Below are 57,671 nucleotides of genomic sequence, written 5' to 3' on the forward strand. Positions count from 1 at the left end.
CAAACACCGCCACCTCGTGTCCGATCTTATTCAGCTGATCGGCACAGGCAAGACCGGCGGGGCCCGAACCGACCACCGCTACCTTTTTTCCCGTGCGGCGCAGCGGCGGCCTGGGAACGACCCATCCTTCTTCAAACGCGCGGTCAATGATCGCTCGTTCTATCGACTTGATTGAAACAGGATCGCTGACTAAACCGGCCGTGCAGGAGCCTTCGCACGGTGCGGGGCAGGCCTTAGACGTGAATTCGGGAAAATTATTGGTTTTCGACAGCCGCTCGTACGCTTCTTTCCACAGGCCGCGATAGACCAGATCGTTCCATTCGGGAATCAGGTTATGGATCGGACAGCCGCTCGTCCCCCGATTCACTATCATCCCGATCTGGCAATAAGGAGTGCCGCAGTCCATGCAGCGGGCCGCCTGTTCGCCGATCTCTTTTTCCGTCATGGCTTCTTTGTATTCGTTCCAGTCGTCTGTCCGTTCTAAAGGGCTGCGTTCTTTCTGATTTTTTCTCTCTATATTCAGGAAACCCATGAATTGTCCCATTGTCTTCATTTCATCCTTTCATCATTTATCCGGGCCTGTGACCGATCCAAACATTATACTGGCTGATAGACCGATTTGGAAACAACCAGTTTGCCCTGCTTCTTCAAATTAAAAGCCTGTTCCTCAGCCTGTTCTTCGGTCAGACCGTCCGCTTCCGACTGTCCGATCTGCGCGATAATCGCTTCATAGTCGCGAGGGATGATCTTGATCAGCCGTTTAAGCGCCTCTTCCCAGTTCAGGAGTACCTGCTTGGCTTTCGGACTGCCCGTATAATCCAGATGATGATGAACCAATGTATAGACTTCGTCCTGCTCCTGGCGGTCGGTCACTTGTTCAATGTTGACCAGTTCTTTATTAATGTGCGCCAAAATCCGGTCCGGCTGTTGATCGGGCAGGATATAGGCGATTCCCCCGGACATACCGGCCGCAAAATTTCTGCCGACCGGGCCGAGAATAACGACTTTGCCTCCCGTCATATATTCACAGCCGTTTTCTCCGACTCCCTCCACCACGGCATTTGCGCCGCTGTTGCGAACGGCGAAACGCCCGCCGGCCGTACCGCGGATATAGGCTTCGCCTTCCGTCGCGCCGAAGAAAGCAACATTACCGATCATTGCCTGAGAGTCAGTCGATACGCCGACAACTTCTTCCGACTTAATAATGACTTTGCCTCCGGACAGGCCCTTGCCGACATAGTCGTTTGCATCACCGGTGAGCACCATGGTCACGCCCCTTGGAACGAATGAGGCAAAGCTCTGCCCCGCGCTGCCCGTGAATGAAAGATTGATCGTGTCCTCCGGCAGGCCGCGTCCGCCCGTCGATTTTGAAATCACGTATCCGAGCGTTGTCCCTACGGTGCGGTCGGAGTTTTTCAGTTTATAAGACAGGTGAACCGGCTGCTTGTTTTCAATCGTCGGCAGGCAGGCGGAGATCAGCTTCCGCTCATCGAACCGTTTCTCCATATGGTGAGCCTGGGCGCGGGCAAAATGCCGTTTCGATACATCGCTTTCAGCCTGGTAAAGCAAATCCGACAGATCCAGGCGGCGCGCTTTCCAATGGCCGTGCACCCCCTTCTTAATCCGGAGAAGATGGGCTTCGCCGATCACCTCATCGAGTGAGCGATACCCCAGATCGGCCAAATGTTCCCGAATATCCTGGGCAATGAATGTCATAAAATGAACAATGTAATCCGGACTTCCCGAAAAATTCTTGCGAAGCTGCGGATTCTGCGTCGCGATGCCGACCGGACAGGAATCGAGATGGCAGGCGCGCATCATCAGACAGCCGAGCGCAACAAGCGGTGCGGTTGCGAATCCGAACTCTTCGGCGCCGAGACAGGCAGCAATCAGCACATCGCGGCCCGTCATCAGCTTACCGTCTGTTTCCAGCCTCACACGATCGCGAAGCCCGTTTTTCATTAACGTCTGATGGGCCTCCGCCAGGCCGATTTCCCATGGCAGTCCGGCATGCTTGATGCTCGTCTTTGAGGCTGCCCCGGTGCCGCCGTCATGGCCGCTGATCAGAATAACGTCGGCTCTCCCCTTGGCAACGCCTGCAGCGATCGTACCGACGCCGCCCTTGGCCACCAGTTTTACACTGATTCTTGCCTTCGGATTGCTCGACTTCAGATCATAGATCAGCTGGGCAAGATCCTCAATGGAATAAATATCGTGATGCGGCGGCGGTGAAATCAGGCCGACACCCGTAGTCGCACGGCGCGTATGAGCGATCCACGGGTAGACTTTTCCGGCCGGGAGCTGCCCGCCTTCTCCGGGCTTAGCCCCCTGAGCCATCTTGATCTGCAGCTCGGCCGCTTCCGAAAGATAGTAGCTTGTGACGCCGAATCTGGCCGATGCCACCTGCTTGATCGCACTTCTGCGCCAGTCGCCGTTCTCGTCGCGGATAAATCGTTCCGGATCTTCGCCGCCTTCTCCGCTGTTGCTCTTGCCGCCGATCCGGTTCATGGCGATTGCCAGCGCCTCATGTGCTTCTTTGCTGATGGAGCCGTATGACATCGCCCCGGTTTTAAAACGTTTGAACAGGCTCTCCACCGGCTCAACTTCTTCAATCGGAATCGGCTCGCGGTCCCGCTCAAAAGTCAGCAGGCTGCGAATGGTCGAAAAGGGGGCGTTGTCGGCCATCTCCGCATATTCCTTATAAAGTCCGTAATCATTCCGTCTTGTCGCCTGCTGAAGCATATGAACGATCAGCGGTTCAATCCTGTGCTGCTCGCCCCCCTGGCGCCACTGGAGCGTACTGCCGGCATCGAGCGACTTCATATGCCCCTGCCGCAGCTCTTCTGTCGCCCGGCCGTGGCGCGCCATCGTCTCGACCGCAATCTCGTCCAGCCCGATCCCGCCGATCTGCGAGACCGTCCCCTTAAAATACTTGTCGATCACTTCATTGGAAATACCGAGCGCTTCAAATGTCTGGGCTCCGCGATAGCTCTGAACAGAAGAAATGCCGACTTTGGACATCACTTTAACAATTCCTCCGACAAGCGCTTTAATATAATTTTCTTCTGCTTTTTCCGCAGAAATCTTCAGGTGTCCGGCGGCCTTCAGCGCGCGGACCGTTTCCAGAGCCAGGTAAGGGTGAATGGCATCCGCTCCATAGCCGAGAAGCATGGCGACCTGGTGGCTGTCCCGCGGTTCGCCGGAATCCACAATGAGACTGACACGGGTTCGCGTCCCCTGATCGATCAGGTGGTGGTGCAGCGCACTCACGGCAAGGAGCGAAGGAATCGGCAGTCTGTTTTCATCCATAGACCGATCCGAAAGCACGATCAGCAAAGTGCCGTCATAAATCAGCTGGTCAACTTGAAGAATCAGCTGATTAACGGCCTCCGCAAGACCTTTTTTACCTTTTGCGGCCGGGAACAGAATATCGACCGTTTCGGCTTTCAGCCCCTGGTGCTGAAGTTCATGAAAGGTTCTTCCGTCAAGGATCGGATGATTCAGCCGAATCTGCGGCGAAACATGCTTCGTCGGATCGAGCAGGCTGACCTGCGGCCCGAGCCAGGTCACCTTTGACATGACCCAGGCCTCGCGAATGGCGTCAATCGGCGGATTCGTAACCTGGGAAAACCATTGTTTGAAATAATCAAACAGCAGCTGCGGTTTATTGGAGAGCACGGCCAGCGGCGTGTCGTTCCCCATCGACCCGGTCGGCTCTTTCCCGGCCTCCGCCATCGGCTGAATCGTTTTGGTCACATCTTCGTAAGTGTAGCCGTGCACCTTTTGCTGATAAAGGCGAACGGAATCCGGAACTTTTCCTGTTTCCGGCCCGCCCCCTTTCAGTTCAATAACGGTTTTCCGCAGCAGCTCATGATAATCGACGGAATGACAAATTTCTTCCTTTAATTCATCACTGGGAATGATTCTCCCTTTTTCCGTATCGATCAACAGCAACTGTCCGGGCTTAAGGTGGCATCTTTCCCGGATGTTCCCGGCGGCCAGATCGGTAACGCCGACTTCCGAAGAAAAAACGACCTTATCGTCATTCGTAATATAGTAGCGGGCCGGACGCAGCCCGTTTCGATCGAGAATCGCTCCGATCTGTTTTCCGTTGCAGAAACCGAGTGCCATCGGGCCGTCCCACGGTTCCATCAGCCTGCTGTGAAATTCATAAAAATCTTTCAGATATTCCGGCATTTCCGGATTGTCTTCCCATGGCTCCGGAACCATCATCATCACGGCATGAGGCAAAGAGAAACCGCGGTAGGTCAGGAATTCGAGAACATTATCGAAAATAGCGGAATCGCTTCCTTCAGGATCGATAATGCGGGGCAGACGTCCGCCCGAGAGGCGCTTTGCTTTTGCATCAAACCAGCTCATGTTCCCGCGGATTGTATTAATTTCACCGTTATGAACAATCATACGGTTAGGATGCGCCCGTTCCCAGCTGGGAAACGTATTTGTACTGTAGCGGGAATGCACTAAAGCGACGGATGAAATAAAACGCTCATCTTGAAGGTCTGTATAAAATGCAGAAACCTCTTTTGCACGGAGCATGCCTTTATATACAAGAGTCTGGCTCGAAAGGCTGGCAACATAAATTTCATCCTTGAGTTTTGCCTCAATCGCTTTCCTGAGCATATAAAGTTTCAGATCCAGTTTGCGGTCCGAATCCTGATTGGCTGTGCCGATAAACATCTGATACATGAACGGTGCCTTGCTGCGTGCCAGCGGGCTGATTTCATTTTCGGCAACCGGCACATCGCGTTCGCCGTAAAGGCGCAGATTCCGGGCGGCAATACACGCTTTAATTTTACCGATCGCAACCAGCCTGCGGGAACGGTCCTGCGGGAGAAAAAACATGCCGACGCCGTAGTGGCCGGCAGGCGGCAGAGGAAACGGACAAACCGAGTGGAAAAAACGATCCGGTACTTGCATCAGTATCCCTGCGCCGTCACCGGTTTTCCCGTCCGCCGCCTTACCGGCCCGGTGATCCAGCCTCGCCAGCATTTCAAGAGCTGTTCTGACAATCTCGTTCGATGCACGGCCTTTAATATCCGCATAAAGGCCGATTCCGCATGAATCGTGTTCGAATTCCGGACGGTAAAGGCCCTCGGCCTCCTCATCTTTTTTTTGACTATTCTTAATCATAAACCTCATCCTTCCTTCTGTTCGCAATCACGCATCACAACTGTTCAACTTTTCAGAAAATATTTTTTATGTGTCTCTCTTCTTTTTTCCGAAAAGTATGGTAATTATATTTTACACTTTCTTTATCAATCTTTACAATATATAATTAAGAACATATACATCTCGTTTTGAGATGAATGGAGCCTGAAAAGATGGAATTGCGGCAAATAGAGTATTTTATTGAAGCAGCAAAAAGAGAACATATTACGCAGGCGGCGGAAGCTTTGCATGTGGCCCAGTCGGCAATCAGCCGCCAGATTGCGCTTCTGGAAGACGAACTGGGTGTTTCTTTATTTTCGCGCAAGGGCCGGAACATCAAACTGACGGCGATGGGGAAGATCTTTCAGGAACATGCGGAACGCGGACTCCTGGAATTCGAAAAAGCCCAGCAGAAAATCAAGGAACATCTGAATCCGGAAGTCGGGCTGATCCGGCTGGGCATTTCGACGAGCCTATCCGTTCACACGCTGCCGATCATCCTCCAGAATTTCCACCGGCTGCATCCGGGCATTGATTTTCAGCTGCATCAGGGGACGGTTCCTTATCTCATTCATTTAATTGAACAGGGAAATATCGATCTTGCTTTTGCTTCTCCGGTGCCTAAACAGCATGAGATCGTCGGCAGCACCATTCTTTATACTGAGGAAATGGTGCTGCTGCTTCCCAAAAACCATCGTCTGGCAGGCAGAGAACCGGTATCGCTGAGTAAACTGAAAAGAGAACGTTTTATCACATTCCGCAGCAAACTGTCTCTTCAGGAGCTCTTCCGCAATGCGTGCCGTCAGGCCGGATTTGAACCGAATATTGTTTTCGAAGGCGAAGACATGGACACGATCAAAGAGCTTGTTGCTTCGGATTTCGGCATCGCGCTGCTGCCGGAGAATGCAGCCGCGTACAACCTGCCCGCGGAAGTAGTCACCGTTCCTCTCGATTCTCCGAAAGTATCGCGCGCTGTCGGCATTCTCAGGCCCCGGGAGCGGGATCTCGCTCCTTCCGAGCAGCTTTTTTCAGGATACGTTGACAAATTCTACGATCGGCTCTACCGATTCGGCCAATAAAGGCGCGCGGCGTCACTTTCTCTGCCGCCCATGCTATGCTGCCGGCCGAAAAAACCTGGCCGCGGCGCAGGCCGGACCTTCGCTGCGGGGGCGGGACGGCCTTATCCGGACAGGCCTCAGGAGGCGCTTCATATATCCCGATACCGTTAAAAAAAGCCGACCGTTTCCTTAAGCAGGAAGCGAAGCGGCTTTTTCGGTTTGATTCCGATTATTGATTCGTATCGGCACGGGTTTCCATTCTGATCAGTTCGTCGTGACGCCGGCGTGAATCGGGCCCGACCTGTTCATCCGCGTGATAAGACGACCGGACAAGCGGACCCGCTTCGCAATGCCTGAACCCTTTCGCTAAAGCGATTTCCCGAAGTTCAGCGAACTCTTCGGGCCGGTAATAACGGACAACGTCAAGATGCTTGCGGGTCGGCTGAAGATACTGGCCGATCGTCATAATGTCGACATGACTTGCGAGAAGGTCATCCATTACCTGAAGAATTTCTTCTTTTGTTTCGCCAAGGCCGACCATAATGCTGGACTTAGTCGGCGTATTCGGGCTCAGTTCCTTCACACGCCGCAGAACGCCGAGGGAACGGTCATAAGTCGCGATGGCGCGGACCCTTTTGGTCAGCCTGCGCACCGTTTCAATATTATGATCGAAAATATCGGGTTTTGCGTCCATTAATGTGAGGATGCTGCTGTCGTCCCCTTTCATATCGGAAGGAAGCACTTCGATCGTGCAGTACGGAGCTTTCCGGCGAATCGCCCGGATTGTTTCGGCAAATACATAAGCGCCGCCGTCCTTCAGATCATCGCGGGCGACCGCGGTCACGACCACATGCCGCAGCTGCATTTTTTTGACCGAATCGGCGACCCGTTCAGGTTCTCTGAGATCAAGTTCCGTCGGCCGGCCGGTCCGGACTGCGCAGAACCGGCAGCCGCGCGTGCAGATGTTGCCGAGAATCATAAACGTGGCCGTCCGCCTCGCCGCCCAGCATTCGTGAATGTTCGGACATTTTGCCTCCTCGCAGACCGTATGCAGCCTTTCATCGCGTATGAGGTGCTTGATTCCGCGGAAATCCTGGTTGGTGTTAATTCTGATCTTAAGCCAGTCCGGTTTCCTTAAATATTCTCCCTGTTTTCCCATATCTGGTCCTCCCTTTTTGTGCCGGATCGCCTGTCAGCGCGAATAATTCCATTCGTCCGATTCATACTTTGACTGAGCCAGCGCCAGGACTTTGCCTTCCTCATCCTTATCAAGTTCCGTCCGGATAAGCTCCACACCCAGCCCCTGCTCAAATCCACGGTAAAAAGCCTGCTTGGCCTCCTCAAGCGTCACCTTGCGGCCTGCCAGGCGTTCCAGCGTAACAGCCTTGCCGCCGAAGGCCCGTTTCGCGCGTTCTTTTATCCGTTCGTTCTCATATTGAAAACAGTCGAATAATTCATCTTCGTCCACCGTAAGCGGGATCGAACCGTGCTGGAGAATCATGCCTTTCTGTCTCGTCTGAGCGCTTCCGGCGGCTTTGCGGCCCTCAACGACCAATTCATACCAGGAAGCCTCCTCAAAACAGACAGGCGAATGAGACGTTCTATGACTTTGTTTCGGAATGGCCAGTTCAGCCGTCAGGCCGAGCGCCCGGAATCCTTCAAGCAATCCTGCAGAGAGCACACGATAAGCGCCGACGACGGATCCGGGCATCCCCGGATAATCCTCCGGTAAAATCACGCTGTACGTCAGCTCATCATGATGCAGAACCGCCAATCCTCCCGTCAGCCGCCGCACCAGCCGGAAACCGCGGGCGCGGATCGCGTTTCGGTCGATGCGCCCCGCTGTTTTCTGAAAATAACCGATCGAAAGGCCCGGAGGATCCCACCCGTAAAAACGAAGAATCGGCTGTTTCCGTCCTTCCGCTTCCCGCTGAAGCAGATACTCATCGAGGGCCATATTGTATGCCGGCGTATGCTGCCCTGAATCCAGAAAAAGCCACTGCTTAACCACTAAAACTCACTTCCCTGTACCCGTAATTATGGCAACGTTTTCATATTATCGCCGGTCCTGCTGAGGAATCATTTCCAGTCCGGCATGCTTTATGAATAATTTAATATGAGTATCCCTTAGCTCATTTTCCTGCTGTGCTGTCAGATGATGATCAACTTTTCCTGATGCCGTCACTCACTCGAAAGAAGATGAGCCTTTCTGCAATGAATAAACTTTCTAACAATTTGATAGATCAGGTGCAGCGGAACCGGGCGTAATGGCCGATAACTCCCTGCGGTGACCGATAAACGGCGCGCAACGACCGATAACTCCCCTGTGATGACCGATAAACGGCACGCAACGACCGATAACTCCCTGCGATGACCGATAAACAAACGGCGCGCAACGACCGATAACTCCCCTGCGGTGACCGATAAACGGCGTGTAACGACCGATAACTCCCCTGCGGTGACCGATAAACGGCGCGCAACGGCCGATAACTCCCTGCGGTGACCGATAAACGGTGTGCAACGACCGATAAACCCCTTGCAATGACCGATAAACGGCACGCAACGACCGATAACTCCCCTGCGATGGCTGATAAACGGCGCGGTTGATGACCCGGGTACGGCCGGATCATGAGTTGTGGGATACTCATTTAATTTAATATCGACCTTTATCATATCAAGAATCACGAATAAAAGTAACCATGAAGCCTCCTTAAGAAAAACTTCCGATTCGACGCTTCGGAAAATCTTTTCGATTATCCATCCGGTTCTGCCGGGCCGGCACAATCGTTTGTCCGTTCTAATTAAAATTCAGCAGGCCGACGGGGCCAATAATTAAATTTTTGATAACCGCCGCATGCTTTTCTTCGGGGCTTCTGCTGTGATACACTAATAAGATAGGTAATTTTAATGGATACGGGGTTCATACTGACTTAAATTGTCTTATCCGCTGCTGATACGGGCAGCCGTCCTCCTGCACCAACCGTTCGGAATTCCATCTTTTATCTTTACCTTTCTCTGAAAAAGGAGATCTGTATGATGAATGGCTATCTTCAGATGACTTTTGTGCCGCACATCGAAAACGGCTGGAATTTCTATCTATGGCTGACCGATAAAAACGGAGAACCTCTGCCCTTTGCATCCCACGCACCGTCATGGCTGGGCGACCGTTCGCCTTACCGCTTCTTCCCCTCTCAGGCCGGATTCATCACAGGAAGCGGGAAGGCGGCCGTCTCCGGTATAATCATGACGATGAGCAGTGCGTTTCAGATCATGAGGGACGGCAGGCTTGAGGACCGATCCGGAGAGATTCTTCCCGGAAAAACGTTCCAGTGGTTCAGCCAGATTTCCGACGCCGTTCAAATTTTATTAGACAGGGGGCACTTCTATCCCTATTTCTATCATCTCGAACGAGGAAATCACGAACGATGTTATTTCTGTGAGTGGATGCCGGACGCGAAGCTGATCGTTCAGAGCGGACTGTTCACCGACTGGCTCAGCCGCCTGCCCCGCCTTGCACTGTCACTGGCCGATCTTCAGGACGAGAAAGTCCGGCAGTGGCTGTACCTGATTGTCATCTTCTGGACAAACACGCTGATCCGCGACGCATCTGCGGATCTTGTGCCGTCGGGCGTCCTTTTTCCGAATGCCGCCGGCGCACTGAAATCTTCTTCATTCGAAAAGCGGCTGGCGACGGAGTTTCCGTTCAGCCATTTCGGAAAACCGTGGATTGTTTCAGACGATCCGGATCAAATAAAGGAACTCGATCTTTTGGAGAAAGAGACAGCCGGCTGGGTACGCCCCGCCGCAACAGAACAGGCATGGAACAGGGCACTTCTCGACTACAGGAAAAAGCAGCAGGAAACATATTTTGCACCTGAAAGGGCACTGATTCTTCTCGAACCCGTCGATTCCGATCAGCTATTTTCACCGGACTCCCTATGGGACTGCGAGCCCGCCATCCGGGGCTGGCAAAACGGCCGGCAGCTCGAACGGCCGCTCAGAAGCCTGGAACAGTCGATTCAGCCCTTGCAGAACAGCAGCTGGTTCGACAATCAGCTGAAATCTTTAAAAGGGCGGATTCCGGCCGATGTGCTTCAGCTCCTCGGTGCCCGCGGATATTTGACTTCGGCCGAAGTTTCCGATCTCTTTCAGTGTAAAGACGCGCTTGCTTCTGCATCCATCGATCTGGTTTTTCCGGACGGTCTGAATATCCGTTCTGCCTCCCGGTCCGTTGCTGTCGATCTGATGATCGGACAGGACAGCGGTCATCAGGATTCCCTGTTCAGCCTTGCTTCGCTGATTAATTACGACTGGAGGATCGCAATCGGGGATATCAGGCTCAGTGCCGGCGATTTCATGCGCCTCGTCAAAGAAAACCAGTCTTTTATCCGCCACGGAAGCGAATGGATCCATCTGCCGATGAAACAGATGATGAAAGCCTATGAAGAAATGGGCGAAACGATCGATCTTTTCGACAAGAAGCCAAGCGTGGCCGGCGCTCTTCGTCTCCAGGCCGCACGCCTCCGGAAACGGAACAGAAAGATAACCGTTCATCTGGACTCCTCATTGGATGATTATCTAAGCCGGCTTCTGAAGAAACCGGTCAAAAATATTGCGCTGCCCGAAGGATTCCGGGGACGGCTGCGCCCCTATCAGGAAAAAGGCTACGCCTGGCTCGTCAGCCTGCGCCACCGCCATGTCGGCGGGTGCCTGGCCGACGACATGGGACTTGGCAAAACCGTTCAGGCGATCGCCTACCTGGATTACTGCAGAGCACAGCCGGCCGATCCGCTTCCCGGCGATATCGCTTTTGAAGGGCCCTCGCTGATTGTCTGCCCGACATCGCTTGTTTCCAACTGGAAGCATGAATTCCGTATTTTCGCCCCGCTTCTGAACATTTACGCTCATCACGGCGGATCGCGGCTGCACGGCGACGCGCTTATCGGCCGGTTGAAGCAGGCAGATGTCATGATTACGAGTTATGCCATTTTTACAAGGGAAGCCCCTCAGCTCAGACAGATTTACTGGAAGAGCGTGATTCTCGACGAAGCGCAGGCAATCAAGAATCCGCACGCCCAGAAAACACAGGCGCTGCGGCCGATTCAGACCGCCCACCGTCTTGTCCTTACCGGTACACCGATTGAAAACCGGCTCGAAGAACTTTGGTCAATCATGGATTTTCTTAATCCGGGCTACCTCGGCTCACTTGAGCATTTTCGCAGACAGTTTATCCGGCCCGTTGAGAAAAAAAACAACGGTTCGAAGGCCGGGCAGCTGACCAAAATTATTCAGCCGTTTCTGCTGCGGCGCGAGAAAACCGATAAAAGAATCATCCGTGACCTTCCTGATAAAATCGAAACTAAAAAAACGTGTTTTTTAAGCAAAGATCAGGCTTCGCTTTATCAGTCATTCGTCAACCGTCTGGCCAGAAATGTCGGAACGGCGGAAGGCATCCGGCGAAAAGGGCTGATCCTTTCGACACTGACAAAGCTCAAACAGATCTGCGACCATCCGGCGCTTGTACTTGACCAGGAATCAGGCGGCAAAAAATCGGGCAAGCTGCAGCTCTTTTTCGACTTGCTTGATCCGCTTTTCAGCAGCAACGAAAAGGTGCTCGTATTCACCCAGTATGTTCAGATGGGAAAATTGCTTCTTGAAAAGGTCAAAAACCGTTATCCGGATGCCACAGTTCTCTTCCTTAACGGCAGCCTGAGCGCCGAGCAGCGCGAAAACATGATCCGGCGTTTTCAGTCAGGCAGGCGTGAAAAAACATTGTTTATTCTGTCGCTCAAAGCAGGCGGAGTCGGTATTAATCTGACGGAGGCCGGCTATGTTATCCACTATGACCGCTGGTGGAACCCGGCGGTCGAGGAGCAGGCAACAGACCGGGCATACAGAATCGGACAAAACAGAAACGTCCATGTTTATAAGCTGATCTGCGAAGGCACCCTCGAAGAAAGGATCGATCAGCTGATTGAACGTAAAAAAGAGCTGCAGAGACAAATTCTCGGACAAAGCGATGCCTGGCTGACCGAAATGACGGACAAAGAGATTTTCGACTTAATCAAATTGAGGGAGGGAGTCGTTTAAATATGGCCCAATCATTGACTCTGCACAGTTCGGCACTCTCCGAATGGTTCGGCCGTTTTGCCGGGAACGGCCGGCCGAACGAAATCGAACGCGGAATCGAACTTTTCCGGAACAGCCATGTCTGGGATTACCGCGCTACACCGACAGGTATTCATGCAAGCGTTGAAGACCGGCAGCTCGCCTTTTTTCAAGTGGGCGTCACCTGGATCAACGCATTGAATCAGTCCGTCGGCCCGGAATGCTTTCTCCCGGATCCCCCGGGTAACCTGGCCATGCGCTGTACCTGTGAATCCGATAAGATGCCCTGTGCCCATGTCGCGGCTGCGATCGTTTACTGGATCAGCGAACTTGATAAAAAGAACCTGGAGTCCCCGTCGCTTCTCGCCGAGAAAGCCGAGCGGGATTACGGCAGAAAGCTGGCGCTCTTCCGCAAACTTTCAAAAGAGAAGGCTGCGTCTTTTGCCGAATTTAACGTTGACAGCCTTCAGCTGCGTCCGGATCTGCAGAAAGAAGTCAGCCGGATAGCCACCCGGGTAATGCGGGAGATGCGCGGCCGGACGACATGAGACATCCGTCAGCCGCCGGCCGGTCTGCCGCCTGCAGCACCGTTTCCGCCGCCGGCAAGAGCAAAAGGCCCGATCCGCCGCTCCCCGTTCTCTTCTCCGTCGATCCTTGTCCGCGACATGCTCCTGATCCCGTATTGGAACAATTTCTCAATCAGAACGTCGATGCGGTCCGGCCGGCCTTCGGCTGTAATGAGCGTCCCGCCTGATCCATCATCCCTCAGTGAAAGGCGGAGCGTTTCGTCCGGTGCTTTTCTTTCATAGAGCCAAAGCGGCCTTGCCGCGATCCTGATCACGGCCAGTTCCTTTTCAGCGGCGGCCGGCCTTTCCTCTTCAACCGCGGCCCCCTCAAAATATCCGGAACGGATCCGGGCAAGTTCCGATCCGCATCGGTCAGCATCCGCCTCAATGACGGCAACGGCACCGCCGTGTTTTTCCGCAGCTGTCACCGTCACATTCTCCACGTTGATTTTCCGATCGGAAAGCAGCAACGCCAGCCGCTCATATAAAGTCGCCAAATTGGAAAAATGAGCACGGATTCTGCTTCTCATCGATTTCCACCTCGCTGTCTGTTATTTTCACAGGCACATCAAAAAAACCTTTTCGTCCTGCACGCTGCTGAAAAAAAGCAGCAATCATGCAGGGGCGAAAAGGTTCTCTTTTCACGTTCCACCCGGCTTCCCGATGTCCTCGCAAACATCGGCTCTGCGGCTGTATCACGGGATGAACAGTCTTTTTTGTAACAAGTGACAGGCACTTGGCCGGCCCTACTTTATTCAGACAGGCACTCAGGGGTGGTTCGTTAATGTGCGGACTGCCAGGTTCCCATCATTCCCGGCTCTCTTCAAGCCAACGCTGCCATCACAATTCCCCGTCATCACTTTTTCAGTGTGTCATTGTTCCACCTTTTGAAGAGGTTGGAAGTTATCGTAACGCATTTTCCGGCAGCGGTCAAGACTTTTACCCAATATTTTTGACTTTTTAAATTTTGAACGGCCGGCCGGACCGGCCTGTCCTCTCGCTTTGATCCGGTCCGGCCGTTCTTTAAACAAAAATCTGCTTGTTGTCGCCTATTCTTCGGGTTATAATGTCAGTTACATAAAGATATTTGAATTTTTTGCACGGATGAAAAGAAAATGCCGCGGACGGTTTTTATTTTCGGATCGTTTTGTCCGTATTACCGGAACTGCGGGATCCGCAAATTCAATAAACACATTGGGAAAGTGACGGGAGAGTGATCGCGTTGGATAAGGTGTCCATCGGCTTGCTTGGTTTCGGAACGGTCGGCACAGGGGTGGTCCGCCTGCTGACCAAAGAAAGAAAAAGGCTTGAAGAACGGACCGGCTGTACCATTCATTTGGAAAAAATACTCGTCCGAAACAAGAATCGGCCGAGAAAAGTTCTGATCGACAGCCGAAAACTGACAACCGATGTCTATGAGATCCTCGACAATCCCGAAATCGACATCGTCATTGAACTGATCGGAGGCATCGATCAGGCATATCGTTACATCCTTCGCGCACTGAAAAATAAAAAAAATGTGGTTACGGCAAACAAGGATCTGATGGCGGAGTACGGCGAAGAACTTTTGCTCGAAGCAAAGAAAAACCGCTGCGATCTTTATTACGAAGCAAGCGTTGCCGGCGGTATTCCGATTTTGCGTGCTCTGACGGACAGCTTTGCGGCGGACCGCATTCAGAAAATGATCGGGATCGTCAATGGGACAACAAACTATATTTTAAGTAAAATGAGCCATGAGGGACTGTCATACGAAAAATCCCTGGCCTCCGCCCAAAGGCTCGGCTTCGCGGAAGCCGACCCCACCTCGGATGTCGAAGGACTGGACGCCGCAAGAAAAATGGTGATTCTCAGCCGCCTTGCCTACTCCATTCCCGTCAGGCTGGAAGATGTGAAAATCAAGGGCATCACCAATGTAACCCGTGAGGACATCGTTTATGCCCAGAAACTTGGCTACACAATTAAGCTTGTCGGCATTGCCGAGGTCAGCAACGGCGATATCGATGTCCGGGTGGAGCCGACCCTGCTGCCGGCGGCGCATCCTCTGGCAGCTGTTGAGAATGAAAACAACGCCATTTATGTGTACGGATCGGCGGTCGGTGAAACGATGTTTTACGGCCCTGGCGCAGGCGAAGGACCGACGGCGGTCTCCGTCGTGTCCGACCTGCTTTCGGTGATCCGGAATATGGCGCTCGGCGTCACAGGGCATCACATTTTCGTGCCGAAAAAAGAAATGCATCCCAGAAAAGACAGCCTGATTGAGAGCCAGTTTTTCGTCCGGCTGCATATGAAGGACAAGCCCGGCTCGTTCTCCAAACTGACCGACCTGTTCAAAGAACAGGATATTAACCTTGAAAAACTTTATCAGGAGCCGGTGCTCGGACAGGATATCGCTGAAATCTCAATCGTCACCCACAGAACTAAAAAAGTTCTCTTTGAAAAGTCGTTTGAGATGCTTAAAAGATTTGAAGTTGTTCTGAATGCCAAATATTTTCGTGTTGAAAGGGGCTGAACGTATGGTTTGGAAAGGACTCATGGAAAAATATCGGGACATACTGCCTGTCACAGATCAAACGCCGCATCTGACTCTGCTCGAAGGGAACACTCCGCTGATTCCGCTGGACCGGCTTTCCGGACATCTGGACTGCGACATCCGCGTCAAATTTGAAGGATTGAATCCGACCGGAAGCTTCAAAGACCGAGGAATGTTTCTTGCCGTCGCCAAAGCAAAGGAAGACGGCAGCACGGGGGTCATCTGTGCGTCGACCGGCAATACATCGGCATCGGCGGCTGCATACAGCGCACGGGCCGGTATGGACTGCATCATCGTTATTCCGAAGGGAAAGATTGCGCTTGGAAAGCTGGCGCAGTCCGTTATGTACGGCGCAAAAATTTTTGAAGTCAACGGCAACTTTGATCAGGCACTGGACATTGTCCGCTACACAGGCGCCCATTCCGGCCTTACCATTGTCAATTCAATCAATCCTTACCGGCTTGAAGGCCAGAAAACAGGTGCTTACGAAATCGTCGAACAGCTCGGATCCGCTCCGGACGTGCTTTGCATCCCTGTCGGAAACGCCGGCAATATTTCTGCTTACTGGAAAGGGTTTAAGGAACTGAGAGATAACAGGCAGATTGCGCCGCCCGAAATTCACGGCTTTGAAGCCGAGGGAGCGGCTGCAATTGTTAAAAACAAAGTGATCGAGCATCCGGAAACGATCGCTACCGCCATCCGGATCGGCAACCCGGCCAGCTGGAAACTGGCTGTTGCCGCGGAAAAAGAATCGCACGGTGAAATCGATTATGTAACCGACGAACAGATTCTCGATGCTTATAAATTGATCGCGCGCACGGAAGGAGTCTTCGCCGAGCCTGCATCGTGTGCTTCGATTGCAGGCCTGATTAAACACATCAAGGCCGGGAAAATACGAAGGGGATCGAAAATTGTCTGTATTCTGACCGGAAACGGCCTGAAAGACCCATCAACGGCAATGGACACGCTGTCCATTGAACCGACAGTGATCGGTGCGGAAAAAAATGCAGTTGTTGCACATCTTCAGCAGGTGGCCAAATGAATCCTTCTGCATTTCAGATCAGGGTACCCGGCAGCACGGCCAATCTCGGCCCCGGTTTCGATTCAATCGGTCTCGCATTAAATAGATTTCTGGTCCTGAACGCAAGGCAGGCAGATGAATGGCAGTTTCACTATCTGGCTCAGCCGGAGTTTCAGCCCCGGCTCAGCGACAACCTTATTTATCTGACAGCGAAGCGGGTTGCGGAAAGCCGCCGCGGCATATTGCCGCCCTACTCGGTCGACGTCCGCAGCGATATTCCGATCGCGCGGGGTCTGGGCAGCAGCGGCGCGGCCATTATAGCGGGTATCGAGCTTGCCGATTTTCTTCTTGATCTCCGCCTTTCGATCGAAGAAAAGGCCTGGATTGCCTGTAAGATCGAAGGCCATCCCGATAACGTCACAGCTTCTCTGTTCGGCGGACTGGTCGTATCGACCCAATCGGAAACCGGCGTGCACAGTGCAAGACTCTCTGCCCCCGAGTTCGACTTCGTAGCGCTCATACCGAGCTATGAACTGAAAACAAGCGATGCCCGCAACGTGCTCCCGTCCTCGCTCGCCTTCAGAGATGCCATAGAAGGCAGCAGCATTGCCAACGTGCTGATTTGTGCTCTGCTTACCGGTAACGGAGTGCTTGCCGGAAAAATGATGGAAAGAGACCGCTTTCATCAGCCGTACAGAGCCCCCCTGATTCCCAACCTGGAGAAGATTTCGTGCCTGGCGCGTGAAGCGGGCGCCTACGGAACCTTTCTCAGCGGAGCCGGCCCAGCGCTCATGTCTCTCACGCCTAAAACAAAGAGCGCAGCCGTTCGGGCCAGCCTGTCCTCTGCTTTCCCGGAAGACGAGTGCACGATTCTCAGCCCGGTCAGGGAAGGCGTACAAGTCCGTGTTTCCTCCCTGAGCTGACCCGGCGCCGAAACCCGCCGTATTTTACACGAGTGAAGGAATCCCGCTCCTTGTATCTATAAAAAAGTTGATTACCAGGCAAAGAATCCCTTACTGAGAACGAATGATGCTACAGCAGCGTCGGCCAGTGTATAAAATCGATAGGAAAAAAAGATCTAGAAAAGTATGAAATGGATGAATTTTTTTGTCATGCCGACTCAGCCGGATTCGATTTGAATTTCGGCTGATTTTTTTCGTGATTCGGTGCGGCTTCAGCCCCATTCGGTGCGGCTCTAGCCCAATTGGGTGCGACCCCTCTGGTTCGGTGCGACTTCAGCCTGATTCGGTGCGGCTTCCCCTCGATTCGGTGCGACTTCAGCCCCATTCGGTGCGGCTCTAGCCCAATTCGGTGCGACCGCTCTGATTCAGTGCGAGTTCCCCTCGATTTGGTGCGAGTTCAGCCCCATTCGGTGCGACTCTAGCCCAATTGGGTGCGACCCCTCTGGTTCGGTGCGGCTTCCCCTTGATTCGGTGCGAGTTCAGCCCCATTCGGTGCGAGTTCCCCTCGATTTGGTGCGGGTTCAGCCCGGTTTGGTGCGACCGCTCTGATTCGGTGCGGCTTCCCCTCGATTCGGTGCGACTTCAGCCCCATTCGGTGCGAGTTCCCCTCGATTTGGTGCGGCTCTAGCCCAATTGGGTGCGACTCATGACCAATTGGGTGCGACCCCTCTGGTTCGGTGCGGCTTCCCCTCGATTCGGTGCGGCTCTAGCCCAATTGGGTGCGACCGCTCTGGTTCGGTGCGGCTTCCCCTCGATTCGGTGCGACTTCAGCCCGGTTCGGTGCGACTCCAGACCAATTGGGTGCGACCGCTCTGATTCGGTGCGGCTTCCCAACGATTCGGTGCGACTTCAGCCTGGTTCGGTGCGACTCTGCCCAATTCGGTGCGAGTTCAGCCCGGTTTGGTGCGGCTCCAAACCAATTGGGTGCGACCGCTCTGATTCGGTGCGGCTTCCCCTCGATTTGGTGCGAGTTCAGCCCCATTCGGTGCGACTCATGACCAATTGGCTGCGACCGCTCTGGTTCGGTGCGGCCTCCCCTCGATTCGGTGCGCCTCCAGCTTGGTTCGCGGCGGCTCCCCGGCGAGCTCTCTCCATTTGATCGGACTGTTGCACAAGTTCCTTTTAACGCGCAGCCGTTCGTTTTCAATTATAAGAGATTTTTTCAACAATCTGTGTGTCAATCATGGAATGGGATCATGAACCAACATTTTTTTGAATGATCGCTTATTTTTTAACGGAAGGCTGCCGTTCCGGGCAAACATTTTTATTCGTAAATATCAATAAAAGCCTCGCTTTTTGCCTAAACTAATGCAAAAAGGAGGCCTTTTTTGTGAAAGTAAAAATTGGTTGGGGTTTCATTTTCTTTTTCGCAGTGCTTCTTGGTGCTTTGTATGTGATCTTTCTTTTTATCCGCTCCCAATAATCGCTTTTCCGGCTCTCCCGCCTGCATTGAGACGTTTTAAAAGCCGGGCCGTTTATTGCAAGCGATTACAAAAAATGTGTCTCTTAATTAATCAGCCCTGTACGAGCGCATCTTCCCTTGGACGGTCCGATTCCGTATTTTTTTGCTGCTTTTCATGCATCACATTAACGAACAAAGCGTCGATCAGCGTCATCTGGGCCGCGCGTGCGACAAATGATTCCGATCTGAAGTCGGTCGCCACCGAAACCGTATGGAGCGACACATCGACACTATCGGCAAGAGCGGACTTCATAAAACCGGTTAGTCCGATGGTCGGGCACCGCCTTGCCTTGACCGCCCGGACGACCTGGAGAAGATGCTTGTCGGCGGCCGAATAAGAAATGAATACGGCTGCGTCCCGCTCTGTCAGCTGGGAAGCCGACAGCAGCTGAAACTCTCCGTCGCTCGGCGCATATGTCAGAACGCCCGCCCGTACAAATTTATGATGGGCATCCTGGGCAATCATCGATGAGCCGCTGCTCCCGAAGAAAGCGATTTTTTCCGATCGGCTCATCAGATCGACAGCCTTTTTGAAGGAGGCACTGTTCAATATCTGGAACGTATTCTGCAAGGTGCGCACATTAGCCTGAAAAACACTTTCCGCCAGGCTCATCGTCTCGTCTTCGGCATATTTTTTGGCCGTTTGCTCAAGATGCTGATTCTGCGCGATATCCGCTGCCAGCACGATTTTCATTTCCTGAAATCCCTTGAATTCCAAACGTTTGCAAAAACGGAAAACGGTTGCATCGGCTACCTTGAGCCTGGCCGAAACCTGATTGATGCTGCTGTGAATCGTTTCCTCGGGATGATTTAAAATATAATCTGCAATAATTCTCTCCTTCTCGCTCAAATGCGGGTAGGCCGACTGAATACGTATCGTGCATTGGTGTTCCGTCACTTTCGTTCCCTCCCTTTCTTATGTTTTTATTGTACATCAAACGTTTTCATTTGAAAATAATTTTCTGTAAACGTTTCCTTGGTTTGAAGAAAAATCAGCCGGGTTATTTTTGAAAAATCCCTCAGACCCATGGCGCCTCTTTGCCGAAATGCAGCAAACTCCTGCGGCAGTTGAGAGGTTCCGGCGCGACCGTCAGTAGATTCCGTCGGACGATATGAACCCCCCATATTCTCCGGGAACGGCGAATTATTTCGACTAACGGGATAAAAGCCGCCCGACAGGCAACGGCCCGTAAGACGACTTCTAAAAGCCGAATCCGACAACGATACCCGGCAAGGCCCTGCCCTTCGCACATCCAACCTGCCTTCTCGAATTTTTATGCCCGGGCATAAAAATTCTAAAATATTTCCGGATCTAACTTGTATAATTATACCCATGAGAAAGGGGTGCTAGGCTAAAAATCCTGCTGATACGGACTTTCGGCCGTCTGGTTATAATTTTCCGGGAATCCAGGATTCAATAGGCTTTTTTCACAGCATGATATTTTTCAACAATGCCGTGCGATCAAAAACAATCCTGCAGACGGCGTCAAATCGCCCGTTTCATGGCATGATATTTTTAATAAACAATGCCGTGCGATGGCAGCGCCGCACGACATGGTCTAAACTGCGGACAGCATTGAGGCCGTTCCGTCGTTTTTTATTTTTTTCGTTTCGCGGAAGTCAGGAAAAGACAACCGGTTTCAGGGCGTCCATGAAGGTATCGAACTGGCGGAAATCCATCTGCTGCTGTGAATCGGAAAGCGCGACGGACGGATCCGGGTGTACCTCTGCCATAACCATATCCGCGCCGATCGCGATGGCTGCTTTAGCCGCGGGAATCATGATGTCGCGGCGGCCGGTCGAATGCGTCACGTCGACAGCAACGGGCAAATGGGTTTCCTGCTTCAGAATCGGAACGGCGGTGATATCGAGCGTGTTGCGCGTCGCCCGTTCATAGGTGCGGATGCCGCGCTCACACAGGATGACCTGATCGTTTCCCTGCGACAGAATATATTCTGCGGCATATTTGAATTCCTCAATCGTTGCCGAGAGCCCGCGCTTTAAGAGCACCGGTTTCTTGATCCGTCCGACCGCCTTCAGCAGATTAAAGTTCTGCATGTTGCGGGCGCCGACCTGAATCACGTCGACGTATTTCAGACTCATCTCGACATCCTCGGGTGCCATTATCTCGCTGATGACGGATAAACCGAACTCGTCGGCTACTTTCCTCAGAATTTTCAGGCCCTCTTCCCCGAGGCCCTGGAAATCATACGGCGACGTGCGCGGTTTAAACGCACCTCCGCGCAAAAGCGTCAGGCCGTGTTTTTTGATCTCTGCTGCTGTCGCCCGCACCTGTTCCTCACTTTCGACAGAACACGGGCCTGCGACAAAATATTTATTTCCATCGCCGATTTTCTGTCCGCGAATATCGACAATTGTGTCCTGCGGATGGCGCTTTCGCGAAACGAGCAGCATTTCGCTGTTGTCGCTTTCCTGAAGCTTCAGACTGATCTTGAAGATCTGTTTAAACAGATGCTGCAGTGTTTCGGTCGAGAAGGGTCCCTGATTATTGGCCGCAACGCGGTTCAGCAGTTCCCTTTCACGAACGGGATCATATTTGATCGTTCCCTGCTTATCCTTTTCTTTCCCGATTTCTTCGACAATAGCAGCGCGGCGATTGAGCAGATCCAGCAGCTGCATGTCGATCCTGTCAATCTGCGTGCGCAGTTCTTCGAGACGATAATTTGTCATTTCTTCTCCTCCCGGTTTCTGTTATCCTTTTCTCTTTTATCAAGGTCTTAAAAATAGTGATTAATAACAAAAGATAGTCGATTTCACGAAAAAAGTCAACGATTATATTTTAGCCATTCAACGGATTTATGCTTGAAATCGCTAAAGCGGCGCTTTCTAATCCAGAAAGTATTTGTTTTTCTATTACTATACGCAGCCGGCTCCCTGCTCGCGCCCCGGAGCCGCCGGCTTTTCTTCAGACAATTTTGCATGACAAAAAATCGGAGAATTGATCTTCGGCTGATTTGGGCTTTACTTTTATAAAATTACGTGATAAAACTTAGATAATAAAAATGATGTGCTGTTAAGCGATAAAAGGTTGTCAGTAGGGCTCTGTCCGCTTCGCAAAGAGAGCCGGCGCATGGTGGAAGCCGGCAGCGGGCACCGCTTGAATTTCATTCCTTTTTTGAGACGGTTCAAAAGAAGATCCGGCCGGCAGCGGCGGTCTTTCTGGATCATCCGGGCAGAGCCGGGTAATCCGTACGATGATTTTTGATACGTTCTCACGCTTCTTTTTCCAACGCGGGTACTTGCCGCAAGTAAAAAAAGACGGGTTCGGCCGTTATCCCGGCAAAGTGGCGAATGACTATTTTCGCAAATTGGGTGGTACCGCGCATAGACGTCCCTGCTTCGGCAGGGCTATTTTTATAGCCGGAAATCCGCCCGCTTTTCAGCCGTTGATAATCATTATTTATTTTCAGGGAAGGAGAATTTTAGATGTTTAAAGAAAATCTGGCGGATTTGAAAGCTTATAACCCCGGCCCCTCCATTGAGGAGATAAAACGCACGTACGGACTGAAACGTCTTGTCAAGCTGGATTCCAATGAAAACGTATACGGCGCTTCGCCGAAAGTCGGCGAAGCCATTGCCCGGGCCGCGCTGCTTCCCGCCCTCTATCCGGACTGCAAAGATCAGGACGTCCGCAGCGAACTGTCACAGAAACTGGGCGTGCCGGAAGAACAATTTCTTTTCGGCTGCGGGCTCGACGAAATCATCGTCCTGATCAGCCGGGCTTTTCTCGCTCCCGGCGATAATATCGTCATGGCATGGCCGACTTTTTATGAATATTACTGTCATGCGCAGATTGAAGGGGCAGAAACAAGAAAAATTCCGTGCGACGCAAACGGGAAGCACGACCTCGGCGCCATGCTGGCCGCCACTGACGAAGCGACAAGGATTGTCTGGATCTGCAATCCGAACAATCCGACGGGCACTTATATCAATGAACGCGAGCTGACCGATTTTGTCGAAAAGGCAGCGGATGATGCCGTCATCGTCCTTGACGAAGCTTATATTGATTTTGTTGCGGCCGAAGACTTTCCCCGTTCCCTTGATTTGCTCAAGAAGCACCCGAATATCGTTGTGCTCAGAACTTTCTCAAAATCATACGGCCTCGCTTCTTTCCGGATCGGTTATGCGATCGGCCAAACGCAGCTGATTAACGAAATCGACAAAGTCCGGCCGCCGTTTAATAATCCGCGGCTCAGCCAGATTGCCGCTTTTGCCGCCTTGCAGGATATTGATTTCATGGAGGACTGCGTACGCAAGAACCGGGAAGTGCTGGCGATGACAGCCGCTTTTCTTGGTCAGCGGAAAATCCCTTATTATCCGACTCAGACAAATTTTATTTATGTTAAAGCGGACGATCCTAAAAGCGTTGCCGAACAGTGCAGGAAAAAAGGGTTCCTGATTAACCCGTTTCAGGACGGCGTCCGGATCACGATCGGCAAAATGGAAGATATGAAAGAATTGCTCGCCGTTCTGGAGACAGCATTGTCCGGGACAACGACCGAACCGAGCATCTGATTCTGTTCTCGGCACCTCGCAGGCAGTACTTCTTTTACCATTCAGAAAATAATAAATATTTTTCTTTACAAAATAACATTTAACTGCTACAATTTGTTCACAATTACTTTTTCATTATTTTTAAAATGGCATGATGAAGACAAGAGACGACGGAAACAGACAGGCAGAGAGCCGGCGGTTGCTGTGAACCGGTGCTGTTTCCACCGTTTTAGCCCTTCGGAACAGAGCGGCTGAATAAGAGTAGGCCCTTCCGGTTTATAAACCGTTATCAAACGATGAGACTGCCGGCAGTAGGAGAATCGCTCCGGTAGTGAATGAGGGTGGCACCGCGGATATCAACGTCCCTCGCAGTATGGAACCATACTGCGGGGGACGTTTTTATTTTTTATTAAAATATAGAGTAACAGAGAGGATGAGCAATTTGTTTCTGGATCAGACTTATTTGTTTACTCCGGGGCCGACACCGATTCCGAATCGCGTCAACGCTGCGATGGCACAGCCGATGATCGGACATCGCAGCCCGGATTTTTCCGCGCTGATTGAAGAGGTCGCAACCCGGCTCAAACCCGTGTTCGGGACGAAACATCCCGTTTATGTGCTGACAAGCAGCGGTACTTCCGCTCTTGAAGCCGCAGTCGTTAATACGGTGTCCGAAGGCGATCATGCCGTCGTCATCGTCGCCGGATCCTTCGGCGACCGTCTGGCGTCCATTGCCGAAAACTACGGTGTGGATGTCGAACGTCTGAATATCGAATGGGGCAAGTCCTGCTCGCCGGAGCAGCTGGAAACATTTCTGAACGGATTGTCCGGCGCACCGATCAAAGCGGTTTTCGCGACCTTTAATGAAACGTCCACGGGCGTTCTGAATCCGATCGGCGCGCTGGGTGAGGTGGTCGGACGCCTGACGGACGCACTCTTCATTGTCGACGGGGTCAGCTGCATCGGCGGCGTCCCGGTCGACATGGAAGCCGACCGCATCGATATTCTGGTCACCAGTTCGCAGAAAGCCCTGATGCTTCCGCCCGGCCTCGCTTTCGTTGCTTTCAGTGATAAAGGCCTTCAGGCGATAAAAAAATGTCCGGCCAAACGTTTTTATCTCGATCTGAACCGCTATGTCAAGGCCTATGACGCGCAGAAATCAACACCGTTCACCCCAGCCATTTCTCTGATCGCCGGCGCCCGCGAAGTGTGCGCCATGATCGAAGAAGAAGGCTGGGAAAACGTGATTGAGCGCCATCGCCTGCTGAAAGACATGATACGGGCAGGAATCAGAGAGCTCGGCCTTCCGCTCTTAGCCAGCGAAGCGGATGCCTCCCCGACCGTAACGGCCGTTAAGCCCGACACCTTATCCGCTCCCGATATTCAGAAAGCTTTAAAGAAAGATTTTTCGATCACCGTCGCGGGCGGACAAAAAGATCTGAAAGGGAAAATTCTCCGAATCGGTCATATGGGTTATTGCACGCCGTTTGATATCATCAAAGTGCTGACCGCCCTTGAATTAACGCTCGCAAAATTCGGACAAGAACCGCGGCTTGGCGCCGCCGTGAAAAAAGCCGAGGAGGTCTGGAGACAGCATGTATAAAGTCATTGTCAGCGATCCGATCAGTGAAACGGGGCTTCGGGCGCTCCATGCCCACCCGGATTTCGATGTGAAACAGCGGACGGATCTGACAGCAGAGGAACTGACCGACCAGATAAAAGACTACGATGCATTAATCGTCCGCAGCCGGACAAAGGTGACCGCAGAGCTGATTCAGGCCGCCGACCGCCTGAAAGTCATCGCGCGCGCCGGTGTCGGCGTCGATAACATCAATATTGATGCCGCTACGGAAAAAGGAATCATTGTGATTAACGCCCCGGCCGGAAACACGATCGCCGCGACAGAGCACACACTGGCGATGATGCTGGCGCTTGCCCGCAACATCCCGCAGGCCTATGACTCGCTCACATCCGGACAATGGGAGCGCAAGCGTTTCAAGGGCGTCGAACTCTACCAGAAGACACTGGGCATCGTCGGCATGGGCCGCATCGGCACCGAAGTAGCCAAACGGGCAAAGAGCTTTCAAATGAATATTCTCGGCTACGATCCGTTTCTAACTGAAGATCGTGCGAAGAAGCTCGGCATTATGAAAGCCGGACTCGGCGAAATTGCCGAAAAGGCGGACTTCATTACCGTGCACACGCCCTTAACCGCTGAAACGCGCGGACTGATTAATGCCGAATATTTGGCGAAGACAAAAAAAGGCGTGCGGCTGATCAACTGTGCGCGCGGCGGTATCATTGATGAACAGGCGCTTGTCGATGCAGTAAACAGCGGCCATGTTGCCGGAGCGGCCATTGACGTTTTTGAACATGAACCGCCGGAAAACACGGAACTGACCCATCATCCGAATATTATTGTCACGCCCCATCTCGGCGCTTCGACGGAAGAAGCACAGGAAAAGGTGGCTCAGTCCGTCAGCGAAGAAATTGTGGGCATCCTTACAACGGGTGCCGTGCAGCATGCCCTTAATCTTCCGCATATTTCGGCAACCGTTCAGCAAAAGATCAAGCCGTACCTTGTCTTAAGCGAACAAATGTCAGAACTTTTGATGCAGATTTTCCAAAAGGCTCCCAAAAAGATCAAAATCAACTATTTCGGCGAACTCTTTCTCGAAGATACCGGACTTTTAACACGACAGATAATCAAGGCGCTTCTCTCCTATTACCTCGACACGTCCATCAACATCGTCAACGTGATGCAGGTATTGAAGGCACACAGCCTTTCATACAGTGTCCAGAAAAACGCGGCGCATAAAGGGTTCACCAACTTTATCGAGCTGGAAGTCGGCCATGGAGATGAAAAAGCGACGATCGGCTGCACCTATCTTCCGGGATTCGGCGGACGGATCGTGTCAATCAACGGCTACAGGCTTGATATGGAACCGGAAAAATATCTGCTCTATATCAGGCATATCGACGTGCCGGGCATGATCGGCAATGTCGGTTCTCTGCTTGGAAAAAATCATATCAACATCGGCAGCATGTACGTCGGCCGCCAGGCAATCGGCGGAGACGCGATCATGATTCTGACCGTCGACAAACCCGTGCCCGATCCAGTGCGAAAAGAGATTCTTGCACTGCCGGCTCTCCACGATGTACAATTTGCCGAGTTAAATGTCCCCGAAGACAAATGATCTTAAAGAACGGCAGAAACGTGCTGCCGGGATCTGCCTGAACTGAATGGCAAGTGAACACCCGTCCTCTTATTCACAAAAACGAAGAGGACGGGTGTTTCTGCTTTCCATATAAAAAAGATCAGCCCGATCGCGGCCGATCCGTTTGCCTGACAGTTCACATTTCTTTCAGCCCCAGCACCAGATCCCTGACTTCTGCAACAGAACTGAGAATGAAATCCGCACCGTGAGCCTCCAGTTCGCCGCGGGCCTTTTCTCCCGAGAGCCCTGTCAGGACGCCGGCAAACCGGCAGCCGATCTGCTTAGCCGCAAGCAGATCGGCAATCGAGTCGCCGACGATCAATGTTTCGCTGCCGCCCGGCAATTTTTCCGGCTCGCGCGCCGTCCATCGTTTGACATTGCTGTCTTTTCCATGATACGACAGCAGATAGGTGAACGGATGAGGTTTGGCAAGAGGGGCGGCATCATACTTTTTTTCGGCGGCGAGTACATCGTCTGCCGTCACGATATGGTTATCGTCGAGCGTTTCCAGCCAGTGCAGATAGCCGAACGGCTTACAGGTCTCAAGGCGCGGACGGCCGGTTGCGATTCCGACCTTAAGGCCGCTGCTTTTAAACTTCAGGAACATATCACGGACAAAAACCGGTTCCGCAAGGGTCACTTCTTCATTCAGAAAACCTTTCTTCCCGGGCTGGACAGACGGTGCTCCGGTGGATGTCAGAATGTTCTCGTCACCGACATACCATTCCTGCGATGCATGCTCGCCGATATGCCAGAAGGTGCTCTTCGGCCTGAACGCATTTGTTTGGATGCCCAGCCTTTTTTCGGCGATCTCATTAAGATAAAGGATCAGCCCCTGTTTCGTCGCCTCTGTTTCGGAAAAATCAACTAAGAAACGCCTGAAATCCGGCCTGACCGGATAAACTTTGAACCATTCCCTGAATATAGCGAGCGTCTCCCCGCCGATCGGTTTCTGCAGCAATGCCCCCGCTTCCCGGCGGACCGCATCCGGCAGTTGTCCCGCCAGATGAATCAGCTGTTCCGACAGGGTCATATAAATCATATCCCAGTTTGCATTCATGCCGCGCGATTTCATAAAAGTCAGCACGGCGTCGTTTTCAAAAACTTTGCCGCGGATTTCCGCGATTTCCTGATCGCCGTATGCCGTTCTGAACGTTTTTTCCCCGCTCAGGCCGAGATAGTTTGCGCTCATCAGTACTTCCCATACAGTCAGGGCCGATGCATCAAAATAGCGTTCCTCGCTAAGGAAAACACCGTCCACATCGAACAAAACCGTCTTAATCATGACTCCACCGATCCCCTCGTCATTTTTTTCAGTGTATCATAAAAGACGCACTTTGTGTGTCCGCCTTTTTCAGGCTTTTAAATGCCCTTTACTTCGGAACCTGCTGGCAGGCGGCCTGTTCGCCGTCCGCTGCGCACGAATCGGAAGAGAGTCCCCGCAGCGATTGAACAAAAAAAACATTTTAAAGCTTTTTTGAAAATGTTAAACATTTCATTGCACGGTTTATTGGTTAATTCTGTTCACTTTTTTCACGTAAGGCACTGCTCCCTTTTCGCCGTAATGGCCCTGCTCCGCTTGATTGATGCTTAAGGCTTTCTGAACGATCGCCGCAAAAGCGTGCACGGATTCATGCGGCAATCCGACCAAACTTCGCTATTTTTATATGCGGCAGGGCCTATTTCCCCGACAGCGTACGGCCTTTCTGAGCCATAACGACCCAGTTTTGTCCGCCGTTTGTCGTTGAGTAGGCATCCCCGCCGTTCGTCAGAACAACCGATTCCTGATCATGCACAGGACTCGCGACAATTAACACGAGCCGGTCGCTCTCTACGCTCCCCATGTCCAGATTAATGGCTTTGCCCGCACTCGGAATAATGCTGTATAATCCCGTCTGCTGTCCGATTGTCCCGGCAAGAAGCGAAACCTTTGCGCCAAATCCGTAGGCGACGCAGCTCACGTTCTGCCCTCCCAGAATGGTCTGGAAACTGCGCCCGCCGTTTGCCGTAAGGAACAGCCCGCGGGTCGTTGCGACGGCAAACGCAGCCGTGTTGCGGGGGTGCGCCGCGACGGCATTAATACTTCCCCGGATTCCGTTCAGCCGTCTCTGAATCCAGGTTTTCCCGCCATCATCCGAAAAGGACAGGATCACCCGGTTTCCATTCTCTTTCAGCCGGTAAAGCGCGGAAGTGGCATAGCCCGCCGCCCAGGCACCCCCGTTTCCTGCGCCGGAAATACGAAACGCCGTTTCCTTTTGACCGGCAAGCGTCTTCTGCTGCCCTTCCGTTCCGTCCGGGGAAATCTGTATGTATCCATTTTTCACGGGCAGAAAACGGCTGCCGGCAGGATTCCGCGACGATGATTCTTTTTTCCAGATCCCGTTTTCATAAGAAACGATTCCGGAAGATGAGGCGATCCATAACTTCTTCCCGTCTTCCGTATACCCGCTTCCCGATACTCCGGCGAAAGATACGGCCGGCCGGTTGCCGCTTCCTGCAGAGCGTACAGAATAAATAAGCCATACAGAAAGTCCGACCAGCAGCAGGATCAGAATGATTTTGGCAACCAGAAGCCAGAAAACAAGCTGATAACTCTTCTTTCCCGATCTCCCGGTCTGAGTATGATCTTTATCTTTGATAGACTGGCTTCCCTTATCTTCCATTTCTGAAACAACTCCGCTTCGTTCCGAATCCGATATTCGCCGCAGGATCAGCGAACGACGAACATCTCTGATTATTTTATTCGTTTTCGATACCGATGCACAATAATCCTGCTCAGTTTGAGAAAAACAGCCCGTCCTTCATAATTATAAGGATACTGGAGCAGATAAAGAAAGGCAACGATGCCTGCTCCGATCTCAACCCTTGTCCTAAAAAAAAACGTCCGTTTTTCGGACGTTCATGAATAGGGGTTGCTGTCTTCTATTTTAGAATGCGGCTTTTTAATTTTGAACAATATGTGAAGTTTTAGACAGGATTTCTCTCTGATGAAAAAAGCTTTCCTCCCGTGCCGAATAAACGGCGGACGGCCGCAGCAATGCCCATCACGATGGACCGTCTTTCAAGCAGACAATTCTGAAGGAAACGGCGGACGCTTATCGGCCGGGGTTTACACTTTCAATTCGCTGACTTCAGCGCTCAGTGTCTCCGCGTCATCCAGCAATTCCTGAATATATCCGAGGATACGGGTCAGCTGTTCCTCCTGAAGATGGGCGCCGTCGGTCACTTCTCTGACCGTACCAAAAGTCTCTTTCGAGATATCCGCAGTCTTTTCCGCCTGTTGCGAAATGGCGTGCATGCCCGCCTGCTGCTTTTCCGCAAGCTGCAAAATCGATGAGATACTTTCTACAACGCGGTCGATCGCTGCCTTCATATCTGTCAGCTGCTGCTCGGTTTGCTCCGCTCTTTTGGCCTGCTCCCTGCCGAGTTCCGATTGTTTTCGGCTCTTGTTCAGGGTCTCTTTGACTTCCTTCTGCATCGACAGAATATCATTTTGAATGGCAGCAGCCGACCGGGCACTTTCCGAGGCAAGCTTCTGAACCCGGGCCGCAACAACGGCAAAGCTGCGCCCTGCGTCCCCGGCCCGGGCCGCTTCAATATTGGCATTCAACGCAAGCATCTGCGTCTGTTCGGCAATATCGGAAACTTTCCCGACAATTTTTCCGATGCTCTGAGCATGTTTTTCAAGCTCGTCCGTCTGCTCGGACATCGTTTCATTTGAATGATTGACGCGATGGATGCCGTCGATCAGATCGCGGACCGACTTCGAGCTGGTATCCAGCCGGGTGATCATCTGATTGGCCAGGCTCTGGGAATGATGGGCGCTCTCCCTGATTGAACCGGACAGTCGAAGGCTCTCCTGCACCAGATTCAGCACATTGTCCGATGCGGAAGCCTCATCTGCTGCTCCTTTCTTAATCTTGTTCATACGCACGGTGACATTCTTTGCCGCGCCGGAAATCTCCGCAGAAGATTGATTCAGTTTGTCGATCCGTTGAAAAGTGCTGTACGTGTGCGACTGAATGCGTTTCACAATTTTTTTCAGATAGCCGATCATTCTGCCCAGACCTTCGCTGAGCGTTTCAATCTCGTCGTGCGACCGTTTTGTCGGAATTTCAATATCCAGGCGCCCTCCGGCGGCTTCCTGAATTTTTTCTCCGATTTCCTCAAGGGTCCCGGTCAGCCAGCGTGCCGCAAAATAACCGAGGATCCCCGACCAGATTACACCGAGCAGCAGTGTCAGCAAGTCAAAAAGCCAGGCAGGTATGAACCCGAAAAAAAGAGGACCTAATATGAAGATAAAAAAAGCGCTCGTTCCATAAGTGACAATGGCAACAGCCACCATTCCCAACACGATCTTCTTGGCCAGACCGAAATTCCAGTTCTTCATTTGTTCGACCACCTACATTTCTTGATTGATTGTCAATAGAACATTTCCCGTCTCATATGTAATCGTATCCATCAGCGAAAGAACAGGCAACCGCTTTCATTTTCACATTTTTATTTTAGAGTAACTTGTCGGGGAATAAAAGCCGGGAAATAACTATTTCTCTCTGTCCAGTAAATATTTTCATAAACTGGTCCCGCTTCCAATCGTTTCTTTTCGACAAAAAAGGCGCTGCAGAACCGCGCTGCAGTGCCTTAGGATTATATTTTATGCAGAGAAAATTCACAGCAATACAAAAGCCAATTCTTTTCTTCGTTTTCTCAGCCTTCGGTCACTTTAATCTCGCTTTCAAGATTGCTTCTTGAAAGATTGGCCTTCAGGAACGAGTCGGTTTCCGGAGTATACAGAGTCTGATGCGTTTTCTTGTCAATCTGTACCGTCCCGCGGTCAAGGACGTAATCGAGAACATGGCCGCCGCCTCTTCTTTCCTGATCGATGAAGTGGAAATGAAACCCGGATACAGCAATGCCCTGCGCATACGCCGGCGTCCAGAAACCGACAATCGTCCCCTTCGTATTTCCAAAATGAAAGACCGGCTGCGACTTTACAGCCTCAGTCATCGGCACCGGTTTTTCCTGATATGCAACCGTGCGTGTACGAACCTCCCTGAACACACCGTCGATCCGCAATGCATAGAACAGATTGTCGCTCGGAATGAGCCGATGTATCTCTTCTTCAAAAGCAGCTTTATCAAGAGGAGAAACGATTTCTTTTGTTATCTGCGGACGAAAATAGGTGAGCGAGCAAAAAGGCGTCATATCCCCGCTCTTCAGCGGTGTTGCTGTACCGTCGCCGCGCAGGCGGTAAAATTGATCGTCGAAACCGATCATCTCGCCGTCCAGGTGAGCGAAGGTACCGATGCCGAAATCGCCGTGTTCCTTGATCTGTTCATAAGTCATCGCTCCTTCAAAAACACCGTCCAGCAATGAGGTCATCGTTGAAAGCTGAAAAATGGCGCCAAAATCCTTTCCGCTTATTTCTGCAGCCATTGCCATGATATTGCCCCTTTCTTATTATTTAAAAGGATCCCTGATCCGGAAATCAGTTCAGCTGGTTCGGAATCAGGCTCTTGCCGAGCGCGATATTGTCACGATAATCGACTGGAACATCAATGACAACGGGGCCGTCCTGAACGGCCAGCCCTTCCCGGAGGACGGTTTCCAGTTCTTCCGGTGCGTTCACGCGCAGGCCTTTCGCTCCGAATGATTCGGCATATTTGACAATATCAATATTGCCGAAGTCGACGCCGGACGTACGATGGTACTTGATCTGCTGCTGGAAGGCGACCATGTCGTACGTCCCGTCGCGCCAGACGATATGAATAATCGGAAGTTTCAGTCGGACTGCCGTTTCCAGTTCCATGGCCGAGAATAGAAAACCGCCGTCTCCGGAGAGCGATACGGTTTTGGCGCGGCCGTGAATCAGGGAGGCCGCCATCGCCCACGGAAGTGCGACGCCGAGCGTCTGCATCCCGTTGCTGAACAGGAGCGTCTTCGGTTCATACGAACGGAAATGGCGCGCCATCCAGATGTAATGGGACCCGACGTCGCAGGTGACGGTCGTGTCGTCGCTGATCAGCTGGCGAAGCGTGTGAATCAGACTGAGCGGGTGGACAAGACGGCTGTCGGCCCGTTTCGGCGGCTCATCGCGCGCGTTCAGCCTGGTGCGCATTTCATCAAGGACATTCATGTTCGCTTCCGTGATATGCAGATGCGTCATTTTTTCTTTGATCCGATTGACCGTGCCCGGAATATCGCCGACCAGTTCAATGGACGGCTGATAAAAGTGATCGATATCGGCCCGGACTTCATCCAAATGAATAATTTTCCGCTTGCCTGAGTTGTTCCAGAACTTCGGATCATACTCCACCGCATCATAACCGATCGTCAGCACGACATCTGCTTTCTCAAGCACAAGATCTCCCGGCTGATTGCGGAAAAGACCGATACGGCCGAAAAAATGTTCCTCCATGTCACGCGGGATCAGCCCTGCCGCCTGAAAGGTTTCTACTACCGGGAAAGAGATTTTTCTGAGCAGCGACCGGACGGCGGAAACCACCGAAAAGCGGTTAGCCCGCATGCCGGCCAGAATGACGGGCATTTTCGCATTTTTCAGCGCTTCGACAGCCGCGTCGATCGATTCTTCGGCCGCCGTGCCCAGTTTAGGGCTTTCCAGCGGTCCGAGCGCAGCGACCGTTGTTCTTGCGCTCATCACATCCTGGGGAAAGCTGACAACACTTGCCCCCGCCGGCGTCGATTCGGCGGCCCTGAAGGCGTTGGTCACCACTTCGGGAACATTTTTCGGATCGACAACTTCTGCGCTGAACTTTGTAATCGGCTGGAACAAAGCGGCATTATCCATCGACTGATGCGTCCGCTTCAGCCGGTCGGCACGGGGGACGGCACCGACCAGCGCGACAACCGGGTCATTTTCCACATTGGCAGTAGCGATCCCTGTCGCCAGATTCGAAGCACCCGGCCCCGACGTGACGAGGCAGACGCCGGGCTTGCAGGTGATCCTTCCGACGGCAGCCGCCATAAAAGCCGCATTCTGTTCATGACGGCAGACGATCAGCTCAGGCCCCCGATCCTTAAGCACATCGTAAATCGTATCGATTTTTGCGCCCGGGATGCCGAAAATATACTTCACTCCCTGTTTTATCAGACAATCGACAACCAGTTCCGCTCCGGTAGCAAGCAGCGTTTCATTTTCTTTCTCAATTCGGCTCACTTTTTTTCACTCCTTCACGTATTTGTATCCGTGTACCCAATCGGATTTTCTTTCTCCGAACCGTTTGCTTCAATTAAATTTTTTATCAAAACAGCGAATTTATTCGCGTAAAAAGTATTGACATAGCTGTGTTTTTTCTCAACAAATATTTTACATCGCGTCTTTACGTATGTGAAATATATTATTCTCTAGTATATAATACACAAAAAGAATCAATTGATTTTGAAAGCGCAGACATTTATAATGAAGCTAGTTTCAATCGAAGAGGAGATCGACGCAGGATGGAATTCCGACATTTACTGTACTTTATTACGGTTGCAGAAGAGCTTCATTTCGGCCGAGCGGCTGCGCGTCTGCAAATGACCCAGCCACCGCTGAGCAAACAGATCCGGCAGCTCGAAGAAGAAATAGGCGTTACGCTGTTCAAGCGGACGAAAAGGCACGTTGAACTGACGACGGCAGGCGCCATCTTTCTGCCGGAGGCCAGACGGATTCTTGTCCAGATGAGACAGGCTGTCGATACGGTTCAGAGAGCGCAGCGCGGCGAATTCGGAAGGCTTGTGATCGGGTTTGTCGGATCGGCGACCTATGATATTCTTCCCGAGATTATCAGAGAGTACCGCCGGAAATTTCCTCAGGTCGCTGTCGTTCTCCACGAATTATCAACGCCCGATCAATTGAATGCGCTGATCGGAGGACGGATCGATGTCGGACTGCTGCATCCCCCCGTCAACGGTTCGCTCATTGAAGCAGAACCGGTCAAAAGCGGTTTTTGCGCCCTTTCTCTCCCGAAAAACCACCCTCTTGCCAAAAAAGCGAAGATCCGAATTGAGGATCTTCGCGATATGCCTTTTATCGTCGTCTCGCGCGATATCTGGCCGGGCCTTTATGATGAATTTCTCTCATTGTTTCAGAATGTTGATTTTACCCCGAAAATTGTTCAGGAAGCCACCGAATATCAAATGGTCGTCGGACTTGTTTCCGCCGGCATCGGCATCGGCGTCGTCCCGGCCACCGCAGAAAAGCTTTTTAATCTGGAGGTGGTTTACCGGGAAATCGACGGATTCCCGCTCAAGGCGATACTCTCCATGGCGTATCTGAAAAAGAACACAAATCCGGCTTTGAAACAGTTTGTCACCGTAACCCGGCGGGTGCGCAGCGCCGGCGACTGAACGGCTACTCGATCAGGCCGTCGTCCTTGCTCTTGCGCCTCAGCCGGATCAGCCGGATGATGTGGAGAATACAGGTTTTCGCCATCGCATAGGCCGGAACGGCAAGAATCATGCCGATCGGCCCGATCCATTTTCCGGAAACGAGGAGAAGAACGATGATGGTTAGCGGATGCGTGTTCAGCCGTCTGCCCATGACGAGCGGTGAAATCAGGTGCCCGTCGAGCTGCTGAACGACGATTATCACCGCAAGGACAAGCAGCGCCTTTGTCGGCGAATCCATCAGTGCGACAACGACGGCCGGGACGGCGCCGAGAATCGGTCCGAGATACGGGATAATATTGGTAACCCCGACAATCAGGCCGAGAAGAAGACTGTACGGCAGTCCGATCAGTGCGAATCCAATACTGGAATTGACGCCGACAAACGAAGCGACAATAATCAGGCCGTGTATATAGGAAGACAGTGTGGTACTCAGGTCATTCAGAATCTGGTCCACTTCCCGATGATACTGCTTGGGAAAAAAGCGGGAAACGGCTCCCGGCAGTTTGTTCCCGTCTTTCAGCATATAAAAGAGGATAAAAGGGACCGTGACGACCGTCAGCGCCACATTAGTAACCACATTGAAAAACAGCGACAGCCCCGAACTTGCCTGATTCATAAAATTATTTACCCCGTTCAGCACATCCCTCTGAAGCTTATCAATCGAATAATAGTTTTGATTAATCAGCCACTGAAATCCCCGCGTCCCGGCAAGCCGGTCAAAACTGCGACTCCAGCTGCCGATGTAATCCGGCAGCTGGCTGAACAAAGCGCTGACCTGATTGCCGAGAGGCGGCCCGACATTGACGACAAGCAGAACGATCAGGCCGGTCAGCACGACATAGATAATCAGGATGCCCAGCGTCTTCGGGACCTTGATGCGCTGAAGCAGTTTAACAAACGGGCTGAGCAGGAAAAACAAAAATCCGGCTACAACGATCGGGAAAAAAAGTGTCGAAATCAATGCTGCGAGCGGGACAAAGATGAACGAAATTTTGGTGAGGATAAAAATGAACAGGGCCAGGGCCAGGAGTTCCAGCGTCCAGAAAATCAGCTTTGAATGTTTTTTCATCACGTCGGATCATCACACCTTCAGGAGCGGATGGGGGAAAACTCTGCTCTTCAGATTCGCCCTCTTATTTTATTATAGCGGTCAACCGTCCTCAGAATCAATGAATAGCCGTCTCTCGTAACACATGCGGAAAAACCCGGCAAAACAGCCCCGGACGGTTCCGGCCGCGCAGAATGAAGTAGCTGAGGCTGGCGGGCAGCCGTATTTTAGGGTTATAATAATGAGAATGCGGACTTGAGAAAAAGGACGTGGACGGATGACTATTCTCTCAATTCTATTGGCAATTATTCTCATTTTAAATTTTTTTCTCGGGGCTGCGGTTATTTTTCTTGAACGAAAGAGTGTCAGCTCAACCTGGGCATGGCTGATGATTCTCAACTTTATTCCGGTCCTCGGTTTTATTTTGTATCTTATTTTCGGCCAGAATCTCAGCCGCCGCAAGATATTTAAATGGGACCACACGGTTCACAAACGCACAAAGGAAATGGTCCGGCGGCAGATGAAAGCGATCGTCGACCGGGAATACCCGTTTACCCAGCCTCCTCTTAAAGATTATCACGAACTGATTTATATGAATCTCAATAATGATGAGGCGCCGCTTACACTAAATAACAGCCTGACCGTTTATACGGACGGAGAGAGCAAATTCCGGCAGCTGCTTCAGGATATTCGTTCGGCGAAGCATCACATCCACATTGAATATTATATTTTCCGGAGCGATTTTCTCGGCAACGAAGTGATTGATGCTTTAATCCAGAAGGTCAGGGAGGGGGTCGTTGTCCGTCTGCTTGTCGACGATGAGGGATCGCGGAAGCTTTCGAAGAAACTGGTGCGCCGGCTGACACAGGCCGGCGGGAAATTCCAGACCTTTTTCCCGGGCCATCTGCCGATTCTTAATATGCGGATCAATTACCGGAATCACCGCAAACTGGTAATTGTCGACGGCCAGATCGGCTATATCGGCGGATTTAACGTCGGCGATGAATATCTCGGGCTCAGCAGCAGATTCGGCTTCTGGCGCGATACGCACCTGCGCATCAAAGGCGAAGCGGTCAACAGCATCCAGTCCCGCTTTCTGCTTGACTGGAATCAGGCGTCCAGGGAAATGGTTCCCTTTCAGTCCTACTACAATACCGACCAGACTACAAAATACGGGGAGGTCGGTATCCAGATCGTTTCCAGCGGTCCGGATAAAAAATGGGAACAAATTAAAAACGCATTTATCAAGATGATTTTATCAGCCAGAAAAAGCGTCTACATACAAACACCTTACCTGATCCCTGATGAAAGCCTGATGAACGCCATATGCATCGCCTCCCTCTCCCACGTCGATGTGCGGATCATGATCCCGAATAAACCGGACCATCCGTTTGTTTATTGGGCGACGTATTCGAATGTCGGCATCCTGCTTGAGGCCGGCGTCCGCGTCTTTCTTTATCAGAACGGGTTTCTGCACGCAAAGACGATCGTCGTTGATGACCGGCTGGCGACCGTAGGCACATCCAATCTCGACTTTCGCAGTTTTATGCTCAATTTCGAAGTCAATGCCTTTATTTATCACCAGAAAACGGCCCGGCAGCTCGCCGAAATATTCAAGAAAGATATGAAGCAGTCCAAAGAACTGACGATGGAGGGTTATAAGAAGCGGCCTCCTATCATCCGGTTTAAAGAATCGATCTCACGGCTTCTCTCTCCGGTACTTTGATGCAAACCCGCAAACACAAAGAGCGTCTCATCCGTCGATTTTTCGACTTTGAGGCGCCTTTTTTATAGTCGGCCGCGATCCGTGCCGCTCACAGCATAACCGGCAATGCCGGCCGACCTGGCAGTCATGACTCCATCATTCTAAAGAAAACCCGTCTGATGGGGCGAAAGGTATTCCTTATTTTATAAAAAACAGACCGATCGGTCCTGCGGGGCATGGCGTTATGCCGGACAGCCTCAGCGGCCCGATTCCGCCCTATACTCATAGGGGGACAGCTGTTCATATTTTTTAAACATTTTTGTGAAGGAAGCGTTGTATTCATAGCCAACCTGGTATGAGATCGCTAAAACGCTTAGTTCTGAATCGCGCAGAAGTTCTTTTGCACGGCGAATGCGCAGGAAATGGATATATTCTATCGGCGTCATATTCATTTTTTTCTTGAACCAGCCGCAATAATAGGAAGGCGTATAGTGCTCCATCGCCGCCAGTGACTGAATCCCGATTCTTTCCGTGTAATGTTTGTTGATGAAGCGGATCGACGCGCTGACAGGCTGATCGGCAATTTTCCGCAGCACGTAATTTAATAAAAGAGCGACGTCCTCTTTATTGCCGTTCGCCGCTTCGGCGAGCACCAGTTCTTTAATCGGCCGCCAGGCGGCATCGATCGGCCAGTGCAGACTTTCCCGTTTGTCCGGGACATCTTTGAAATAAAAGGCGGCATCTTCTTCCGGTATTGCAATCACCAGGCTTTCATTAGACACCTGTGAAGAGGCCGCGTACATCTCCCGGAAAGGCAGTAAGCACATCTCGGAGTCGGAAACCGTCCTGCGGCCGCCCGCCGTTATCAGCGTGACCGTTCCGTGGATCGGCATCATCAGCTTGAAATGCGTGGTGCAGCGGTAGCGGCGTTCTGCAGCAAGCGACGTAAAGTAGTAATATAACTTTTCCATTGAGATCGGTCTGCTCCTTTTTACAGTGTTTCTCAGGCCCCGCGCCCGGCCGAGTATGACGGGGACAGGTTTCGTTTGCGGCGGGCTTTATCTGCCCGTGCAGAAAGCGGCCTTTCCGGCTTCCCCGCATATGAGGAGTATATCAAAAAAAATATGACGGGGTTGTGACGATGCTGTTAATGTGCGGCGGTCCGGCGGGCGGCCGGTTTCCAAAATCATGATTTAAAGGAACAGACGTCAATAAATATGCACTTTGCAACCGCATTCTCATAAATACGAACAAAATCAATCAAAAAAATGGAAAAGAAATCGAAAAATGTTGCCATTATACTCTTCCTGTTATCGCACTATTTATAAAATCTTCAGGGGGAAACATTAAAAATGCATCAACTCGTCGCGGAATTTCTGGGGACGGCCCTAATGATTATTTTCGGGGTCGGCGTCCACTGCTGTGAAGTGCTGAACACTTCCAAATACCAGGGATCGGGCCATATTTTCGCCATCACTACATGGGGCTTCGGCATCACCATTTCCCTGTTTATCTTCGGCAATGTCAGCATTAATCCGGCCATGGTCCTCGCACAGGCCATCCTGGGAAATATATCCTGGAGCAATGTCATTCCATACAGCGTTGCGGAAGTGCTCGGCGGAGTCGCCGGATCAATTGCCGTGTATATTGCCTATGCCGATCAGTTCAAGGCATCCGTCGACATAGACAGAGTTAAAATCCGCAATATATTCTCCACCAATCCGAACGTGCGCAATCTGCCGCGCAATTTTTTCGTTGAATTTATCGACACGTTTATTTTTATTACTGCTATTCTGGCCATCGCCAAAGTGCAGACACCAGGTATCGTCCCGATCGCCGTCGGCCTGCTCGTTTGGGCAATCGGCATGGGTATGGGCGGACCGACAGGATTTGCAATGAATCTTGCCAGGGATATGGGACCCCGCATTGCTCACGCGATCCTTCCGATCCCCGGAGGCAAAGCGGACAACGACTGGCAGTACGGCATCCTTGTTCCGGGCCTTGCCCCGTTTCTGGGGGCGGCCTGTGCCGCTCTCTTCGCAAAAGGGTTCCTGGGTCTGTAAATCCGGACCTTCCTGCAAATAAACGCTGCGCTCCCCCTAAACCGGGAGCGGCAAAATACTGCTTTTTCCGGACTCAAGACCAAGGCGGGCAGCCGAAGATACACGGCTGTCCGCCTTCTTCCTGTCCATAGGCCGTCCGCGAACGCAGGATGCGCAGGAGAAGACTGTTTAATCACGTCTGCAGCAGCCGGCTCCGGTCCCCGGAAAGGCCTGATCCGGACAAGGGCGCCATCGCAGGCGCTCCTTTCGCGGGACCGGACAGAAACAAAAGCGGGGCAGCCCCGTCAATCGATGTTTTCGATGACACGGGCGCCCCGCTCTGCAGTATGGATCATTCAAAACATTCCGGACAGCTTCTTTTCCTTTCGGCTGAGGTACTTTCTTAAATTTCACTCTTTCTGCTGAAAAAGCTTTTAAGCCAGACCAGTATAATCGGGATTAAAGAGACGAAGACAATCAGCAGCACGATGATCGAAAAATGAGCCTTGATAAACGGGATCTGCCCGAAAAAGAAGCCCGCCAGCAGCCCCAGCAGCGTCCAGGCAGCGCCGCCCAGCACATTATAAAAGAAGAAGAACGGATAATTCATTCTGCTGCCTCCGGCGATAAAGGGAATGAATGTACGGATGAAAGGGATAAACCGGCCGAGGAATACGGCAAAGCCGCCGTATTTATTAAAAAAACGCTCGGCTTTATCCATTTTGTCCTGATTAATCAATTTACGGAAAAGATGGTGTTTCTCCAGCGTCAGACCGAGTTCGCGTCCGATCCAATAATTGACGGTGTCGCCAAGCACAGCGGCGAAAATAATCAAAAGAATCAGCAGCAAAAGATTGAGTCCTGAACTGCTGTGCGCGGCAATCGCACCCGCAGCGAACAGCAGAGAATCCCCGGGAAGAAAGGGACAGATCACCAGGCCCGTCTCAATGAATATGATCACAAAAATAATTCCGTACGTCCATCCTCCGTATTGATTGACGATGGTCAGAAGCAACCGGTCAATATGTAAAAAAACATTGATGATCCATGATAAAGCATTCATGTCTACGTCTCCCCCGACTGTCTTATTTATGAGCATTCTTCGTGTTTTATCCTACCGGAAATCGGATCAATAATAAACCCCAATCATGATCCCAGTCTTGGTTCAGTTTATCTTCTTTTTCTGAAAGAAAACTGAAAAGGCGGGCGATCCCTCCGTTTCTTCATCGCCCGTCCTCAGTAGAAAACGTCTTTGGCGCATGGAGCCTTTGCTGCGGGAACCGGAACGATTCATGCGAACAGGCCGCGGCAAGCGCTGATGTCCGGCCGCTTATCCTGCCGTCCTTAAGAAATTTATGCTCTTTTTATAGCACAAAAAAGCGCCGGGCAGCTGAAAATATTATTTCAGCTGTCCGCGCTTTTGCTTTTCAGAAAACCGTACAAATGATGGATCATTTTCCTCGAGGACCCGCCTTCTGCTTAGAAACCCGTCGCTTCTTTCATGAATTCAGTGATGGTTTCTTTTTGTGAATCGCTCAAAACGGCGCCGGTTTTTTTATCAATGAATGTCGGGACGGTCAGGAAACGATATTTTTCTTTAAGTTCCGCAAAACGCTGCTCATCGCTTTCTCTGACGAAAAGTTCAATCTGATCATTGTACTTCCCGCCCAGCGCTTCGTTCAGAACGACTTTGGCCCGTTCACAGTAAGGGCAGCCGATTTTGGTAATCATAAGCACCTTTTTATCATCCGTCATCCGTTATGCCTCCTCCTGCTTCTTAACAACCGAACCTATTGTAACAAGCCGCGAGAGGCCTGTCATTTTATCTGCTCAACGCCGGATTTTTTCACTACCGCTGTGGAAAACCGATCCATTTTTTCGGATCAAATATTTTTCCTTAAATTTGTTTTTATGAACGGCATGGATTGGGGCAACTTAAAAGCGAAAGGGGGATTTCAATCATGGTTCAAACACTGAGGCAGGTCATGACAAGCGACATTGTCTGCTGTTCGCCGAATCAGACGCTGAAAGAAGCGGCCGAACTGATGAGCCGCCATAACATCGGTTCGATTCCGGTCATAAATAACGGAAAACTTGAGGGGATTATTACAGACCGGGACATCACACTGCGCTCGGCGGCCCGCGGAAAAGACGACGACAAGGTGGCCGTTGCCGACTGTATGACCAGCAATAATTTGATTTCCGGGAGGCCCGACATGGATGTCCACGAAGCTGCCCGGCTGATGTCTGAAAAACAGATCCGCCGGCTGCCGGTCGTCGAAAACGATCGTGTGGTCGGCATTGTCTCGCTGGGCGATCTGGCGACAGAAAACCAGCTTAAGGACGAGGCGGAAAAGGCACTGTCCGGTATTTCGAGAACGAACGCAGATTAAGAAAACCGGAAACCGAAAACACAATCATCCGCTAAGGGAGATCGCATTTTCCTTAGAAAAAAGGTGTCTCAAAAGCTCCTGAACCGAGCATATGAATCAGGGAGCCCAGGGCTGTCCCATAATCGGCTTTTCGACTATGGGACAGCCCTTTTTTACAGAGCATGAACCGCTGCCGCTTCTTTAGAGGACTGCAGGCAGGCAATCGTCGGGGACCGTTTCCCGCCGTCGAAAAAGCGGCGCCGCGCTTTTTTACCCGATTTGTCAGTTTGGGCTGATACCGGCATCAACTTGCTGTATAATCAGTAGATGGAAATCTGCCCGGTTCATTACATAAATTCGGACCGTTCTTTTGAATTTTTGCATGAACATCGACAAAACGGCCGTGCGACCCTGCGAATTATTGTACGTGATGCATCTTTAGCGTTTTTCATGACTTCGGAAACAGCCGTGCAATCTATCCCGTCATGAGACATGTTCTGCAATCCGGCTGCAGATTCTTTATGGAGGCTTACAGTGGATTATTATATTAAACAGTGGTTAAAGCATTTGGATTGGGCGATTATCATTTCATTGCTCTTATTGGCCGTCTTCAGTACAGTGGCATTGTTCTCCTCTACGTACGGCAAGTTCAATCCGACTGTTCCGGCCCAGATTATTCCGAAACAGATTTTATTCGAGATACTGGGCTTTATTGCAATGATCGTGACGGCAAAATTCGATTACGGCGCGCTCCGCAAGAACAGCAAGTGGCTGTACGGCATCTCGATTTTCCTGCTTCTCGTCGTATTTGTCATGCCGAGGCAGTTCGGCGCGCACAGCTGGATTCCGCTTGGAATCTTTGCGTTTCAGCCGTCGGAGTTTGCCAAACTGACACTGATTATTGCTGTCGCAGGTTACATGGCCAATATAGATGAATCGGAAATCCGAAGCCGCGGTTTCAAACAGATGGCCGCCATTTCCGCCCTGTTCATCGTCCCGTTTCTGCTGACACTGAAGGAACCGGCTTTAGGCCAGGCGCTTGTCCTGTTCGCCATCGTATATGCGATGTCTATCATTTTCGCCCGGCGTTCACATTTTACCCTGCTCACATTGGGGTTTCTTCTCGTTGTTTTCGGATTTACGGTTCTGGCTCTCGACTTCCCGCAGCAGTCGACCAATTTTATTGAAAATGTGCTGGTCAAGCATAATCTGCTGCAATCATTTCAGGCAGACCGGGTTGTGACCTGGCTGAATCCGAGCTACGATCCTTCAGGGGCCGGCTATAACGTCCAGCAGGCTCAGATAGCCGTAGGCTCAAGCGAAGTCTTCGGAGACGGATTCCTTAAAGGGGTGGAAACACGTGCGGGCATGATCCCTAATCAGACGACGGATTTTATTTTTACGGCGATCGCGGAACAATTCGGCTTTATCGGATCGGCATTGCTCGTTCTTGTGTTCCTAATCCTTATTCAACGGCTCATGCAAATCGCCGCCATGTCTCTCGATCCATTCGGCACCTATCTGGTTACCGGGATTATCGGCATGTTCGCTTTCCAGATTTTTGAGAACGTCGGCATGGATATTTATCTGAGTCCGGCAACGGGAATCACGCTTCCTTTTATCAGTTACGGCGGCAGCTCGCTGATCGCCAACTATATTGCGGTCGGTTTGGCATTGAGCGTCTATCACAGAAGCAAATCCATTTTCTTCACGGTATCCGGCTCGGCATCGATCGGATAACCGATTCTGAACGGAGCGCCCGGCGAAACAGTTTTTGCCGGGTATCATGAACGGAATAGTCCAAACGGCAGGCATTTCTGACTCAACAGGTCGGATGCCTGCCGTTTGATTTTCAGTTTGCAGCAACGTTGTTGCAAATGGAAGGAAAAACTGCACAATATCGTGAAAACGTTTTAAAAATAATTTTCATTCAGGGGTTGCAATTTTGCTATAATTGACGTAAATTGTAGTTGAGAATAAAAGTTTCTTTAAAGAAACTTTTATTCATCGAATCAACAAAGGAGGCGCTTTCAATGGCTTACAAAGAAGACGGACAGCCGATTCTGTCGGCAGCTAGCAGCGGAGCTGCAGTGAGCACGCTTCCGGGCCTTAACAGAAGAGAGCACCCCGAATCGTTTCAGACAGCCGTCGGAAAGAAAAAAGGCTGGAAACAGGCCCTGCCGTTTCTCGGGCCGGCTTTTATCGCATGCGTAGCTTATATTGACCCCGGCAACTATGCAACCAACATCCAAAGCGGTTCCCAATACGGCTATTTGCTGCTCTGGGTCGTCATTGTTTCGAACCTGATGGCAATTCTGATTCAGACTTTATCGTCGAAGCTCGGCATTGCCACCTCGCGTAATCTGCCGGAGATCCTGCGTGATGAATGGAAGCCGGGTGTGGCATTTTTCTACTGGATCCAGGGTGAGGTCATGGTCATGGCGACCGACCTGGCCGAATTTATCGGTGCCGCGCTCGGCTTTCATCTTGTCTTCGGCCTGCCGATGATCCCGGCGGCTATTTTAACGGCGATCAGTGTGCTGATCATCCTCTTTTTCCAGATCAGGGGTTTCCGCCCGCTTGAGATGGCAATCGCGACCATGGTTTTCATTGTTGTGATCGCGTTTAGCTGCGAAATCGCTTTTTCACTGCCTCAGTTCGGACCGTTCATGGCCGGATTCGTACCGCACTTCCAGGGAGCGGACAGTATTTTGCTTGCTGCCGGCATTTTGGGGGCAACCGTCATGCCCCACGCCATTTACATGCACTCAGGTCTGACGTGCAGAAGAGTTATTGGCCAAACGCCGGAAGAAAGGAAAAAGATTTTCCGTTTCGAGTTCATCGACATTCTGATTGCCATGAGCCTTGCCGGGATCGTCAACACGGTGATGCTGGCTGTCTCGGCTTCGACCTTCCACGGGCACATCGTGATTTCAGACCTGAACGTGGCTTTTAAACAATTCGGTGCCTTTATCGCCCCGAGTGCCTCGCTTCTGTTCGGTATCGGCCTGCTGGCTGCGGGGCTGTCCAGTTCATGTGTCGGGACATTGGCCGGAGATATTATGATGCAAGGTTTCATTCACAAACGGATCCCTGTTTTCATCAGACGTATCTGCTCGATGATTCCGCCGCTGGTCATTATCATCACAGGCGCGAATGCGACCGGCGCACTGGTGATGAGCCAGGTTGTCCTCTCCTTCGGCATTGCGCTCGCAATCATTCCACTTGTCATCTTTACAAGCAGCAAAAGAATTATGGGACAGCTTGTCAATCACAGGATAACGACACTTATGGCATGGGCCGTAGCCGGAGTGGTAATCTGTCTGAACGTGTTTCTTCTCTATCAGACCTTCGCAGCGTAAGCCCATCCAAAAACAATTCTGAAGTGTATCTGCCTCCCGGCGCGGCAATGTTCCCTCCGTCGCTGAGAGGTTCTTTATTTCATGAATGCGGCGCGGGCAACAGGCTTGTACAGATGGTAAATATGCTCAGTCAATACCAGGCCCCGTTAAAACCGCAATACAATCCGGGCGGCATCCAATAGCATGCGAATACAGGGCTCTGTCCTGAAGAATTCGATAACGTCTCAGCGGCCCAGGCACAGATTATCCGCTCCCGCTACAATTGAGCCGTCCTTGTTAAGTAAGAGATCCGTATTAAGTGCCGATTATTCGCGCTTAGATATTTCAGGTCGGTTGATTCCTCAGCTGTTGCTGATGATTCCTTACGCATAATTGCGATTACTGATGATTATCGGACGATTACTGTCGATTCTGTGCGCCTTACCGATGTTGATCCGGCGGTGCACTGCTCTTTTCCCTCTTTTTTTCTATTATATGAGTCTTTAGTTCATTGTCCTGCCGCGCCTGCCGTCAATCAATGATCGACTCTTCCTGAAAACGTCTCTTGAAAGGCAGAGCGTTTCCACGATCAATAAACTTCTGCCGGAAGAAGCCCGAAATCGGCCGATAGACCCCTAGATTTGGCCGGTAGAAGGCATGATTCGGCCGATAGAACCCTGGATTTGGCCGGTAGAAGGCTTGATTCGGCCGATAGAACCCTGGATTTGGCCGGAAGAGGTCCGAAATCGGCCGGTGGACCCCTGGATTCGGCCGGTAGGAGGCTCGATTCGGCCGGTGGACCCCTGGATTCGGCCGGTAGGAGGCTCGATTCGGCCGATAGAACCCTGGATTTGGCCGGTAGGAGCGAACCGATCGCCCGAAAAGGATCGCCATTCGCCCTATTCCGGCGGAGCATCGCCCCGTCAGGAGTTTATCGCCCCGAAAAAAGAATGAATCGCCCTAAAGCAGCGGACTATCGCCCGAAAAGGATCGCCATTCGCCCTATTTCGGCAGAGTATCGCCCCGTCAGGAGTTTATCGCCCCGGAAAGAGAATGAATCGCCCTAAAGCAGCGGACTATCGCCCGAAAAGGATCGCCATTCGCCCTATTCCGGCGGAGTATCGCCCCGTCAGGAGTTTATCGCCCCGAAAAAAGAATGAATCGCCCTAAAGCAGCGGACTATCGCCCGAAAAGGATCGCCATTCGCCCTATTCCGGCGGAGTATCGCCCCGTCAGGAGTTTATCGCTCCAAAACGTTTGCGTGAAAATTCAAAGCCATAGACCGCCGCTTGTGCCAACCGATCGCTTTCGAAAGAACCGCCGGCGCCTTCGCACTGCAGACCGGCTGGATACATGAGTTGAGAGGATACCTGCTTTTTAAAATTTGGAGAAAAAAAGACTGCTGATAGGTCCGCGAAACGGATTCAAAAACCGCCGGGCGAAGAAGAATCCGCCTTTTTTCACCAGGCCGGCCCGGCCCCCATAGAAATCTCACGTGGCCGGCCTGCAATCAGTGAATTAGATGTTAAATTGCTTGCCCCCACCCGTTTCAAACAATACGGCGCGGTGTATGAATTTTGCCGAGTTGTTCAGAATAAAAAATATCTGAACGGAGGAATCCACAAAAACCGTGAAAAAGTTCGATCACCCTATTCAAACCATGGCCGCACGTCAGGAAAAGAAGAATATCCGGTCCGGAAAGGGAGCTTACCTCTCGTGGTGGCAGCTCAGCCTGATCGGTATCAGCTCGGTCATCGGTGCCGGTTTTTTTCTCGGATCGGGGTTATCGATCCGTGCTGCCGGTGCCTCTGTATTAATCAGCTATCTGATTGCCGGCGTGTCGGCCCTGATCGTATTTTCGGCATTGGCGGAAATGACAGTCAACGACCCGGAAAGCGGTTCTTTTCGGACCTACGCCAAAAAGGCCTACGGCGATGCCTATGCGTTTGTCTTCGGGTGGATCTATTGGTTCGCCGGACTCATGATTGTCTCCAGTGAAATTACAGCCTTGTCTACATTTACCCGTTACTGGCTGCCGGAGATCCCGTTATGGATTTTCTTTAGCGGATACGCCTGTCTGGGCATCGGTGTGATCATGCTGGGCATCAAAGATTTCGGAACGATCGAATCCTACCTCGCCGTGCTTAAACTCTCGGCGCTGCTCGCTTTTATCGTGTTCGCATTTCTGCTTTTTATAGGCGGCCGATTCGGCTCTTTTCCATTATCCGTCCATAGTCCTTTTCAAGAGGGTCTGTTTCCAAACGGATTTCTCGGTTTCTGGGGAAGCATGATTTTTGTGCTGCTTTCGTTCGGCGGCATCGAAATCGTCGGCCTGACGGCGGATCGCTGCCGGAGCAAAGATGATGTTTCCAAAGCGGGCTACGCCCTCGTTATTACATTGACGATGATCTATTTTTTCTCGGTCGTATCTGTTTTAATGATTGCGGATTGGAAAACGATCGGCACGGCAGAGAGTCCGTTCGTAACCGCTCTCGCCGCGGCCCGCATCTCTTTCATCGGCGGAATTTTCAACCTTGTGATTTTGTCCGCAGCGTTTTCAACAATGATCGGCGCCCTGTACTCGATGACAACCATATTGGCCGCCCTCGCCGCAGATCATGATGCACCGCGGCTGTTTAACAGACGCACCCAAAAGGATGTCCCGCTCTACGGACTGTTTCTGACCCTGGCGCTGCTGATTCTCGTCGATGTTCTTTCCTATTTTCTTCCTAAATCCGTTTATGAATATCTGGCAACCGCCTCCGGTACGATGCTTCTTTTAAACTGGCTGAATATCATCCTTTCTGATATGAAAAACCGGCGAATATACTCCGGCAGGCACAGAACGATCCCCTTCCAGCCCTATTCGGGGCTATTGGGTATCTGTATCATCGTTTTGGGTATCACCGGCTCCGTTTTCGACAGGCAGCAGCGGATCAGTCTCATTTTTACTCTCGTGATCGTCGGTTTCATTTTGCTTCTTTACCTGATTAAGAAAAAATTCACTGAAAAAGCAAGAGACGGGCTCCGTTCTGATTGAAAAATATCCGTTCAGCGGAGAACCGCCGCCATCCGGATGAGGGGAGCCCATGGCCGGGAGCCGCTCCCAAAATATCAGGGGCAAAAGTTGTTTTATAATCCAAAATGCGCCCCTGTCATACCGGGACCGCTCCGAAGTATCAAAGTCAAAAGTTTTCCGCCAATCTCCGCATATCCGGGTTATGTCTCCGCGTATCCGGGCTATGATCTGTCAACATGAGGCCGACAGCCGCGGAGCCTGTGCTCTGCGGTTTTTGCTTCTCTTCGCTATGATCTGTCAACTCGAGACCGGCAATGCCGTTATCCTGCACAACAGGATAATTTTGAAACATTTTTATCAAATGTAAGGGCTGCTAACTTCAACCCTTCGGCCATGGTTAAATAGGGGGCCAGGCTTTCCTGAAGATCGCGGACGGTTAATCCGTACTTAACCGCCAATGTTCCTGCATAAATCACATCTCCGCCATTTTCGGCAACGAGATGAACGCCGAGCACTTTCCATGTTTTCGCATCTGCGACCAGCTTAAAAACGCCCGTCGTTTCCCTGTTCACAATCGCGCGCGGAACAGCATCTAAAGGCAAGACGGAAGTTCTGACCTCATATCCCTCCTTCCTCGCCTCCTCTTCTGTCAACCCGACAGTCGCTATCGAAGGATTCGTAAATACGACTCCGGGAACAAAGCGCAAATCAATTTTTTGTTTTGAAAACCCCAAGGCAACTCTTGCAGCTGCCCTGCCTTCATAGGCTGCTACATAGACAAATTGCGGCCCCATGGTTACATCCCCCGCAGCGTAAATGTCCGGATTGCTTGTCCTGAGAAAATCATCAACGAGGATTTCTTCCTGAGATCCGAGTTTAACGCCGGCAGCATCCGGATGAAGGTCCGCCGTGTTCGGCTTTCGGCCGGCGGCAACAAGGAGCTGCTCCGCTTCAATGATCCGTTTCTCGCCATTCACCGCTATGTGAATACGTTTGATAGCGCCGACTTGGTCGACCCGCTCAACCAGCGCGCCCGTGATTAGATTCATCCCCTGTCCCGTCAACGCTTTAGCGGCGGCTTCAGAAATTTCAGGATCATATGTTTTTAAAATTCGGGCACTTCGCTGGATGAATGTGACTTCCGACCCTAAGTTGTGGAATAACTGGCCGAGTTCCATCGCGACATATCCGGAACCGATAACAGCGAGGCGTTTCGGAATTTCTTTCAGTTCAAGAGCCGTCGTACTCGTTAAATAATCGACTTTTTTTAGACCTTCAATGTCCGGCAGCGCCGGCGCGGCACCGGTTGAAATTAAAAAGTTTTTCGCCGTCATCCTGCGGCCATCAACTTCCACACTATTCCCATCGAGAAATTTCGCTCCCCCGTGAATCAGCTCAAAGCCGTATTCATCGATCAGACGAACATATTTATCCTGACGCATTTTGCCGACAAGCTCGTTCTTTTGATCGACTAAAGCCATTAAGTCCGCGGGTCCTGCCGAAACGTCAAGACCGGCAAAGGGATTCATGCGGGCCAAACGGTTGATTTCTCCGGCGCGAAGCAATGTTTTGGATGGGACACATCCAATATTGACGCACGTTCCGCCGACAGTCCCGCGCTCAACCATCGCTACTTTAGCTCCCAGTCCGACAGCTTCAATTGCTGCTGAAAAAGCGGAAGCGCCGGAACCGATAATCAGTAAATCATAGTCACCGGTCCGGTCCATTTTTATCCGGCTTTCACCGGAAATAATCTCGATATTTCCGGGTTTGCAGCCGGTATCCCCGACAGCCGCTTTTACGCTTTCAATAGCGTCTTTTTTCGCAACCTGGAAAACGGCTTTCCCCTTTCGATAGCTTGCTGATACATTTTCAGCGCCAACGCTGTTCATTGCGCGGATCACGCGATCTTCACAGTCTGGGCAAGTCATCCCCTGAATTGTCATCCGGCAGGTTTCCAATTTTATTCCTCCCTGATTTTTACGAAATTCTATATGGAATTTTGGATCGCATTTCAGCCTTTGAGCCGGCTATGAGCCCCCTGCTCTCCCGGGCTAATAGACAAACCACTGCTTTTTTACGCATTGCCTCACCCTGTTCCTCTCTTATTTTTTCATCAATGTTTCAATAATCGGGCACCCATAAATATCTTTATCTTCCGGACAGCGCTCTTTGAGATCAATCAGCATTTGTTCCACTTTTTTCAGATCTTTAATCTTGCGGCGTATGTCTGCTAACTTTTCAACGGTAAAGTTGTAGATATCGCAGCACTTTGCTTCGTCGCGATCAACAACGCCCAGTAATTGATCAATTTCTTTCAGTTTGAATCCCAGTCCCTGCATACGTATAATAAAGCTCAGCCGGTCAACAGTCCGCTCCGTGTAAATACGATATCCCGAGTCTAAACGGGGAGGTGCCGGCAGGATGCCGATCCGTTCATAATAACGAATCGTTTCTTTACTCAGATTACATTTTTTCGCGAGTTCGCCCATGCGATAGTGCATCTTTTTCACCTCATTCAGAGTATAAACCCTGTACCTAGGTACACAGTCAATACAAATGGCTCTATTATTGTTTTGCAGAGCGCCTTGCATCTGATTGAACGTTTCTATTTTTATGAGAGACGTTACATACAAGGCGGATGCAGGCATTGAAGAAACCGATGGATAGAATCGCTATATTCGTCTTTAACCGATCGGTACATACATTGTATGATAAGAGTAATCAAAAAAAGGAGAGCATGCCCATGAAGATCATGGCTATTTACGGCTCCATCAGAGATAAAGGAAACTCGGAACAGCTCGCCGATATCGCCCTTCAAGATTTGGATGCTACAAAAATTTTTTTGAAAGATTATCATATTGATCCGATATCCGATCTGAGCCGTTCAGCAAAAAAAGATCCGTTCCATTCAGCGGATGACGATTACCGGACACTGATTCAAAAACAGATTCCTGCGGATATCCTGTTACTGGTCACACCGGTCTACTGGTACGGCATGTCCAGTCTGTTAAAACTGTACATTGATCGCTGGTCTGAATCATTGAGAGATCCGTCACTGCCGGATTTCAGGGAAAAAATGAAAGCAAAGGAAGTTCATTTAATCACCGTCGGCGGCGATCAACCTTACATCAAAGCCCTGCCGATGATCCAGCAGACACAATTCATCTGCGACTTTTTACAAATGAAATTCGGCAGTTATATTATCGGCAAGGGCGATAAGAAAGGCGAAGTTTTAGCCGATAAGGACGCCCTGCATGCCGCCGTTAATCTAAATCACTATTTAAAAGCCCGCGCCGCTGTATGAATGGCCGATCACAATCAGACAATTTTCCCCGAATGATTGTATTTGGCTGTGAAATGAGGCAAATGATTGTCCCGCTGCCATCACTCCGGCCGGGGCTGTATGAAAAGAGAGATTTTTGTCAATTTGTAATAATAACCTTCATAATAAGCATTGACCTGCGATTATTAATCAAATAAGATATTCATGTTGTGATAATGATTATCATTTCCGTAAGAGCAATGAAAGAGGTATTTCAGATGGATAAACCGACTCTGACCGTTTCGCAATCCTATAATTGGAAACGGCGCATAGCTTTGATTACAGCAACATTCGGACCCGGATTGATGGTTATGCTGGCCGATACGGATGCCGGGAGTATCGTCACAGCCGCTCAATCGGGTGCTCAATGGGGCTATAGAATGATCCTGCCGCAGCTCCTATTAATCCCCATCCTCTATCTGATTCAGGAAGTCACCGTTCGTTTGGGCATTATAACAGGCAAGGGACACGGCGAACTGATTCGCGAAAGATTCGGAATGAAATGGGCTTTACTATCTGTCGGCACTTTGTTTTTGGCATCTGTCGGGGCACTGGTCACTGAATTTGCCGGCATTGCGGGTGCCGGCGAGTTATTCGGCATCCCTTCCTGGCTCAGCGTCAGCATCGCCACGATCATCCTCGTCGCAATCGGACTGACGGGAAGCTATAAACGATTTGAACGGATTGGGATCGCTGTCGGATTATTTGAAGTCTTCTTCTTAGTCGCCGCCTATCTGTCTCACCCTAATCCGGCAGACATAGTACAGGGTCTGACATCTGTTCCGCTCGCTTCCAAAAACTACGTGTACTTACTGGCAGCAAACGTCGGAGCCGTCATCATGCCCTGGATGATCTTCTATCAGCAGGGGGCGGTCCTCGATAAAAAGCTGACGGTACGCGATCTGAAGGCCACCCGCTGGGATACATTGAGCGGTTCAGTCATTACCCAATTGATTATGATTGCCGTGCTCGTAACCTGTGCGGCAACCATCGGTAAAGCAAGCCCCGGCCGCACATTAAACGATGTGAAGCAAATATCCGATGCACTGGAGCCGTTTCTGGGATTTTTCGGGGCGAAACTGGCGTTCAGCCTCGGCATTGTCGGAGCCGCCATTATTGCTTCATTAGTCGTCTCCGTTGCAGGTGCCTGGGGCATCGGAGAGGTATTCGGTTTTAACAAAAGCCTGAACCATAAGGTAAAAGATGCAAAGGCGTTTTACTTCATCTATACTCTGGCGCACGTAGGCGGGGCCGTCTTAGTCATTTGCAGCGTCAATCTGGTTAAAATTACACTGGATGTCGAAGTCATGAATGCGATGCTGCTTCCGATTGTCCTTGGCTTTCTGCTCGCACTTGAGGCAAAAGCGCTGCCAAAGGAACAGCGTATGAAGGGGTTTCATAAATACCTGGTCTGGAGCCTGTCGGGAATTGTGATGGCTTTCGGGCTCTATATGAGCGTGTTCAGCCTTTTCTCATGATCAGCATCTTTTCAGACGGATTGACGAAATGAATGCCGCCGGTCGATCCCGTGAACGGCTTACAGGCAGGGCGGCGCAAAAACATCAATCGCCGCAAGGGCCATGGCCGGCGTTCTGTTTCCATTTTTCGAATATAAAAAGGTTTTCCGCCGGCTGTACTTAAAAATTCATAGTCGGATAAGATTCCGGTTAATTATTTTTCTTAAACGGCCGGGTCATATGCGTACGCCGTTCCCATTGTCTATTTAACGGCATTTTATACAGGGAATGGAGGTGATCACGATGTTCGGATCCTGCCGGCCCATATATTGCGATCCTCAATATGTCGTACGCGATACCTTTTTCCCGAGGACAGTGCCTGTCGTCCACCCGATCGTTCACATCAACAGACAAAACATAGTTAATGTACCCAGACATTTTTTCCCGCAATCTTTTCAAAACGTTGTTGTTGATCCCGGGTGTCCGTGTCCGCCCGCACGCGGGTTTCACTGGTAATTTGATCGTTTAATGAACCGCTTTTTCTTACCGGCCTTAAGCCGACAGAAGGAATCCGGGTTTCGAGCCGATGCCGAGAAAGAAGCTTTAAAAAGTCCAACTATTTTATAATCAATCAGATCCTTGACGTGCATCCGGGATCTGATTTTTATCATTCTTTTAAGGTTCCGCTTTCGTGCCGAAGCGGATAGGCCATGCCGAAGCGAGGATTCCCGGCCGTCTGAAACCGACGGGAGGATTGCCGGTCCGGGCTTCACAATCGCTTTTTCGACATTTGTTCATGGCTCCCTGCAGATCCGCTTTACAGTCTCGGTGAGGGCTCAACGACCGTTTTGGCTCATATGATTCACTTCAGTTACAGACGGTTGTTACTCCGTTCTGCCGGTCTGTTTATACTCACGGACGATTTCGATAAATTGACGGATACGCTCCGACAATTCCAGCGTCTTCCGGTAGACGAGCATCACCGTTAAAAGCGGCTGTTCCCGATCCGACAGCGGAACGGCGACAATCGGATCGCCGGGCAGGATCGATAAATCGGCAATGAAACTGATCGCCGTTCCGCGGGATACAATTCTTTTCAGTGTATCGATATTGCTGCTGCGATAGATAATGTTCGGGGCGACTCCGGCATGGCGGGCAATCTGTTCAAAAGCGACCGGATTGGCGAAATGACGATTCAGCACGACGAACGGAAAGGCGCTTACCTCCTGAAAACTGACGGACTTCCGCTTTGCCAGCGGGCTGGACGGGCTGACGACAATCTTAAAACGGACGATCTTAAGACGTTCCGTCACTAATTGGTCATGAATCAGCGGCACCACGCTTCCGACCAGCCCAATATCAACATCGCCGCCCACGATGGATCGCAGCACTTCACGCGATCCGGCTTCATAGGTATATAAGTGATTCAATAAACCTGTTTTTAACAGCTGGTTTGCGACACTGGGGAAAAAATAGCTGCTGATTGTCGGCGACATGCCGAAGCGGATTTTCTGCTGATTCATGGCATTGATTTCCTGATGCGCCAGCCGCCATTCATTCAAAATGGGGCCGACATGATGATACAGCTGTTTGCCGCTGTCGGTAATCCGCAGCTCATTATGAGCATGATTGCGCTCAACCAGCTTTGTTTGAAATTCGTTCTCCATCCTCTTCACCGCCAGCGTAATCGTCGGCTGGCTGACTTTAAAATATCCGGCAACTTTTGTGAAATTCTGATCCTCTACTAATCGATAAAAATATTTTAAGTCCTGGATGTTCATTTCCGCCCGTCCCCGTTATAAATATTTTTTATGACCCTTTGAATATTTGACTATGATTCTAGCATAGATGTATGCTCGTTGGTATCCGGAAATAAGTATTATTAATGGCATTGCAAAATAATCCGTTAGCCGCTCAGCTTTATCTGAAGATCGCTCGTCAATTCCGCTGAGCCCGATCAATCATGGAGGCATTTATATTGGGAACGTTTATTCAGGGCACAGAGGGTGTTTTAGTGATCCTCATTATGATAGGCGTAGGCTATGTACTGGCTCTCCGCGGCTGGTTTGATAAAAGAACCAGCAAGTTAATTGCAAAACTGGTCACACAAATCGGACTGCCGGCGTATATGATCAGCACCATCACGTCTGATTTTAACGGCAAAGAATTGATTGATCTCCTGCCTAATCTCCGTTTTCCGGTTCTCTCAATGATTATTCTGTTCGGCATTTCATTCCTGGCTGTTAAAATATTCGCCGTTCCGCGCAACCACAGCGGACTGTTTAAATCGATGTTCTGCAATTCAAACACGATATTTATCGGTCTGCCGGTAAATATGGCGCTGTTCGGCAGTCAAAGCCTGCCGTACGTACTCGTCTATTATATGGCCAATACGACCTTTTTCTGGACATTGGGAGTTTATCTGATTCAAACAGACGGCGATACCCATACAAAGATCAGCCTGAAATCAATGCTGGAAAAAATCTTTTCCGCACCGCTGTTAGGATTTATCGCCGGCGTTATTCTGGTCCTTCTGCACATAAAGCTGCCGGCGTTCCTGATGTCCGATTTCAACTACATCGGCGATCTGACCATTCCTCTGTCGATGCTCTTTATCGGCATTGCAATTCATCAGGCGGGACTGGGCAAGATTCGCCTGAATAGAGATAATCTCGGTATTTTGATCGGCCGATTCATTGCGGCGCCCGCTCTCATGACGCTGCTTGTCCTGCCGGCGCCGATGCCTGCTCTCATGAAAGAGGTTTTTATTCTGCAGTCGGCCATGCCGGTTATGACCAATACGCCCGTCGTTTCCGAACTTTATCATGCCGACTCCGATTATGCGGCCGTCATGGTTACAGAAACGACACTCTTCAGTCTGATTGAAATCCCCATTTTGATGACGATTATTTAGCAAGAAGCCGGATCGGATCCAGCCTATTCAGGACTTCTTTCGCAAAAGGCCCGCGATCTCGGCGAATGCCGGGGTCCCGTTTTTTTTATTTTACCGCTGTCAGGATAAACGTGGTTTGTATGCGGCAAAACGAAGAGAAATAGCGGACATTTCCGGGATTTAACGCCCCTCCGCCGGTTAGGCCGCTTTTCAGAAGAACGGATAAAGCGACCGCGCCGCGAACCGGGCGCAGATGAGTCAAAAGGCTGCTCATTTTTATAGTGTATGGAGACGGTGCATGAAAAAAATGATAGAATAATGCTGCACATGTAATGAAAAGACTCGCAAGCACATTGGGAGGCCGGCATGAATTACAAACATATCATCTTTGATATCGACGGCACACTACTTGACACGGAACATGCTACCCTTCATTCGCTGCAGGATACAATTCGGGAATTGCAGCATCGGACCCTCGCATTATCCGAATTAGGGTTTGCGATGTTTATCCCGGACAAAGAGGCACTGAAGCAGCTGGGCGTTTCGGACATCGGGCACGGCATGCAGGTATGGCAGGATCATTTCAAATTGCATTTATCCACGGTCAGCGTCTTTAAAGGAATTCGCGAGCTGCTGGAAGAATTAAGAAAGAGACGGTATAAACTAGGTATCATAACGTCGGAGGGGAGACAGGAATACAAGCAGGGCTTTCTGCATTTCGGCCTGGAGGGATTCTTTGAGACGGTCATCTGCGCTGAAGACACGGTCCGCCACAAACCCGATCCCGAACCGATGAAAAAATATCTGCAGGCAACAGGCGCATCGGAAAAAGAGGTTCTGTTTATCGGCGACAGTGTCTATGACATGCAGTGTGCTTCGGACGCGGGCGTTAATTGCGGACTGGTTCTGTGGGGCCGCCATTCCGTGCGCCCTATCCGGGCGACATACTATTTCAATGCACCCGGCGACATTTTGAACCTGCTGAACAACGGAACAGCCGGCCTCACTAACTGAAATACAGAGGAGTACTCATTGCGGATCATTGGAAAAGAACAAGATTCCTGAAATGAAAGACGAGATCAAAAGGCTGAAACAAATGAAATAACCCGCTGCCGGTCAGAACCGGCAGTTTTAATTTATGATTTTAGCCGGCTGAGCACGTATAACGTTAGATATAGCCGCCAGCCCGGCTGCGGTCGGCCGCCGTTCCGCCGGTACTCCTGTGCGGGCAGCTTTCCGCAGCGATTAAATTTTCCTGCCGTACGTTCACTTTTGCCGGCATTCCGATCATACATCCGGGAGACAATAGCCCATGGAGAGCTTGCATTGCCTGTATGAAACCGGCGGGCGGGCAAAAATAGGCTTCTGGGGTTGGTCGACTTTTAAAACCGGATTTTGCTTTTTTCATTGGGTCAATGTTATACCGGGAGGCGTTAAAGTAAATCCGGATGATATTGCCGGAATTCTGC

The 57,671-nt window shown here is 51.0% G+C and carries 41 protein-coding genes (2 of these 41 cut by a window edge); 21 read left to right on the forward strand and 20 right to left on the reverse strand.

What is annotated here, in order from left to right; translation table 11 throughout:
• Together Q6A92_RS02865 and gltB are read right to left on the reverse strand one after the other, a co-directional pair.
• Window positions 1-544 carry the beginning of a glutamate synthase subunit beta gene (locus tag Q6A92_RS02865; protein ID WP_332236970.1) on the reverse strand. 926 nt of this gene lie to the left of the window's left edge, so the window shows 544 of its 1,470 coding nt (coding positions 1-544); it begins with the start codon at window positions 542-544; its stop codon lies beyond the left edge, outside the window.
• 53 nt (window positions 545-597) lie between these two features.
• A complete protein-coding gene (gene gltB, locus Q6A92_RS02870) occupies window positions 598-5,151 on the reverse strand; it encodes a glutamate synthase large subunit (RefSeq protein ID WP_332236971.1) in 4,554 nt (1,517 codons plus the stop codon).
• A 191-nt stretch (window positions 5,152-5,342) separates the two neighbouring features.
• Here gltB and Q6A92_RS02875 point away from each other — a divergent pair, with 191 nt between their 5' ends.
• A complete protein-coding gene (locus tag Q6A92_RS02875) occupies window positions 5,343-6,248 on the forward strand; it encodes a LysR family transcriptional regulator (protein WP_274397794.1) in 906 nt (301 codons plus the stop codon).
• Window positions 6,249-6,456: 208 nt separating this feature from the next.
• On the opposite strand, the gene lipA is transcribed toward Q6A92_RS02875, so the two are convergent.
• The 3 genes from lipA to Q6A92_RS02890 form a co-directional block, all read right to left on the reverse strand.
• Window positions 6,457-7,386, reverse strand: coding sequence for a lipoyl synthase (lipA, locus tag Q6A92_RS02880; RefSeq protein ID WP_332236972.1), 930 nt, complete (start codon window positions 7,384-7,386; stop codon window positions 6,457-6,459).
• Between the two features lie 33 nt (window positions 7,387-7,419).
• Entirely contained in the window at window positions 7,420-8,184 is a 765-nt protein-coding gene (locus tag Q6A92_RS02885; RefSeq protein ID WP_332236988.1) for a lipoate--protein ligase family protein, read from the reverse strand.
• Between the two features lie 224 nt (window positions 8,185-8,408).
• On the reverse strand, window positions 8,409-8,912 hold the full coding sequence (locus Q6A92_RS02890; RefSeq protein WP_332236973.1) for a hypothetical protein: 504 nt from the start codon (window positions 8,910-8,912) through the stop codon (window positions 8,409-8,411).
• Between the two features lie 351 nt (window positions 8,913-9,263).
• Here Q6A92_RS02890 and Q6A92_RS02895 point away from each other — a divergent pair, with 351 nt between their 5' ends.
• Both Q6A92_RS02895 and Q6A92_RS02900 read left to right on the forward strand, forming a co-directional pair.
• The gene (locus Q6A92_RS02895; protein WP_332236975.1) at window positions 9,264-12,317 is read left to right on the forward strand and encodes a DEAD/DEAH box helicase; all 3,054 of its coding nucleotides are present in this window, start codon (window positions 9,264-9,266) and stop codon (window positions 12,315-12,317) included.
• A gap of 2 nt (window positions 12,318-12,319) precedes the next feature.
• On the forward strand, window positions 12,320-12,883 hold the full coding sequence (locus tag Q6A92_RS02900; protein WP_332236976.1) for a hypothetical protein: 564 nt from the start codon (window positions 12,320-12,322) through the stop codon (window positions 12,881-12,883).
• Between the two features lie 8 nt (window positions 12,884-12,891).
• Here the strand turns inward: Q6A92_RS02900 and Q6A92_RS02905 are convergent, their stop codons facing one another.
• Window positions 12,892-13,431: an acetolactate synthase small subunit gene (locus tag Q6A92_RS02905; RefSeq protein WP_274397800.1), complete on the reverse strand. Its 540-nt coding sequence runs from the start codon at window positions 13,429-13,431 to the stop codon at window positions 12,892-12,894.
• A 692-nt stretch (window positions 13,432-14,123) separates the two neighbouring features.
• Here Q6A92_RS02905 and Q6A92_RS02910 point away from each other — a divergent pair.
• The 3 genes from Q6A92_RS02910 to thrB are packed head-to-tail and all read left to right on the forward strand — an operon-like array spanning window position 14,124 to window position 17,375.
• The gene (locus Q6A92_RS02910) at window positions 14,124-15,410 is read left to right on the forward strand and encodes a homoserine dehydrogenase (RefSeq protein WP_443029674.1); all 1,287 of its coding nucleotides are present in this window, start codon (window positions 14,124-14,126) and stop codon (window positions 15,408-15,410) included.
• Window positions 15,411-15,414: 4 nt separating this feature from the next.
• Window positions 15,415-16,473, forward strand: a complete 1,059-nt coding sequence (gene thrC, locus Q6A92_RS02915; RefSeq protein ID WP_332236977.1) for a threonine synthase — start codon at window positions 15,415-15,417, stop codon at window positions 16,471-16,473.
• The gene (thrB, locus tag Q6A92_RS02920; RefSeq protein WP_332236978.1) at window positions 16,470-17,375 is read left to right on the forward strand and encodes a homoserine kinase; all 906 of its coding nucleotides are present in this window, start codon (window positions 16,470-16,472) and stop codon (window positions 17,373-17,375) included. The genes thrC and thrB overlap by 4 nt, the downstream gene beginning before the upstream one ends.
• A gap of 1,553 nt (window positions 17,376-18,928) precedes the next feature.
• On the opposite strand, the gene Q6A92_RS02925 is transcribed toward thrB, so the two are convergent.
• Window positions 18,929-19,774 (reverse strand): MurR/RpiR family transcriptional regulator, encoded by an 846-nt coding sequence (locus tag Q6A92_RS02925; RefSeq protein ID WP_274397803.1) that lies wholly within the window; start codon window positions 19,772-19,774, stop codon window positions 18,929-18,931.
• Window positions 19,775-20,496: 722 nt separating this feature from the next.
• Window positions 20,497-21,567, reverse strand: coding sequence for a bifunctional 3-deoxy-7-phosphoheptulonate synthase/chorismate mutase (locus tag Q6A92_RS02930; protein WP_332236979.1), 1,071 nt, complete (start codon window positions 21,565-21,567; stop codon window positions 20,497-20,499).
• A gap of 756 nt (window positions 21,568-22,323) precedes the next feature.
• Between Q6A92_RS02930 and hisC the strand changes: the two genes are divergently transcribed.
• From hisC to serA, 3 genes are all read left to right on the forward strand, one after another.
• The gene (gene hisC, locus Q6A92_RS02935; RefSeq protein ID WP_274397805.1) at window positions 22,324-23,412 is read left to right on the forward strand and encodes a histidinol-phosphate transaminase; all 1,089 of its coding nucleotides are present in this window, start codon (window positions 22,324-22,326) and stop codon (window positions 23,410-23,412) included.
• Between the two features lie 412 nt (window positions 23,413-23,824).
• Complete coding sequence (locus tag Q6A92_RS02940) at window positions 23,825-24,994, forward strand: pyridoxal-phosphate-dependent aminotransferase family protein (RefSeq protein ID WP_274397806.1); 1,170 nt, start codon at window positions 23,825-23,827, stop codon at window positions 24,992-24,994.
• Entirely contained in the window at window positions 24,987-26,588 is a 1,602-nt protein-coding gene (serA, locus tag Q6A92_RS02945; protein ID WP_274397807.1) for a phosphoglycerate dehydrogenase, read from the forward strand. Before Q6A92_RS02940 ends, serA begins: the two co-directional genes overlap by 8 nt.
• A gap of 157 nt (window positions 26,589-26,745) precedes the next feature.
• Here serA and Q6A92_RS02950 read toward each other — a convergent pair whose 3' ends face one another.
• The 5 genes from Q6A92_RS02950 to alsS form a co-directional block, all read right to left on the reverse strand.
• Window positions 26,746-27,894: an HAD family hydrolase gene (locus Q6A92_RS02950; protein WP_332236980.1), complete on the reverse strand. Its 1,149-nt coding sequence runs from the start codon at window positions 27,892-27,894 to the stop codon at window positions 26,746-26,748.
• A 394-nt stretch (window positions 27,895-28,288) separates the two neighbouring features.
• The gene (locus Q6A92_RS02955) at window positions 28,289-29,272 is read right to left on the reverse strand and encodes a group-specific protein (protein WP_274397809.1); all 984 of its coding nucleotides are present in this window, start codon (window positions 29,270-29,272) and stop codon (window positions 28,289-28,291) included.
• A gap of 446 nt (window positions 29,273-29,718) precedes the next feature.
• Window positions 29,719-30,999: a methyl-accepting chemotaxis protein gene (locus tag Q6A92_RS02960; RefSeq protein WP_274397810.1), complete on the reverse strand. Its 1,281-nt coding sequence runs from the start codon at window positions 30,997-30,999 to the stop codon at window positions 29,719-29,721.
• 317 nt (window positions 31,000-31,316) lie between these two features.
• Window positions 31,317-32,045, reverse strand: coding sequence for an acetolactate decarboxylase (gene budA, locus Q6A92_RS02965; RefSeq protein WP_332236990.1), 729 nt, complete (start codon window positions 32,043-32,045; stop codon window positions 31,317-31,319).
• A gap of 52 nt (window positions 32,046-32,097) precedes the next feature.
• Complete coding sequence (alsS, locus tag Q6A92_RS02970) at window positions 32,098-33,786, reverse strand: acetolactate synthase AlsS (RefSeq protein WP_332236981.1); 1,689 nt, start codon at window positions 33,784-33,786, stop codon at window positions 32,098-32,100.
• 281 nt (window positions 33,787-34,067) lie between these two features.
• Between alsS and alsR the strand changes: the two genes are divergently transcribed.
• Window positions 34,068-34,958, forward strand: coding sequence for an acetoin biosynthesis transcriptional regulator AlsR (gene alsR / locus Q6A92_RS02975; protein ID WP_274397812.1), 891 nt, complete (start codon window positions 34,068-34,070; stop codon window positions 34,956-34,958).
• 4 nt (window positions 34,959-34,962) lie between these two features.
• On the opposite strand, the gene Q6A92_RS02980 is transcribed toward alsR, so the two are convergent.
• Window positions 34,963-36,069 carry an AI-2E family transporter gene (locus Q6A92_RS02980; protein ID WP_274397813.1) on the reverse strand — a complete coding sequence of 369 codons (1,107 nt, stop codon included), beginning with the start codon at window positions 36,067-36,069 and terminating at the stop codon, window positions 34,963-34,965.
• A 256-nt stretch (window positions 36,070-36,325) separates the two neighbouring features.
• Between Q6A92_RS02980 and cls the strand changes: the two genes are divergently transcribed.
• The gene (gene cls, locus Q6A92_RS02985; protein WP_332236982.1) at window positions 36,326-37,774 is read left to right on the forward strand and encodes a cardiolipin synthase; all 1,449 of its coding nucleotides are present in this window, start codon (window positions 36,326-36,328) and stop codon (window positions 37,772-37,774) included.
• A 236-nt stretch (window positions 37,775-38,010) separates the two neighbouring features.
• Here the strand turns inward: cls and Q6A92_RS02990 are convergent, their stop codons facing one another.
• Window positions 38,011-38,724 carry a helix-turn-helix transcriptional regulator gene (locus Q6A92_RS02990; protein WP_274397815.1) on the reverse strand — a complete coding sequence of 238 codons (714 nt, stop codon included), beginning with the start codon at window positions 38,722-38,724 and terminating at the stop codon, window positions 38,011-38,013.
• A gap of 381 nt (window positions 38,725-39,105) precedes the next feature.
• On the opposite strand from Q6A92_RS02990, the gene larD reads away from it, so the two are divergent.
• Entirely contained in the window at window positions 39,106-39,816 is a 711-nt protein-coding gene (larD, locus tag Q6A92_RS02995) for a D/L-lactic acid transporter LarD (protein WP_274397816.1), read from the forward strand.
• Window positions 39,817-40,198: 382 nt separating this feature from the next.
• On the opposite strand, the gene Q6A92_RS03000 is transcribed toward larD, so the two are convergent.
• Together Q6A92_RS03000 and Q6A92_RS03005 are read right to left on the reverse strand one after the other, a co-directional pair.
• Window positions 40,199-40,858: a VTT domain-containing protein gene (locus tag Q6A92_RS03000; protein WP_274397817.1), complete on the reverse strand. Its 660-nt coding sequence runs from the start codon at window positions 40,856-40,858 to the stop codon at window positions 40,199-40,201.
• Window positions 40,859-41,274: 416 nt separating this feature from the next.
• On the reverse strand, window positions 41,275-41,550 hold the full coding sequence (locus Q6A92_RS03005; protein WP_274397818.1) for a glutaredoxin family protein: 276 nt from the start codon (window positions 41,548-41,550) through the stop codon (window positions 41,275-41,277).
• A 206-nt stretch (window positions 41,551-41,756) separates the two neighbouring features.
• Here Q6A92_RS03005 and Q6A92_RS03010 point away from each other — a divergent pair, with 206 nt between their 5' ends.
• The 4 genes from Q6A92_RS03010 to Q6A92_RS03025 all read left to right on the forward strand — a co-directional run bounded on the left by Q6A92_RS03010 (window position 41,757) and on the right by Q6A92_RS03025 (window position 48,548).
• Window positions 41,757-42,188, forward strand: coding sequence for a CBS domain-containing protein (locus Q6A92_RS03010; RefSeq protein WP_274397819.1), 432 nt, complete (start codon window positions 41,757-41,759; stop codon window positions 42,186-42,188).
• A gap of 513 nt (window positions 42,189-42,701) precedes the next feature.
• Window positions 42,702-43,907 (forward strand): FtsW/RodA/SpoVE family cell cycle protein, encoded by a 1,206-nt coding sequence (locus Q6A92_RS03015; RefSeq protein WP_274397820.1) that lies wholly within the window; start codon window positions 42,702-42,704, stop codon window positions 43,905-43,907.
• 350 nt (window positions 43,908-44,257) lie between these two features.
• Window positions 44,258-45,529 carry an Nramp family divalent metal transporter gene (locus Q6A92_RS03020; RefSeq protein WP_332236991.1) on the forward strand — a complete coding sequence of 424 codons (1,272 nt, stop codon included), beginning with the start codon at window positions 44,258-44,260 and terminating at the stop codon, window positions 45,527-45,529.
• A 1,609-nt stretch (window positions 45,530-47,138) separates the two neighbouring features.
• Window positions 47,139-48,548 (forward strand): amino acid permease, encoded by a 1,410-nt coding sequence (locus Q6A92_RS03025; RefSeq protein WP_274397822.1) that lies wholly within the window; start codon window positions 47,139-47,141, stop codon window positions 48,546-48,548.
• A 299-nt stretch (window positions 48,549-48,847) separates the two neighbouring features.
• Here the strand turns inward: Q6A92_RS03025 and merA are convergent, their stop codons facing one another.
• Both merA and merR read right to left on the reverse strand, forming a co-directional pair.
• Complete coding sequence (gene merA, locus Q6A92_RS03030; protein WP_332236992.1) at window positions 48,848-50,494, reverse strand: mercury(II) reductase; 1,647 nt, start codon at window positions 50,492-50,494, stop codon at window positions 48,848-48,850.
• 138 nt (window positions 50,495-50,632) lie between these two features.
• Window positions 50,633-51,031, reverse strand: coding sequence for an Hg(II)-responsive transcriptional regulator (gene merR / locus Q6A92_RS03035; RefSeq protein WP_274397823.1), 399 nt, complete (start codon window positions 51,029-51,031; stop codon window positions 50,633-50,635).
• A gap of 242 nt (window positions 51,032-51,273) precedes the next feature.
• Between merR and Q6A92_RS03040 the strand changes: the two genes are divergently transcribed.
• The gene (locus Q6A92_RS03040) at window positions 51,274-51,834 is read left to right on the forward strand and encodes a flavodoxin family protein (RefSeq protein ID WP_274397831.1); all 561 of its coding nucleotides are present in this window, start codon (window positions 51,274-51,276) and stop codon (window positions 51,832-51,834) included.
• A gap of 236 nt (window positions 51,835-52,070) precedes the next feature.
• Window positions 52,071-53,330, forward strand: a complete 1,260-nt coding sequence (locus Q6A92_RS03045) for an NRAMP family divalent metal transporter (RefSeq protein WP_274397832.1) — start codon at window positions 52,071-52,073, stop codon at window positions 53,328-53,330.
• Window positions 53,331-54,193: 863 nt separating this feature from the next.
• Here Q6A92_RS03045 and Q6A92_RS03050 read toward each other — a convergent pair.
• Window positions 54,194-55,090 carry a LysR family transcriptional regulator gene (locus Q6A92_RS03050; RefSeq protein WP_332236983.1) on the reverse strand — a complete coding sequence of 299 codons (897 nt, stop codon included), beginning with the start codon at window positions 55,088-55,090 and terminating at the stop codon, window positions 54,194-54,196.
• A gap of 197 nt (window positions 55,091-55,287) precedes the next feature.
• On the opposite strand from Q6A92_RS03050, the gene Q6A92_RS03055 reads away from it, so the two are divergent.
• The 3 genes from Q6A92_RS03055 to Q6A92_RS03065 form a co-directional block, all read left to right on the forward strand.
• Entirely contained in the window at window positions 55,288-56,223 is a 936-nt protein-coding gene (locus Q6A92_RS03055) for an AEC family transporter (RefSeq protein WP_332236984.1), read from the forward strand.
• Window positions 56,224-56,568: 345 nt separating this feature from the next.
• Entirely contained in the window at window positions 56,569-57,216 is a 648-nt protein-coding gene (locus Q6A92_RS03060; RefSeq protein WP_274397835.1) for an HAD family hydrolase, read from the forward strand.
• A 298-nt stretch (window positions 57,217-57,514) separates the two neighbouring features.
• Window positions 57,515-57,671, forward strand: partial view of a hypothetical protein gene (locus tag Q6A92_RS03065; protein WP_332236985.1) — the 5' portion only. It continues 119 nt past the right edge of the window; the window shows 157 of its 276 coding nt (coding positions 1-157); it begins with the start codon at window positions 57,515-57,517; its stop codon lies beyond the right edge, outside the window.

Origin of the sequence: Sporolactobacillus sp. KGMB 08714 (assembly GCF_036598985.1) — a bacterium.
GTDB lineage: Bacteria > Bacillota > Bacilli > Bacillales > Sporolactobacillaceae > Sporolactobacillus.

Excerpts from the sequence above, each read along its gene's own strand:
- gltB (WP_332236971.1), bottom strand. The coding sequence starts at position 5,151 with ATGATTAAGAATAGTCAAAAAAAAGATGAGGAGGCCGAGGGCCTTTAC.
- Q6A92_RS02875 (WP_274397794.1), top strand. The coding sequence starts at position 5,343 with ATGGAATTGCGGCAAATAGAGTATTTTATTGAAGCAGCAAAAAGAGAA.
- lipA (WP_332236972.1), bottom strand. The coding sequence starts at position 7,386 with ATGGGAAAACAGGGAGAATATTTAAGGAAACCGGACTGGCTTAAGATC.
- Q6A92_RS02885 (WP_332236988.1), bottom strand. The coding sequence starts at position 8,184 with ATGGCCCTCGATGAGTATCTGCTTCAGCGGGAAGCGGAAGGACGGAAA.
- Q6A92_RS02895 (WP_332236975.1), top strand. The coding sequence starts at position 9,264 with ATGAATGGCTATCTTCAGATGACTTTTGTGCCGCACATCGAAAACGGC.
- Q6A92_RS02900 (WP_332236976.1), top strand. The coding sequence starts at position 12,320 with ATGGCCCAATCATTGACTCTGCACAGTTCGGCACTCTCCGAATGGTTC.
- Q6A92_RS02905 (WP_274397800.1), bottom strand. The coding sequence starts at position 13,431 with ATGAGAAGCAGAATCCGTGCTCATTTTTCCAATTTGGCGACTTTATAT.
- thrC (WP_332236977.1), top strand. The coding sequence starts at position 15,415 with ATGGTTTGGAAAGGACTCATGGAAAAATATCGGGACATACTGCCTGTC.
- thrB (WP_332236978.1), top strand. The coding sequence starts at position 16,470 with ATGAATCCTTCTGCATTTCAGATCAGGGTACCCGGCAGCACGGCCAAT.
- Q6A92_RS02930 (WP_332236979.1), bottom strand. The coding sequence starts at position 21,567 with ATGACAAATTATCGTCTCGAAGAACTGCGCACGCAGATTGACAGGATC.
- hisC (WP_274397805.1), top strand. The coding sequence starts at position 22,324 with ATGTTTAAAGAAAATCTGGCGGATTTGAAAGCTTATAACCCCGGCCCC.
- Q6A92_RS02940 (WP_274397806.1), top strand. The coding sequence starts at position 23,825 with ATGAGCAATTTGTTTCTGGATCAGACTTATTTGTTTACTCCGGGGCCG.
- serA (WP_274397807.1), top strand. The coding sequence starts at position 24,987 with ATGTATAAAGTCATTGTCAGCGATCCGATCAGTGAAACGGGGCTTCGG.
- Q6A92_RS02950 (WP_332236980.1), bottom strand. The coding sequence starts at position 27,894 with ATGATTAAGACGGTTTTGTTCGATGTGGACGGTGTTTTCCTTAGCGAG.
- Q6A92_RS02955 (WP_274397809.1), bottom strand. The coding sequence starts at position 29,272 with ATGGAAGATAAGGGAAGCCAGTCTATCAAAGATAAAGATCATACTCAG.
- Q6A92_RS02960 (WP_274397810.1), bottom strand. The coding sequence starts at position 30,999 with ATGAAGAACTGGAATTTCGGTCTGGCCAAGAAGATCGTGTTGGGAATG.
- budA (WP_332236990.1), bottom strand. The coding sequence starts at position 32,045 with ATGGCTGCAGAAATAAGCGGAAAGGATTTTGGCGCCATTTTTCAGCTT.
- alsR (WP_274397812.1), top strand. The coding sequence starts at position 34,068 with ATGGAATTCCGACATTTACTGTACTTTATTACGGTTGCAGAAGAGCTT.
- Q6A92_RS02980 (WP_274397813.1), bottom strand. The coding sequence starts at position 36,069 with ATGAAAAAACATTCAAAGCTGATTTTCTGGACGCTGGAACTCCTGGCC.
- cls (WP_332236982.1), top strand. The coding sequence starts at position 36,326 with ATGACTATTCTCTCAATTCTATTGGCAATTATTCTCATTTTAAATTTT.
- Q6A92_RS02990 (WP_274397815.1), bottom strand. The coding sequence starts at position 38,724 with ATGGAAAAGTTATATTACTACTTTACGTCGCTTGCTGCAGAACGCCGC.
- larD (WP_274397816.1), top strand. The coding sequence starts at position 39,106 with ATGCATCAACTCGTCGCGGAATTTCTGGGGACGGCCCTAATGATTATT.
- Q6A92_RS03000 (WP_274397817.1), bottom strand. The coding sequence starts at position 40,858 with ATGAATGCTTTATCATGGATCATCAATGTTTTTTTACATATTGACCGG.
- Q6A92_RS03005 (WP_274397818.1), bottom strand. The coding sequence starts at position 41,550 with ATGACGGATGATAAAAAGGTGCTTATGATTACCAAAATCGGCTGCCCT.
- Q6A92_RS03010 (WP_274397819.1), top strand. The coding sequence starts at position 41,757 with ATGGTTCAAACACTGAGGCAGGTCATGACAAGCGACATTGTCTGCTGT.
- merR (WP_274397823.1), bottom strand. The coding sequence starts at position 51,031 with ATGCACTATCGCATGGGCGAACTCGCGAAAAAATGTAATCTGAGTAAA.
- Q6A92_RS03040 (WP_274397831.1), top strand. The coding sequence starts at position 51,274 with ATGAAGATCATGGCTATTTACGGCTCCATCAGAGATAAAGGAAACTCG.
- Q6A92_RS03045 (WP_274397832.1), top strand. The coding sequence starts at position 52,071 with ATGGATAAACCGACTCTGACCGTTTCGCAATCCTATAATTGGAAACGG.
- Q6A92_RS03050 (WP_332236983.1), bottom strand. The coding sequence starts at position 55,090 with ATGAACATCCAGGACTTAAAATATTTTTATCGATTAGTAGAGGATCAG.
- Q6A92_RS03060 (WP_274397835.1), top strand. The coding sequence starts at position 56,569 with ATGAATTACAAACATATCATCTTTGATATCGACGGCACACTACTTGAC.